This window comes from Streptosporangium sp. H13245, from assembly GCF_055690525.1.
The window spans coordinates 56,537-112,696 of record NZ_JBSZKT010000022.1; the positions used below are offsets into that span (position 1 = coordinate 56,537).

The 56,160-nt window shown below is 69.9% G+C and carries 53 protein-coding genes and 1 pseudogene (1 of these 54 running past the window's edge); 29 read left to right on the forward strand and 25 right to left on the reverse strand.

All coding sequences use genetic code 11. The features are described 5' to 3' along the window. Positions 1 to 239: 239 nt before the first annotated feature. The gene (locus ACW9TB_RS25995) at positions 240 to 1,067 is read right to left on the reverse strand and encodes an SAM-dependent methyltransferase (protein WP_472750674.1); all 828 of its coding nucleotides are present in this window, start codon (positions 1,065 to 1,067) and stop codon (positions 240 to 242) included. A 411-nt stretch (positions 1,068 to 1,478) separates the two neighbouring features. Beyond that, complete coding sequence (locus tag ACW9TB_RS26000) at positions 1,479 to 2,654, reverse strand: UDP-N-acetylglucosamine--N-acetylmuramyl-(pentapeptide) pyrophosphoryl-undecaprenol N-acetylglucosamine transferase (RefSeq protein WP_472750675.1); 1,176 nt, start codon at positions 2,652 to 2,654, stop codon at positions 1,479 to 1,481. A 473-nt stretch (positions 2,655 to 3,127) separates the two neighbouring features. On the opposite strand from ACW9TB_RS26000, the gene ACW9TB_RS26005 reads away from it, so the two are divergent. From ACW9TB_RS26005 to ACW9TB_RS26015, 3 genes and pseudogenes are all read left to right on the forward strand, one after another. After that, positions 3,128 to 4,354: a leucine-rich repeat domain-containing protein gene (locus tag ACW9TB_RS26005; RefSeq protein WP_472750676.1), complete on the forward strand. Its 1,227-nt coding sequence runs from the start codon at positions 3,128 to 3,130 to the stop codon at positions 4,352 to 4,354. A 287-nt stretch (positions 4,355 to 4,641) separates the two neighbouring features. Next, positions 4,642 to 5,007: pseudogene (locus ACW9TB_RS26010) on the forward strand (cellulose binding domain-containing protein); the annotation flags it as partial. Positions 5,008 to 5,058: 51 nt separating this feature from the next. Further along, the gene (locus tag ACW9TB_RS26015) at positions 5,059 to 6,264 is read left to right on the forward strand and encodes a cellulase family glycosylhydrolase (RefSeq protein ID WP_472750727.1); all 1,206 of its coding nucleotides are present in this window, start codon (positions 5,059 to 5,061) and stop codon (positions 6,262 to 6,264) included. Between the two features lie 298 nt (positions 6,265 to 6,562). On the opposite strand, the gene ACW9TB_RS26020 is transcribed toward ACW9TB_RS26015, so the two are convergent. After that, positions 6,563 to 7,207 (reverse strand): LysE family translocator, encoded by a 645-nt coding sequence (locus ACW9TB_RS26020; protein WP_472750677.1) that lies wholly within the window; start codon positions 7,205 to 7,207, stop codon positions 6,563 to 6,565. 153 nt (positions 7,208 to 7,360) lie between these two features. Between ACW9TB_RS26020 and ACW9TB_RS26025 the strand changes: the two genes are divergently transcribed. From ACW9TB_RS26025 to ACW9TB_RS26035, 3 genes are all read left to right on the forward strand, one after another. Then, positions 7,361 to 8,359 carry a ketopantoate reductase family protein gene (locus tag ACW9TB_RS26025; protein ID WP_472750678.1) on the forward strand — a complete coding sequence of 333 codons (999 nt, stop codon included), beginning with the start codon at positions 7,361 to 7,363 and terminating at the stop codon, positions 8,357 to 8,359. 82 nt (positions 8,360 to 8,441) lie between these two features. Next, positions 8,442 to 9,260 (forward strand): alpha/beta fold hydrolase, encoded by an 819-nt coding sequence (locus ACW9TB_RS26030; protein ID WP_472750679.1) that lies wholly within the window; start codon positions 8,442 to 8,444, stop codon positions 9,258 to 9,260. Further along, positions 9,253 to 9,819 carry a TetR/AcrR family transcriptional regulator gene (locus tag ACW9TB_RS26035; protein ID WP_472750680.1) on the forward strand — a complete coding sequence of 189 codons (567 nt, stop codon included), beginning with the start codon at positions 9,253 to 9,255 and terminating at the stop codon, positions 9,817 to 9,819. Before ACW9TB_RS26030 ends, ACW9TB_RS26035 begins: the two co-directional genes overlap by 8 nt. Before the next feature lie 268 nt (positions 9,820 to 10,087). Here ACW9TB_RS26035 and ACW9TB_RS26040 read toward each other — a convergent pair whose 3' ends face one another. After that, a complete protein-coding gene (locus ACW9TB_RS26040) occupies positions 10,088 to 11,191 on the reverse strand; it encodes a winged helix DNA-binding domain-containing protein (protein WP_472750681.1) in 1,104 nt (367 codons plus the stop codon). 374 nt (positions 11,192 to 11,565) lie between these two features. Next, on the reverse strand, positions 11,566 to 12,363 hold the full coding sequence (locus ACW9TB_RS26045) for a GNAT family N-acetyltransferase (protein ID WP_472750682.1): 798 nt from the start codon (positions 12,361 to 12,363) through the stop codon (positions 11,566 to 11,568). 128 nt (positions 12,364 to 12,491) lie between these two features. Here ACW9TB_RS26045 and ACW9TB_RS26050 point away from each other — a divergent pair, with 128 nt between their 5' ends. The 3 genes from ACW9TB_RS26050 (at position 12,492) to ACW9TB_RS26060 (ending at position 14,540) form a co-directional block, all read left to right on the forward strand. Further along, positions 12,492 to 13,469, forward strand: coding sequence for a tyrosine-type recombinase/integrase (locus ACW9TB_RS26050; RefSeq protein ID WP_472750683.1), 978 nt, complete (start codon positions 12,492 to 12,494; stop codon positions 13,467 to 13,469). A gap of 147 nt (positions 13,470 to 13,616) precedes the next feature. Beyond that, positions 13,617 to 14,087, forward strand: a complete 471-nt coding sequence (locus tag ACW9TB_RS26055) for a hypothetical protein (protein ID WP_472750684.1) — start codon at positions 13,617 to 13,619, stop codon at positions 14,085 to 14,087. A gap of 33 nt (positions 14,088 to 14,120) precedes the next feature. Beyond that, a complete protein-coding gene (locus ACW9TB_RS26060) occupies positions 14,121 to 14,540 on the forward strand; it encodes a GNAT family N-acetyltransferase (RefSeq protein ID WP_472750685.1) in 420 nt (139 codons plus the stop codon). A 10-nt stretch (positions 14,541 to 14,550) separates the two neighbouring features. On the opposite strand, the gene ACW9TB_RS26065 is transcribed toward ACW9TB_RS26060, so the two are convergent. Further along, complete coding sequence (locus tag ACW9TB_RS26065) at positions 14,551 to 15,018, reverse strand: hypothetical protein (protein ID WP_472750686.1); 468 nt, start codon at positions 15,016 to 15,018, stop codon at positions 14,551 to 14,553. A gap of 251 nt (positions 15,019 to 15,269) precedes the next feature. Further along, entirely contained in the window at positions 15,270 to 16,157 is an 888-nt protein-coding gene (sigJ, locus tag ACW9TB_RS26070) for an RNA polymerase sigma factor SigJ (RefSeq protein WP_472750687.1), read from the reverse strand. Between the two features lie 867 nt (positions 16,158 to 17,024). On the opposite strand from sigJ, the gene ACW9TB_RS26075 reads away from it, so the two are divergent. Both ACW9TB_RS26075 and ACW9TB_RS26080 read left to right on the forward strand, forming a co-directional pair. Then, positions 17,025 to 18,305, forward strand: a complete 1,281-nt coding sequence (locus ACW9TB_RS26075; protein WP_472750688.1) for an Nramp family divalent metal transporter — start codon at positions 17,025 to 17,027, stop codon at positions 18,303 to 18,305. Positions 18,306 to 18,471: 166 nt separating this feature from the next. Then, complete coding sequence (locus tag ACW9TB_RS26080) at positions 18,472 to 19,173, forward strand: hypothetical protein (RefSeq protein WP_472750689.1); 702 nt, start codon at positions 18,472 to 18,474, stop codon at positions 19,171 to 19,173. Here the strand turns inward: ACW9TB_RS26080 and ACW9TB_RS26085 are convergent. The 3 genes from ACW9TB_RS26085 to ACW9TB_RS26095 all read right to left on the reverse strand — a co-directional run bounded on the left by ACW9TB_RS26085 (position 19,147) and on the right by ACW9TB_RS26095 (position 22,949). Then, the gene (locus ACW9TB_RS26085; RefSeq protein ID WP_472750690.1) at positions 19,147 to 20,214 is read right to left on the reverse strand and encodes an ABC transporter permease; all 1,068 of its coding nucleotides are present in this window, start codon (positions 20,212 to 20,214) and stop codon (positions 19,147 to 19,149) included. The genes ACW9TB_RS26080 and ACW9TB_RS26085 overlap by 27 nt on opposite strands. Then, entirely contained in the window at positions 20,204 to 21,226 is a 1,023-nt protein-coding gene (locus ACW9TB_RS26090; RefSeq protein ID WP_472750691.1) for an ABC transporter permease, read from the reverse strand. Before ACW9TB_RS26090 ends, ACW9TB_RS26085 begins: the two co-directional genes overlap by 11 nt. 259 nt (positions 21,227 to 21,485) lie before the next feature. Further along, positions 21,486 to 22,949 carry a sugar ABC transporter ATP-binding protein gene (locus ACW9TB_RS26095; RefSeq protein ID WP_472750728.1) on the reverse strand — a complete coding sequence of 488 codons (1,464 nt, stop codon included), beginning with the start codon at positions 22,947 to 22,949 and terminating at the stop codon, positions 21,486 to 21,488. A gap of 845 nt (positions 22,950 to 23,794) precedes the next feature. Here ACW9TB_RS26095 and ACW9TB_RS26100 point away from each other — a divergent pair. Together ACW9TB_RS26100 and ACW9TB_RS26105 are read left to right on the forward strand one after the other, a co-directional pair. Then, on the forward strand, positions 23,795 to 24,445 hold the full coding sequence (locus tag ACW9TB_RS26100) for a lysophospholipid acyltransferase family protein (RefSeq protein WP_472750692.1): 651 nt from the start codon (positions 23,795 to 23,797) through the stop codon (positions 24,443 to 24,445). 70 nt (positions 24,446 to 24,515) lie between these two features. Next, positions 24,516 to 26,147, forward strand: coding sequence for a penicillin-binding transpeptidase domain-containing protein (locus tag ACW9TB_RS26105; protein WP_472750693.1), 1,632 nt, complete (start codon positions 24,516 to 24,518; stop codon positions 26,145 to 26,147). A 127-nt stretch (positions 26,148 to 26,274) separates the two neighbouring features. On the opposite strand, the gene ACW9TB_RS26110 is transcribed toward ACW9TB_RS26105, so the two are convergent. Beyond that, positions 26,275 to 26,562: a DUF3040 domain-containing protein gene (locus ACW9TB_RS26110; RefSeq protein ID WP_472750694.1), complete on the reverse strand. Its 288-nt coding sequence runs from the start codon at positions 26,560 to 26,562 to the stop codon at positions 26,275 to 26,277. A 332-nt stretch (positions 26,563 to 26,894) separates the two neighbouring features. On the opposite strand from ACW9TB_RS26110, the gene ACW9TB_RS26115 reads away from it, so the two are divergent. Then, the gene (locus ACW9TB_RS26115) at positions 26,895 to 27,350 is read left to right on the forward strand and encodes a hypothetical protein (protein WP_472750695.1); all 456 of its coding nucleotides are present in this window, start codon (positions 26,895 to 26,897) and stop codon (positions 27,348 to 27,350) included. Positions 27,351 to 27,655: 305 nt separating this feature from the next. Here the strand turns inward: ACW9TB_RS26115 and tuf are convergent, their stop codons facing one another. Continuing rightward, positions 27,656 to 28,828, reverse strand: coding sequence for an elongation factor Tu (gene tuf / locus ACW9TB_RS26120; protein WP_472750696.1), 1,173 nt, complete (start codon positions 28,826 to 28,828; stop codon positions 27,656 to 27,658). Between the two features lie 379 nt (positions 28,829 to 29,207). Between tuf and ACW9TB_RS26125 the strand changes: the two genes are divergently transcribed. Next, complete coding sequence (locus ACW9TB_RS26125; protein ID WP_472750697.1) at positions 29,208 to 29,402, forward strand: hypothetical protein; 195 nt, start codon at positions 29,208 to 29,210, stop codon at positions 29,400 to 29,402. Between the two features lie 94 nt (positions 29,403 to 29,496). Then, entirely contained in the window at positions 29,497 to 32,676 is a 3,180-nt protein-coding gene (locus tag ACW9TB_RS26130) for a S41 family peptidase (RefSeq protein ID WP_472750698.1), read from the forward strand. Positions 32,677 to 32,726: 50 nt separating this feature from the next. On the opposite strand, the gene ACW9TB_RS26135 is transcribed toward ACW9TB_RS26130, so the two are convergent. Beyond that, a complete protein-coding gene (locus tag ACW9TB_RS26135; RefSeq protein ID WP_472750699.1) occupies positions 32,727 to 33,104 on the reverse strand; it encodes a MerR family transcriptional regulator in 378 nt (125 codons plus the stop codon). 110 nt (positions 33,105 to 33,214) lie between these two features. Here ACW9TB_RS26135 and ACW9TB_RS26140 point away from each other — a divergent pair, with 110 nt between their 5' ends. Further along, a complete protein-coding gene (locus tag ACW9TB_RS26140) occupies positions 33,215 to 34,288 on the forward strand; it encodes an alkene reductase (protein WP_472750700.1) in 1,074 nt (357 codons plus the stop codon). Positions 34,289 to 34,726: 438 nt separating this feature from the next. Here ACW9TB_RS26140 and ACW9TB_RS26145 read toward each other — a convergent pair whose 3' ends face one another. Further along, positions 34,727 to 36,064 carry a hypothetical protein gene (locus ACW9TB_RS26145; RefSeq protein ID WP_472750701.1) on the reverse strand — a complete coding sequence of 446 codons (1,338 nt, stop codon included), beginning with the start codon at positions 36,062 to 36,064 and terminating at the stop codon, positions 34,727 to 34,729. Positions 36,065 to 36,461: 397 nt separating this feature from the next. Between ACW9TB_RS26145 and ACW9TB_RS26150 the strand changes: the two genes are divergently transcribed. Beyond that, positions 36,462 to 37,358 carry an alpha/beta fold hydrolase gene (locus ACW9TB_RS26150; protein WP_472750702.1) on the forward strand — a complete coding sequence of 299 codons (897 nt, stop codon included), beginning with the start codon at positions 36,462 to 36,464 and terminating at the stop codon, positions 37,356 to 37,358. A gap of 336 nt (positions 37,359 to 37,694) precedes the next feature. Next, positions 37,695 to 38,045 (forward strand): hypothetical protein, encoded by a 351-nt coding sequence (locus ACW9TB_RS26155; RefSeq protein WP_472750703.1) that lies wholly within the window; start codon positions 37,695 to 37,697, stop codon positions 38,043 to 38,045. A gap of 264 nt (positions 38,046 to 38,309) precedes the next feature. On the opposite strand, the gene ACW9TB_RS26160 is transcribed toward ACW9TB_RS26155, so the two are convergent. Further along, positions 38,310 to 38,492, reverse strand: coding sequence for a hypothetical protein (locus tag ACW9TB_RS26160; protein WP_472750704.1), 183 nt, complete (start codon positions 38,490 to 38,492; stop codon positions 38,310 to 38,312). Between the two features lie 490 nt (positions 38,493 to 38,982). Then, complete coding sequence (locus ACW9TB_RS26165; protein WP_472750705.1) at positions 38,983 to 39,378, reverse strand: DNA-directed RNA polymerase subunit alpha C-terminal domain-containing protein; 396 nt, start codon at positions 39,376 to 39,378, stop codon at positions 38,983 to 38,985. 462 nt (positions 39,379 to 39,840) lie between these two features. On the opposite strand from ACW9TB_RS26165, the gene ACW9TB_RS26170 reads away from it, so the two are divergent. Further along, entirely contained in the window at positions 39,841 to 40,191 is a 351-nt protein-coding gene (locus ACW9TB_RS26170; protein ID WP_472750706.1) for a YkvA family protein, read from the forward strand. Between the two features lie 765 nt (positions 40,192 to 40,956). Here ACW9TB_RS26170 and ACW9TB_RS26175 read toward each other — a convergent pair. From ACW9TB_RS26175 to ACW9TB_RS26185, 3 genes are all read right to left on the reverse strand, one after another. After that, positions 40,957 to 41,505 carry an IS5 family transposase gene (locus ACW9TB_RS26175; protein WP_472750707.1) on the reverse strand — a complete coding sequence of 183 codons (549 nt, stop codon included), beginning with the start codon at positions 41,503 to 41,505 and terminating at the stop codon, positions 40,957 to 40,959. Between the two features lie 136 nt (positions 41,506 to 41,641). Then, a complete protein-coding gene (locus ACW9TB_RS26180) occupies positions 41,642 to 42,853 on the reverse strand; it encodes a TolB-like translocation protein (protein ID WP_472750708.1) in 1,212 nt (403 codons plus the stop codon). Next, on the reverse strand, positions 42,850 to 43,350 hold the full coding sequence (locus ACW9TB_RS26185) for a SigE family RNA polymerase sigma factor (protein ID WP_472750709.1): 501 nt from the start codon (positions 43,348 to 43,350) through the stop codon (positions 42,850 to 42,852). Before ACW9TB_RS26185 ends, ACW9TB_RS26180 begins: the two co-directional genes overlap by 4 nt. A 514-nt stretch (positions 43,351 to 43,864) precedes the next feature. On the opposite strand from ACW9TB_RS26185, the gene ACW9TB_RS26190 reads away from it, so the two are divergent. The 6 genes from ACW9TB_RS26190 (at position 43,865) to ACW9TB_RS26215 (ending at position 48,612) form a co-directional block, all read left to right on the forward strand. Next, positions 43,865 to 44,020, forward strand: a complete 156-nt coding sequence (locus ACW9TB_RS26190) for a pentapeptide repeat-containing protein (protein WP_472750710.1) — start codon at positions 43,865 to 43,867, stop codon at positions 44,018 to 44,020. 190 nt (positions 44,021 to 44,210) lie between these two features. After that, positions 44,211 to 44,516, forward strand: coding sequence for a hypothetical protein (locus tag ACW9TB_RS26195; protein WP_472750711.1), 306 nt, complete (start codon positions 44,211 to 44,213; stop codon positions 44,514 to 44,516). A 286-nt stretch (positions 44,517 to 44,802) separates the two neighbouring features. Further along, complete coding sequence (locus ACW9TB_RS26200; protein WP_472750712.1) at positions 44,803 to 45,189, forward strand: hypothetical protein; 387 nt, start codon at positions 44,803 to 44,805, stop codon at positions 45,187 to 45,189. Between the two features lie 428 nt (positions 45,190 to 45,617). Then, the gene (locus ACW9TB_RS26205; protein ID WP_472750713.1) at positions 45,618 to 46,742 is read left to right on the forward strand and encodes a tyrosine-type recombinase/integrase; all 1,125 of its coding nucleotides are present in this window, start codon (positions 45,618 to 45,620) and stop codon (positions 46,740 to 46,742) included. Further along, on the forward strand, positions 46,739 to 47,074 hold the full coding sequence (locus ACW9TB_RS26210; RefSeq protein ID WP_093175773.1) for a helix-turn-helix domain-containing protein: 336 nt from the start codon (positions 46,739 to 46,741) through the stop codon (positions 47,072 to 47,074). Before ACW9TB_RS26205 ends, ACW9TB_RS26210 begins: the two co-directional genes overlap by 4 nt. Beyond that, a complete protein-coding gene (locus tag ACW9TB_RS26215) occupies positions 47,071 to 48,612 on the forward strand; it encodes a hypothetical protein (protein ID WP_472750714.1) in 1,542 nt (513 codons plus the stop codon). The genes ACW9TB_RS26210 and ACW9TB_RS26215 overlap by 4 nt, the downstream gene beginning before the upstream one ends. A gap of 30 nt (positions 48,613 to 48,642) precedes the next feature. Here ACW9TB_RS26215 and ACW9TB_RS26220 read toward each other — a convergent pair whose 3' ends face one another. Then, positions 48,643 to 49,272 (reverse strand): class I SAM-dependent methyltransferase, encoded by a 630-nt coding sequence (locus tag ACW9TB_RS26220; protein ID WP_472750715.1) that lies wholly within the window; start codon positions 49,270 to 49,272, stop codon positions 48,643 to 48,645. 355 nt (positions 49,273 to 49,627) lie between these two features. Further along, entirely contained in the window at positions 49,628 to 50,353 is a 726-nt protein-coding gene (locus ACW9TB_RS26225) for a GbsR/MarR family transcriptional regulator (protein ID WP_472750716.1), read from the reverse strand. Between the two features lie 293 nt (positions 50,354 to 50,646). Here ACW9TB_RS26225 and ACW9TB_RS26230 point away from each other — a divergent pair, with 293 nt between their 5' ends. Next, entirely contained in the window at positions 50,647 to 51,807 is a 1,161-nt protein-coding gene (locus tag ACW9TB_RS26230; protein ID WP_472750717.1) for a serine hydrolase domain-containing protein, read from the forward strand. Between the two features lie 1,146 nt (positions 51,808 to 52,953). Then, positions 52,954 to 53,643, forward strand: coding sequence for a GNAT family N-acetyltransferase (locus ACW9TB_RS26235; protein ID WP_472750718.1), 690 nt, complete (start codon positions 52,954 to 52,956; stop codon positions 53,641 to 53,643). A gap of 10 nt (positions 53,644 to 53,653) precedes the next feature. Here ACW9TB_RS26235 and ACW9TB_RS26240 read toward each other — a convergent pair whose 3' ends face one another. Then, a complete protein-coding gene (locus tag ACW9TB_RS26240; RefSeq protein ID WP_472750719.1) occupies positions 53,654 to 54,346 on the reverse strand; it encodes a DUF6461 domain-containing protein in 693 nt (230 codons plus the stop codon). After that, positions 54,327 to 54,701, reverse strand: a complete 375-nt coding sequence (locus tag ACW9TB_RS26245) for a VOC family protein (RefSeq protein WP_472750720.1) — start codon at positions 54,699 to 54,701, stop codon at positions 54,327 to 54,329. Before ACW9TB_RS26245 ends, ACW9TB_RS26240 begins: the two co-directional genes overlap by 20 nt. A 303-nt stretch (positions 54,702 to 55,004) precedes the next feature. Between ACW9TB_RS26245 and ACW9TB_RS26250 the strand changes: the two genes are divergently transcribed. Beyond that, entirely contained in the window at positions 55,005 to 55,259 is a 255-nt protein-coding gene (locus ACW9TB_RS26250; protein WP_472750721.1) for a hypothetical protein, read from the forward strand. Here the strand turns inward: ACW9TB_RS26250 and ACW9TB_RS26255 are convergent. Together ACW9TB_RS26255 and ACW9TB_RS26260 are read right to left on the reverse strand one after the other, a co-directional pair. Next, positions 55,256 to 56,140 carry an alpha/beta fold hydrolase gene (locus tag ACW9TB_RS26255; protein WP_472750722.1) on the reverse strand — a complete coding sequence of 295 codons (885 nt, stop codon included), beginning with the start codon at positions 56,138 to 56,140 and terminating at the stop codon, positions 55,256 to 55,258. The two genes, ACW9TB_RS26250 and ACW9TB_RS26255, sit on opposite strands and share 4 nt — an antisense overlap. Next, positions 56,140 to 56,160: the 3' portion of a hypothetical protein gene (locus ACW9TB_RS26260; RefSeq protein ID WP_472750723.1), read on the reverse strand. 531 nt of this gene lie beyond the right edge of the window; the window shows 21 of its 552 coding nt (coding positions 532-552); the start codon falls outside the window, past its right edge; the stop codon is at positions 56,140 to 56,142. Before ACW9TB_RS26260 ends, ACW9TB_RS26255 begins: the two co-directional genes overlap by 1 nt.

The following is a 56,160-nucleotide window of genomic DNA, read 5'->3' on the forward strand; positions in this document are numbered from 1 at the left end:
TCGTTTAATTCGCGAAGAGTCACGCCGAATGGGACCACTACCGTTCGCCCAGATCAGCCCGGCCGTCACAGAGGATCGCAGAATGATTTCAGGGGCATGGGAGCCAATGCGGAAAAGGACCTTGACAGGTTGCACGGAATCCTTTGTGGCCCGTTGACGCATATGTCATACCATGAGCGCTTTCGAGAACGATACGGCCGCCGAGACAGCGGTGCACCGCACCGGAGATCGGGACGCCTTCAGTGGCGGACCGCGGTGAACAGGGCGTAGCCGATCTGGGGGATCTCCCCGAAGCGCCGGTATATCTCCCCGCAGGCGGTGAGCTGCCCGGCGATCTCACCCCCGAGCCGGATGGCGGAGGCCGGGAGAATGTCGCCCACAAGCTGAAGAGATCGGCTGATATTTGCCCATATGTCGTGAAATATCTCGATTTTCAGCCCGGCGCGGTCCATTTCCTCGTAGAACTCGTCGACGGTGGGCAGGAAGTGGACGTCGAAGGCGCGGGAGAAGGTCTCCAGGTCCGCGGCGTCGTCGGCGGCGAGGGGGCCGAGCAGGCACCACTCCCCCACCACGAACCGCCCGCCGGGGCGCAGCACCCGGGCGATCTCACCGAGGGCCGCGGCCGGGTTCTCCATGTGGGCGAGGGACTCGATGGCGTACGCGGCGTCGAAGGAGGCGTCGTCGAAGGGGAGCCACATCGCGTCGGCGAGCTGGAAGTCGGCGTGTCCCTGCCCCTGGCCCGCCTCGGGGCGGGCCTCGGCCAGCCGTACCTGGGACTCGCTCAGGGTGACCCCGGTGACGTGGACGTCGCGCGCCACCGCGATGCGTACGGCGGGCCTGCCGGTGCCCGAGCCCACGTCCAGGACGCGTTCGCCGGGAACGACCTCCAGGCGCTCGGCGACCAGGTCGGTGAGGTGGTCCGTCGCCTGGGCGACGGACGCCTCGTCGTAGTCGTCCGTCCAGTAGCCGACGTGGAGGTTGCCGCCGAACGCGTCGGCGCGGGAATCGGTGAGCTGGTTGTACATCTCGCCGATCACCTCGGGCGAGAGCTTTTCCTGACGGGCCATAACCAACCTGTCTCTCAGGGGCGGTCTGCGTGAAACTCCATGGCGGGAAAGCTCCATGAAAGACGCGCCTGCCTGGGAGCATGCGGCCGTGTGGGACCGCACGGTCACCCACCCGCGACATTTCTTGGAAATCCCGGGACGAATGCTCGCGGTGCGGTGTTCTCGGCGTTCTCGGCGTCACCGCACTTCACTTCGTGCGGTCGCCAGATTACTCAGGCGGCGTCCCGGCGGGTGCCCGGCCGGCACCGCCTGTCCGGTAAACCTTCGGTCATGAGACACCGCCTCCGCGCGGACGCCGGGGAGACTTCCGCCGACGGACCACCCCGCCCCCGGGGTGCTTCGTCCGGTTCGCGTGCCCGGCGGCGGCTCCACCCTCCGGCCCCCGCGAGACCTCCGGCCACCGCGAGACGCTCAGCCGGTCTTGCCGTCGTCCATCCTCGCCTCCTCCAGGAGCACCAGGGCCAGGCTGTCGGCGGCGTCGACGCGGCCGAGGGCACCGGCGGCACCGGCCATCGCGGCGCGGGCCTGCGGGTCCCGCAGGAGGGCGTCGAGCTCGGCCAGGAGGTGGTCGGCGGTGGGGCCGTCCTCCAGGAGCGCGCGGGCGGCGCCCGCCTCGGCGAGGTAGCGGGCGTTCTGGCGCTGCTCGTCGGCGGCGGAGGGCACCAGGGGGATGAGGACGGACGGCTTGCCCACCGCGGTCAGCTCGGCGACCGTCCCCGCCCCGCTGCGGGAGACCACGACGTCGGCGGCGGCGAACACGTCGGCCAGCTCGGCGCCGACGTACGGAACCGGGCGGTAGCGGTCGCGCAACCCCACGGGAAGCCCCGCTGCGGTACGGGTGAGCTGGGCGATCCAGCCGGGGCCGCACTGGTGGATCACCTGCGCGCGGCCGAGCAGCGCGGGCAGGATCGCCTCGATCATGGTGTTGATCTGGCGGCTCCCCTGGGCGCCGCCGGTCACGTAGACCATGGGCAGGTCGGCCGCGAGCCCGAAATGGCGCCGTCCCGCGTCGACGTTGCCGCGCAGCAGGTGGGGGCGGACCGGGTTGCCGGTGACGACGGCCCGGTCGCGCACGCTCGCGGGCAGGTGCTCGATCGAGGAGGGGTGGGTCAGCGCGATCCGCCGGGCGAAGCGCGACAGGATGCGGTTGGCCAGGCCGAGCGAGGTGATCTGCTCGTGCATGACCAGCGGCCTGCCCAGCACCCGTGAGGCGACGCCCAGCGGCACGCACACATACCCGCCGGTCGACAGCACCACGTCGGGGCGGTAGCGGGCGGCGATGCCGAAGGCCTGGAACACGCCGACCGGGATCCGGAACATGTCCGCGAGGTTGGTGGCCAGCTCTCGCGGGTTGGGTGAGCGCCTGAGCTTCCCCGCCGTGATGGCGCGGAACGGGATGCCGTGCTCCGCCGCGACGCGGGCCTCCAGGCCGGCCGCCGTACCGACCCAGAGCACGTCCAGGTCGAGCCCCCGCGCGGCGGCGTGGTCGCGCAGGGCCGCGACGGTGGTCAGCGCGGGGTAGGTGTGCCCACCGGTCCCGCCTCCGGTGACGAGCAACCGCAGGGTCCGGCGATTTCCGGCCTTCATATGTCTGTCCATCCTTCCGATGTCACGCTGGTCCGTGCCCGGTCCCCGCCCGGCACCCTCTCGGGTCCGTACTCGGTCGCCGCCCGGTCCATGTTCGGGTCCGTGCTCGGTCCGCGTTCACGCCCGTGCCCGGTTCGTGCTCAGATTCACGCCCGGTCCCTGGGTGGGCCCGCGCGCCGTGTGTCCAGATTCGCGCCCGGTGCCCGGGTGGGTCCGCGCGCCGTGTGTCCAAGTTCACGCCCGGCCCGTGGGCGGGTCCGCGCGCTGTGTGTCCAGGTTCACATTCGGCCCGTTTTCTCAGGCCGGGCCGGAGTGCTCAGGGGCCTCGGGCACGGTACCCGAGGTCCCGGTGAAGATCCACTTTGCCCTTCGTCGCCACGCGGTCGCACCCGGTGGTTTCCCGACACGCCCGCCATCCGGCGGCGTCATCCGAACGGCTTTCGGAATTCGTCGCGATGAGTACGGTATGTGACATGGATCTGACGGATGAGCATTTCTCCGGGGCGTCGGAGCGTCTCGGTGACGCGTTGACGGTGCTCCGGCAGCGGGCCGGGGCGGGCGCGGAGGCGCTGGACTATTTTGGCGACCTCGCGGAGGAGCTGCATCCGATCGGATCCTGGTTACGCCGACCGGCCCAGGCCGGGGAGTGGCCGCACCACATCATGCCTCCCGTGTACGGCCTGTTGTTCGCGCAGGCGTGGTCGCTGGCGTTTCCCGGCGAGACGCCCTCGGTCTTCCCCGACGGCGCGGAACGGACGGAGTCGGGGTGGATCGTGCACCGGGCCACGATCTGGTTCGGCGACACGTACGTTCCCGGCGGGCTCGACGTGAAGGCCCCGCTGATCGTGATCGGCGGGCTGGCGGTGGAGGGGCTCCTCGACGACGGCGACGTCTCGGAGGGCTACCTCGCGGTCGCCGGCGACCTGCGGGCCCGCGCGATCCACAGCGCCGCGGACCACCTGGTGCTCGGCACCATCGCCGCGGGAGTGATCTTCTGTTCGGGCAACGACGGGGTCCTCATCGCGGGCGGGGACATCGTGGCGGACCTGTTCGTGCCCGCCGAGCACGCGTACGAGCACTACGGCCTGCTGCGGGCCGGGGTCATCGGCGCCGGTGACCGCGCCGACATCGTGGCCGAGCGGCTGGCGCCGTGGCTGCCCTCGGGCTACGTCCGGCTCGGCGGGCAGGGCGCGCCGGTGGACAGGTGGCGGGTGCTGCAGGAGGCCGCCGCGGGGCGGTCACCGGTGCTCGCCCAGCCCCGGCCGGTGATACTCCCGCCTCCGGCGCTCCTGCTGTCGGCCCTGGCCGCGCCCTCCGGGGTGGAGGAGCTCGACCTGTCCGGCAGCCGCCTGCACCGCGTCCCCGAGGACATCTCGGCCCTCACCTCGCTGACCCGGCTGGACCTGGAGCACACGCCGCTGACCGGCCTGGACGGCATCGAGGGTCTCCGTACCCTGGAGCACCTGTCGATCAGGAACACGCCCGTGCGGTCGCTGGCCCCGCTCCAGGCGCTGAAGGACCTGCGCCACCTCGACGTCTCCTACTGCGACGACGTCCAGGACTGGGCCGTGCTCCTCGACATGCCCGCGCTCGACACCCTCATCGCGCACGGCTGCTCCCTGCCCTCCTACGTACGCGCCCAGCTCGTCACCAGGCTCGGAGAGCGGATCATCGGGCAGAGTCCCGGCCCGATCGGCTGACCGGCCACCAGGGCGAGCGGGACGAGCGGGGCGGAAGGTGGCTGCGGCAGGGGCGTGCGCGGACGTTCCATGGCGGCCACCTCCGGGTCGCGGTGTGCGGGGGCGTGACGCCATCCTGCCCTGACGAAGAGCGTTAGGAAAGCTTCCTAACGAATAATTTTTCTCAGGCGGGCAAGGGAATCGGGGTCTTGCATGACAGGCCCACTCCACCTAACGTCACGTCTCACGTTAGGAAACTTTCCTAATAAAGCGCCATGACGTGTCCACCCCCCACGCAAGGAGCGATGATGCGGCGCACCACCCCAGCCCTGGTGCTGACCGGGCTGCTGACGTTACTGTTCACCCTGCTCGTCCCGTCCGCCGCGCACGCGGACACCGCGACGTTCACCAAGGCGCAGGATTGGGGCAGCGGCTACAGCGGCCAGTACACGGTCAAGAACACCGGGACCGTCACGCTGAACGGCTGGACGGTCTCCTTCGACCTCCCGTCGGGAACGAGCCTCGGCACGTACTGGGACTCCCTGATGACCAGCAGCGGCAGCCGCTACACCTTCAAAAACCGTGAGTACAACGGCACCCTGGCCCCCGGGGCGAGCACCACCTTCGGCTTCACCGCCTCCGGTTCCGGCTCGCCGGTCAACTGCACGCTCAACGGCGCCCCCTGCGGCGGCGGGCAGAACCCCGGCGACACCACGCCGCCGAGCGTGCCGTCCTCCCCGCGCGGCACCGGCACGACGTCCGCCTCCATCAGCCTGGCCTGGAACGCCTCGACCGACAACAGCGGCACGGTCAAGGACTACCGGGTCTACGAGGGCTCCGCCGTGGTCGCCACCGTGACCGGCACGGCCGCCACGATCTCGGGCCTGGCCGCCTCGACCACCCACACCTACACCGTCACCGCCCGCGACGCCGCGAACAACGAGTCGGCGAGAAGCGCGTCCGTCACGGCGACGACCCAGGCGGGCGGCGGCGGTGGCGGCACGCCGGTCGCGGCCAACGGCCAGCTGCGGGTCTGCGGCACCAAGCTGTGCAACAAGAACGGCAAGCAGATCCAGCTGCGCGGCATGAGCACCCACGGCCTGCAGTGGTACCGGCAGTGCGTCACGCCCGCCTCGCTGACCGCGCTCGCGACCGACTGGAAGGCCGACGTCGTCCGCCTGTCCACGTACGTCCAGGAGGGCGGCTACGAGACGAACCCGCGGATGTTCACCGACCTCGCGCACACGCTCATCGAGCAGGTCAGCGCGCAGGGCATGTACGTCATCGTGGACTGGCACATGCTCACCCCCGGCGACCCCAACTACAACCTCGCCCGCGCCAGGACCTTCTTCACCGAGATCGCCCAGCGGCACGCCGCCAGGCCGAACATCCTCTACGAGGTCGCCAACGAGCCGAGCGGCGTGAGCTGGAGCACCATCAAGAGCTACGCCGAGCAGATCATCCCGGTGATCCGGGCGCAGGACCCCGACGGGATCGTCCTGGTCGGCACCCGCGCCTGGTCCTCGCTCGGGGTGTCGGAGGGCGCCTCGGAGACCGAGGTGACGGGCAACCCGGTCAACGCCTCGAACATCATGTACACCTTCCACTTCTACGCGGCCTCGCACGACACCGAGTACCTCGACACGCTGTCCCGCGCGGCCGACCGCATCCCCATGTTCGTCACCGAGTTCGGCACGCAGAACTACGCCGGCGAGGAGGCCAACGACTTCGCCATGTCCCAGCGCTACCTCGACCTCATGGCGAGCAAGAAGATCAGCTGGGTGAACTGGAACTTCTCCGACGACAACCGCTCCGGCGCGGTCTTCAAGACCGGGACGTGCGCCGCGAACGGCCCCTGGACCGGCACCGCGCCGCTGAAGGAGGCCGGCGTCTGGATCCGTGACCGGATCCGCACCGCCGACGACTTCTGACAGCACGGAACGGGAAAGAACCGGAGTGATTTCAGAGGGAGACCGGCGCGGAGCCGGTCTCCCTCCTCCGCGGCTCCGGTGAAGCGCCGGTACAGGCCCCGGCCGTCGAGAACCCTGACCACCTCCCCGCGAGCACGACCGGCACCGGCGGCTCACGGCTCACGGACGACAGGCGAGCGGCATCCGGCCGTACTCGTGGGTGCGAAAAGGACGTCCGGGCACGACCACCCCGGTTTTCCCCCGGTTCTGCGTCATCGACCTCAGCCACGGCTGAGCCACCGGTAGCCGGAACGGCTCCCTACACGGCTCCGGCGGGCGAGCGGTCGGTGGCGATGCGGAGGGCGAGCCCGCCGAGCACGGCGCCCATCAGATAGCGCTGCACGCGCATCCAGGTGGGCCGCCCGCCGAGGAAGGTCGCGACCGAGCCCGCGGTCAGCACGATCAGCGCGTTGACCGACAGGGCGACGACGATCTGGGTGACGCCCAGCAGCAGGCTCTGCGTACCGACGTCACCGCGCGAGGGATCGACGAACTGCGGCAGCAACGACACGTACAGGATGGCGATCTTGGGGTTGAGCAGGTTGGTGACCAGCCCCATGGAGAACAGCCGCCTGGGCGGGTCCACGGGAAGGGCGCCGGGCGCGAAGATCGGCTGGGCGCCGGGCCGGATCGTCCTCCAGGCCAGCCACAGCAGGTACGCGGCACCCGCGAACTTGATCGCGACGTAGACGGCGGGCACCATCGCGAAGATCGTGGCGATCCCGGCCACCGCCGCCAGCAGGTAGACCAGGAAGCCCGCCGCGACGCCCGCCAGCGAGATCATTCCGGCCAGGCGCCCCTGCGCCACCGATCGCGACACCAGGTAGATCATGTTGGGTCCGGGGGTGAGCACCAGGCCGAGGGCGACGGCGGCGATGCCGGTGAGGGCGCTGATGGAGATCATGGGCCCATCATCGAGGGTCTCCCGCGCCAAAAGAACAGCCAATTTCCGGAATTGGCATGGAGGAGCGCCGGGGACGCCAGGCGGGCCGGTTACGACACCGGCCATACACCGACAAATCCCTCTATAGCCGGATTTTTTGCTATCTATCAGTGCATGCGATACATCATCATCGGCGCCGGGGCCGTCGGCGGGGCGATCGGCGGGCGGCTGTTCGCCTCCGGGCACGACGTCGTGCTCGTGGCGCGCGGCGCGCACCACGAGGCGCTGCGCGACGGCGGGCTGCGGCTCGCGACGCCCGGCGGCACGTTCACGCTGCCGATCCCGGCCGTCGACCGGCCGGAGGCGATCGAGCTGCGGCCCGGCGACGTCCTCGTCCTGGCGGTGAAGACCCAGGACAGCTCCGCGTCGCTGGACGCGTGGGCCGGGCGCCCGGTGTCCGGCGGGGGAACCGCGGGCGAGACGCTGCCGCTGGTCTGCGCGCAGAACGCGGTGGAGAACGAGCGCCTGGCCCTGCGGCGCTTCCGGCGGGTGTACGGGATGTGCGTCTGGCTACCGGCGACGCACCTGGAACCGGGAAGGATCGCGGCCCCCGGTGCGCCGAAGACCGGCATCCTGCACCTCGGGCGCTACCCGTCGGGCACCGGCCGGACCGTGGAGGAGATCTCGGCCGACCTGGAGGAGTCGACGTTCCTGGCGCCGGTCGTCCCGGACGTGATGCGCTGGAAGTACGCCAAGCTGCTGGCCAACCTGGGCAACGCGCTGGAGGCGATCTGCGGCCCGATCCAGGACGGGAGTGACGCGCTCGACCTGCACCGGCGCGCGACGGCGGAGGGCGCGTCGGTGCTCGACGCCGCCGGGATCGCGTACACGGGCCAGGAGGAGCAGACCCGGACACGGGGCGACCTGATGCGGCTGATGCCGATCGACGGCGTGGAGAGGGGCGGCGGGTCGTCGTGGCAGAGCCTGGCCCGCTCCGCGGGGTCGATCGAGTCCGACTACCTCAACGGGGAGATCGTCCTGCTGGGCCGGCTCCACGGGGTCGAGACACCGGTCAACCTGACCCTGCAGCGGGTGGCGAACACGTTCGCCCGCGAGCGCAGGCCCCCGGGAAGCATGCCCGTCTCCGAACTGCTGGACCTCGTCGGTCCCTGAACTCACCTCGTCATGCCCCTTGACGCAAAAAGCTACTGTGCTTAGCTTTAGAGCTATGAGCAATAGCCAAGGAGTACGCGCGATGGGTACCGAGTTCCTGGACGTGACGGACGGGCGGCTGGCGTACGAGATCAGCGGGCCGCAGGACGGGCCGCTGGTGGTGTGCGCGCACGGCATGGGCGACACCCGCAAGGTGTTCCGGTTCCTGGCACCGAGGCTGGCGGAGGCGGGCTACCGGGTCGCCACGGTCGACGTACGCGGCCACGGCGAGTCCAGCACGGGCTGGCCCGACCACAGCCCTCAGTCGGTCGGCGCCGACCTGCTGGCCCTGGTCCGCCACCTGGGCGGCCCCGCCGTCCTGGTCGGCAGCTCCTCCAGCGCCGGGGCGGTGGCCTGGACCACGGCGACCGCCGCCGAGGGCGAGGTGAGCGCCGTGGTCATGCTGGCGCCCTTCGTCGGACGGCCCCAGCTCGGCCTGATGCTGCGGCTGGCGCAGAACCTCGTCATGGCCAGCCCGCTCCTGTGGGGGATGTACTACCGCTCGCTCTATCCCACGGCGAAACCGGCCGACCTCCCCGGCTACCTGCGCGAGCTGAGGGCCACGCTGCGTGAGCCCGGCAGGATGGCCGCCGTCTCGGGGGTGGTCGCCCCCTCCGAGGGCCACTGGACCGACTGCGCCCCCCGCATGACCTGCCCCGTCCTGATCGTCATGGGATCGAAGGACCCCGACTTCCCCGACCCCGCCGCCGAGGCCCGCCTCGCGGAGGAGCTGCTGAGGCCGTACGCCGCCACGACCGAGATCGGGATGATCGAGGGCGCCGGTCACTACCCGCACGCCGAGATGCCCGAGGCCACCTTCACCGCCCTGACGGGGTTCCTGGCCGGAGCGGCCCGTGCCTAGGGCGGGCCTGACCTCCGGCGCGGTGGTGGACGCGGCGCTGGCCCTGATCGACGAGGAGGGACCCGGCGCGCTCACGCTGGCCGCGGTGGCCGCCCGCACGGGAGTGGCCGCCCCCTCGCTCTACAAGCACGTACGGGGCCTGCCCGAGCTGCGCAAGCTCGTCGGCCTGCGCGTGATGGACGACATGGCGGCGAGGCTCGGCACGGCGGCCATGGGACAGAGCCGCGACGAGGCGATGGCGGCCCTGATGCGCGCCTGGCGGAGCTACGTGGCCGACTTCCCGCACCGCTACGCGGCCTTCCCCGACAACCCGCTGATCGATCCCGACCTGGTCGACACGGCGACCCGCCTGCTGGGGGTGATCCTCGCCGTACTGCGCGGCTACGGCCTGGAGGGGGCCTCGGCGATCCACGCCACCCGCTGCGTCCGCGCGGCCGTGCACGGCTTCGCCTCCGTGGAGGCGGCCGGAGGGTTCGGCCTGGGGGAGGACCTGAACACCAGCTACGAGATGCTCATCGCCATGGTCGTGTCGGGCCTGCCCCGGACACCCGCCCCCTGAACGAGCGGCACCGGCCCCGCGGGCGACGGGCCCACCGGATACACCGGACCGCGCGGGCGGCGAAGCGGCGGGGCTTCGCGACAACGAACACGGCCGGACTCCGGCTTCACCGAAACCAGCGCGACCGGACCTTCACCCTCGCGAAGGCGACACCGCTGTCCCGTCACGAAAGCGACACCCCCGTCCCGGCTTCTGTCCCGGCTTCGCGGGAACAACGCGTCCGGACTTCACGAGAACGGCGCGTCCGGACCTCGCGGGAGCGGCACGCTCAGGTTTCGAGGAAGCGGATGTCGCGGGACGTCGCCGCCGGGGCGACGAAGTCGAGCAGGCGCGACCCCTCGGCCTCCAGGTCCGCCCGCTCCCCCGCGCTCACCGGCGCGAAGAGCTCGACCTCCAGGACCGCCTCGTCCCGCTTCCGCGTCACCCTCCACAGACCCCGTACGAAGCCGTCGACCAGCACCGTCGCCTTGATGATGCCGTTGATGGTGAAGATCCGCCCCCGGTACTCCTCCTCCGTGATCCGGGTCCTGGTCCGCTGGGCGAACGACAGCAGCATGTTGTCGAACTCCGACAGGTAGCGCACCGGAGCGGGGGTCCCGGGGTCGGGGCGCGAGGCCTCCGGCAGGTCGAACAGCTCCGCGCCGTCCTCGGTCACGAAGGCCCGCAGGTCCATCCCGCGGACGATCTCGCCCAGCCGGGTCATGCCCGACCACTGCTGGACGTCCATCACCGTGGCGGGACCGTAGGCGGCGAGGTAGCGGCGGACCGCCTCCTCGGCGGAAGGACGCTCGTCCTGGGAACGGCCCAGCCACGCCTCCGCGGTGGTGTGGGCGGCCTGCCCGCCCACCCCCCAGATCCCCCTCGGCGGGACCTGGACCAGCGCCAGCGTGTTGCGTACCCCGGCGACCAGGTCGGCGACGGGAGCCTCCGGCCACCGCTCCCGCAGCAGCGCGCCCAGCTCGCGGAAGGTCAGGGGGCGCTCCTCCACCAGCTTCCGCCCCACGGCGGCGAGCTCGTCCAGGTCCACCTCCGCCAGACCCCTGCCGTGCGCCGTCCCGCGCAGGCCCCGCGCCAACATGGGCCCCAGCAGCGGGCGCAGCGCCAGGCAGTCGTCGGCGGTGACCAGGTGGATGGTGGAACGCATCAGCGACAGCCGCACCACCAGGCGCTCGTTGATCAGCCGGGCGAGATCGTCGTGGGCGAACCCGGACAGACGGGTCCACAGCCCGATGTAGGGAGGATTCGGCGCCTGGGCCTGCATGCCGTACAGGTGCCGGACCGCCTCCAGCGCGGGCAGCTCCGCGCGGGCCAGCAGCAGCTGCCGCTCCAGGGTGGCCCGGTTGAGCGCGCGCCTGCTGAGCACCTCGGGCATGCGTGTCCTCTCGTGGCGAGTCACGACGCCTCGACGTCGCGCCGCCGGGGGCGGCGACATCGTGACGCCCGCTTTTCGGATTCACGGCCGGATCCACTGTCGGATCCGCCTTCGGATCCGCGCCAGAATATCAGAACGGAATGATTCGTTCCATATATCCCTATCCGGCACCCGGCCCTCAGAACTCCCGGCCAGTCCCCGGAACAGCCCGGCGGGGAACGCCGACGCCACCGCCGCACGCGAGATCCACCTCACCCACCCGTCGGCCGACGCGCCCGGATCCCAGGAGGCGCCGGACGACGTCGCCCCCTTCGCCCACCTCGCCCACGTCGAACCGGTGAAGGCATTCGAGCACCAACGGAGCCCCTGGGCGATCAGAGAGTCGGCGGCACCCACACGTACGGCGTCGTCGTCGTGATCGCCTCCAGGCCCAGCCTGGCGAGGATCGGGCGGCTGGCGTCGGAGGCGTCCACCTGCACCAGGTGGAAACCCCGCGCCACCGCCAGCTCCGCCCGGTACGACACCATCGCCCGGTAGACGCCCCTGCCCCGCCACTCCTTCAGGGTCGAGCCGCCCCAGAGCGAGGCGAAGTCGGTGCCCTCGTGGAAACGCACCCACGCCGCGCACACCACCTGCCCGTCCGCCTCGGCGACCACCACCGCGCACGGGTCTCCGGGCCCTGCGAGGTCGCGCTCCAGCATGCCGGGCAGCCAGCCGTGGTCGGCGTCCCAGACCGTCTCCTCCAGCTCGCGGATGCGCTCCAGGTCGTCCCGCCCGGCCGCCTCGCGCAGCCGTACCCCGGCGGGCGGCGCCTTGACACCGGCCAGCTCACCGGCCTCGCCGACGAACACCGTCTCCCGCTCCCTCGGCTCGAACCCGGCCGCCGCGAGCCGTTCGGGCAGGTCGGCGGGCAGGTCGTAGCCGTGGTACTTCCACTCGACCTCGCGCCCGACCCGGGTGAAGAAGTCTCGCTGGCGCTCGATGAAGGCGTCCAGCTCGGCGCCCTCCAGACCACCCAGGTCCCGATATGTCAGGAAACCCTGACCGTGGCCGTTCGACACGGTCCTCAGCAGCGGCCCGACCCGCTCGGCAGTGCGGCCCGGCATCGGCCTGGCCCGCAGCTGCTCGTCATATGCCCTGAGGTAGGCGGATGCCCGCGATGAGATGTCCATTGCGAACAGCCAACCACACACTCATCGCCTCCGACATGGCGTTATGGACCTAGACACGGTCCGGAGAATCTCGCCCCGGCCCGGTGCCTTTACAACGTAGATTCTCGCGGGTGGCCGGTAGGGTCTGCATGGTGAGCGTGCCAGCCGTCCCCGCCTCGCCCGGCCCGTCCATCGAGCCCGCGCGAGACCCCTACCGGGTGTATCTCGACTCCCTGACCAGCGCGGAGTCCCGCCGCACCATGCGCGGCTGCCTCGACAGGCTCGCCGCGCTCGTCTCGGGCGACGAGGTCTCCTCGGGCGCGGGCCAGCCCTGGCACCTGCTGCGCTACGAGCACACCGTGCGCATCCGCGCCCTGATGACCGAGCGCGGCTGGTCTCCCTCGTACGTCAACAAGCACCTGGTCGCGCTGCGCAGGGTGCTGCGCGAGGCCTGGCGGCTCGGCCTGATGACCGCCGAGGAGTACCAGCGCGCCGCCGACCTGCCGACGGTCGAGCACACCCGCCTGCCCGCGGGCCAGCACGTGCCGCCCGAGGTGGTGGGCGCCGCGCTCGCCGCGTGCGACCGCGACGACTCACCGGCGGGGGCCCGCGACGCCGCCCTGCTGGCGGCCCTCTACTCCACCGGCTGCCGCCGCGCCGAGATCGCCGGGCTCATGCTGGGCGACTACGACCCCGGGTCGCGCTCGCTGCGGGTACGCGGCAAGCGCGACAAGGAGCGGATGGTCTACCTGACCACCGAGGCCCTCGCCAGGATGGAACGCTGGCTGGCCGTGCGGGGCCGCCCCTCCGGCGCCCTGTTCTGCCCCATCAGCAGGCTCGGCCGCCTGCGGACCAGGAACGGCGGCCCCGCCCCCATGACGGGACAGGCCGTCGCCGACATCCTGGCCAGGCGCCTGGCCGAGGCGGGGGCCGCGACGCGCACCCCGCACGACTTCCGGCGTACCTTCATCGGCGAGCTGCTCGACGCCGGGGTGGACCTGGCCACCGCGCAGGCCCTCGTCGGGCACTCCTCCCCCGCCACCACGGCCCGCTACGACCGCCGCCCGGAACGCCGCCGCCGCGAGGCCGTCGACAGGATCACCCTCCCCGCGCCCAAGCCGCTCTGACCACCGGCGCGAAGCCGGTACGGGTACCGGTGGCGGCACTCCCCCGGCACCTCGGCCGGGATCCGATCCCGACACGTTCCACCGGGCGCGCCGTAACTGTCGGTGGCGACCCCTACTATGAGCCACCTCAAGGAGGGATAGCCGCTCATGGTGGACGCGCTGAGGGTTTCGCTGCTGGTCACGACCGATCTGCCGCCCGATACCGACCTGAAGGAGTTCGGGCGGTTACTGGTCGACTCCGTGCTCACGCTCCAGCGGGGCGAGGTGACATATCCCGCGCTCCTGCGCGGCGGGGTGTTCTGGCTGGACCGGCCGCTGCCGCCGTCCGACGACGGGCTCCCCCGCGCGGCGGCCGAGGAGTTGCGGTTCGCGGCGCTGCTGGGCCATCTGTCGGCCGCTCACCCGCCGGGTTCGGCGAAGGAGACGGTCGCCGACGCGGGCCGGGCGATCACCGCCGCCGTCGCCGCCCGGTACGGCGACCTGGGCAGCCCGCCCGCCGTGATGGCGATCCGCGGCGAGGACGTGCGCGAGCGCACCCCCCGCTCGGCCATCCCCGTGGGGTCGGGGAGGGCCGCGGAGCCCCCGCGGCCGGTGCCGTCCCTGACCTCCCCTGCCTGAACGCCGCCCCGGCGGGCTGGTAGCTTCCCGTCCGTGGACGTGACAATCCGGTACGGGCGGATCGAGGATGTCGAGGCGCTGCTGGCCTTCTGGCTGGTGGCCGCCGAGGGGACCGACAGGCGCGACGACCCGGCCAAGGTGGTCGCGCTGATCGAGCGAGACCCCGAGGCCGTCCTCATCGCGGAGATCGACGGGGAGACGGTCGGCACGCTGCTCGCGGGCTGGGACGGCTGGCGAGCCCACCTCTACCGGCTGGCCGTGGATCCCGCCCGCCGGAGGCGGGGAGTCGGGACCGCGCTGATCCGGGCGGCCGAGGAGCGCTTCGCGGCGTTCGGCGCGTTCCGGGCCGACGCGATGGTGCTGCACGACAACGAGCTGGCCCATCACGCCTGGGGCGCCGCGGGCTACGCGCCGCAGCCCCAGTGGTCCCGCTGGGTCAAGCGGCTGGAGTGACGCGTCTCGCTCAGGTGAGCGTTCGGGAACGCCTGGTCACGGTGGGCGTGTCGCCGTCGCGTCCGGCTCGCGGGTGACCGGGGTCCCCGGGTGCCGCGTGAACGTCGCCACCCGACCGGCCCGTGGCGGCCACCTGGGTGCGACCGGCCCAGACCCGGCTGAGCTGAAGGACGCTCATGCCGAACATCAGCACGCCCAAGGGGACGTGCAGGGTCTTCACCTGCGCGATGCCCAGCGCTATCTGCGCCAGCGTGAGCCCCAGGAACCCGGCCGCGTACAGGATGGGCCTGGGCGACCCGCCACCCGGCCGCCACAGCAGGATCGCGGTGACCAGGTGCGACACCGCCACGGTGAACACCCCGTACGCCGAGACGCTGTGCAGTGTCCGTCCGCCGGGCGAGGACAGCAACAGCCCGGCGGTGACCGGCGCGGCGAAGAGGGCCAGGGTCTGCAGGGTGATCGCGACACGCAACAACATGGGTGACCTTGGCGACATGGATGACATGGCTGACTCCTTGACGGCTACGGGGCGGCGAGGTGAGGACCGCGACGATCCGCGTGCTGGACGATGCCTCGGAAGTCCGACGACACAACCACCGGGAATGTGAGGCGACACGTCAACCTCACACCCCGCCCCGGCCGGGCGTGCCGCGCCCATGACGTGACGTGTGACGACCGGAGTGCTCAAACAGCCGGAAGGCTTGGACGGCCGCGTGCCCGGGTTGGGTCCTACCGCTGCGGCTCCGTCGTCCAGGGGCGGAGCTTCTCGGGGTTGCGTATCGCCCAGAGGTGCTTGATTCGGTCGTCCGCGATGTCGAACGCCATCACCATCACGGTGACGCCGCCCAGCTGGGCCACCAGACCGGGCTGACCGTTGACCCCGCGCTCCAGGATCGTCAGGTCGGGGGCCCTGCCTGCGATGTCGACGGCGTAGCGCGCGATCCGCTCGGCGCCCTCGACCGGGCGGAGCACGGCACTGACCAGGCCGCCGCCGTCGGCGACCCCCGTGGCGTCGGGATCGAGCAGGCCGACGAGGGCGTCGATGTCCTTGGCCTCCCACGCCTGCTTGAAGGCTCTGACGATCTCGGCACGCCGGGCCACCGGGGTCGCGGGGTCCCGCGAGGCACGGATGCGGCGGCGGGCCGAGGAGGCCAGCTGGCGGCAGGCCGCCGGGGTACGGCCGAGGATCTCGGCCACCTCGGCGAAGGGGTGGCGGAAGACGTCGTGCAGGATGAACGCGACGCGCTCGGCCGGGGTCATCGCGTCGAGCACGACGAGGAAGGCCATGGCGATCGACTCGTCCAGGGTGACCCGGTCGGCCGGGTCAACCGTGACGCCACCCGGCCGCCCGCTGATCCACTCCGTACGGTCGGGCAGCGGCTCGGGGACCCACTCGCCCACGTAGCGTTCCCGTCGGGCACGGGCCGAGCCGAGCAGGTCCAGGCAGACGCGACTGGCGACGGTCGTCAGCCAGGCGCCGGGCGACTCGATGGCCTCCTGTTGCCGCCGGGACATGGCGTACCAGCGGGCGTAGGTCTCCTGCACGACGTCCTCGGCGTCGGCCAGGGAGCCCAGGAGCCGGTAGGAGAGATTGATCAGCTGACGCCGCTCGCTCATGACCACGCTCAGCCCCGGATCGAACCGGCCGTCTCCCGGCTCGGACTGATCAGGCTGAACGAACTGACTGGATTGACCAGGCTGACCGAGCTGACCAGGCTGACCTGGCCCGCTCCCCGGCTCGGACTGGCCGAACCGACCGTCCCCCGGCTCAGGCTGGCCCGACCGGCCGGTCCCCCGCTCGGACTGGTCAGGTCGGCCGTCTCCCGGTTCGGATGGGGTGGTCACGGTGTCACCGGCTCCCTTGGTCGCGTCTGCCCTCACCGGATCGACGAGACAACCCCCCGGAATGTGAGGTTGACGCGTCGTCTCACATTGTCGGCCGGTCGGCGGCCGGGTCGCCGGGCCCATGGGACACCCTCCACCACGCGGGAAGGCCCGGCGACCCGTGCCGGTATGCGGCCGTATGAGGATCGCCGTCGAAGACCTGCGCCGGAACGGGTGATCGTCCCCGCGGCCGGAAGTATCGCGAAACGGCTCTGCGATCACCTCTCACCCACACTTTAAGGTCATCGCCATTTATACGCTTTTCAGGAATATAGGAGATGGATTCCCGAGGCATGCTGTTTATTTGCTCCCGCCAGGCCTCACCTGCTTGTCTTCATTCTTTGGCTGAGCAATCCTTGGTTTGCGGCACCGAGGCTGCGATATCCCGCCAATTCACACTTCCCGGTTATTCACTCACGGGTACGGAACGTCGCGCGGCTTCGTACCGCCGAGGCGGAGCCCCCGGGACTCACGGCGTTCACGAGATTCGCGGCGCTCGCGGCGCTCGCGGCGCTCGCAAAGCCCGATGCCCGCTCGCCGACGAACGCACGCCGGACACCGGCTGACGGCAGGCACGGCACGGCACGCCCGGAGGCATGAATGAACGACGACGGTACGCTCACGCTGCCCCCGCCCGCCTCGGCGCCCCGCCCTCTTTCGCGGCCGGGCGGTTCGCGGGCGGCCCCGATCCTGGGACCGGCGTTCGTCGCGGCGATCGCCTACGTGGACCCCGGCAACGTGGCCACCAACCTGACCGCCGGGGCGACGTCGGGCTACCTGCTCGTGTGGGTGGTCGTGCTGGCCAGCCTCGTGGCGCTCCTCGTGCAGTTCCAGGCGGCGAAGCTCGGCATGGCGACCGGCAGGAGCCTGCCCCGGCTGTGCCGCGAGCGTTTCTCCCGTCGCGGCGGCCTCCTGCTGTGGTTCCAGGCCGAGGTGGTCGTACTCGCCACCGACCTGGCCGAGTTCGTCGGCGCGGCCATCGGGATGCAGCTGCTCTTCGGGATGCCGCCCGCGATGTCGGCGGTGGTCACCGCCGTGGTGGCGCTGCTCATGCTGCAGCTGCGGCGGCACGGCCGGACGCGGCGGTTCGAGCTCGTCAGCGCCGCGAGCCTCCTGCTCGTCGGGGCGGGGGTCGTCTACGACGTCGCCGAGGTGGGCGGGCAGTCCGTCGCCGGGCTGGCCGGTGGGCTGGTACCCCGTCTGGACGGCGGCGGCTCGCTGGTCCTCGCGATGGGCATCGTCGGCGCCACCGTCATGCCGCACGCCATCTACCTGCACTCCGCGCTGGTGCAGGGACGGGGATGGCCGGCCGGTGCGGCGTGGCGGCGGCCCGCGCTCGTCCGGCGGGCGCTGCGGATCGACTGCCTGCTCGGCCTCGGCATCGCCACGGTCGTCAACGTGTCGATGATCGCCCTGGGGGCGGGGCTCGGCGCGGCGACAGGCGGAGCCTGGACCGGCGACCTGTTCGCCGCCCACGCGGAGCTGCTGAACCGGGTCGGCGGCGGCGCCGCCCTGGCGTTCGCCGTCATGCTCCTGTCGTCGGGGGTCTCGTCCTGCGGGGTGGGCACCCTGGCGGGAGACGTGGTGATGCGGGGCTTCCTGAACCTCCGGGTCCCGATCCAGCTGAGACGCGTCGTGACGATGACACCGGCCGTTCTCGCCCTGGTGCTCGGCGTGCCGCTGACCAGCCTGCTGATCGTGAGCCAGGTGGTCATCTCGCTCGGCGTGCCCGTCGCGCTGTTCCTGCTCGTCCACTTCTGCCGCGACCGGTCGGTCATGGGTCCCCTGGTCAACGATCCGCTGACCACGTGGATCGCGGCCTGCGCGGGCGCCGCGGTCGCCGCCCTCGGGTGCTGCCTCCCGCTGACCTTCCTGTTCTGACCCGTTCTGACCTGCCCTGAACCTGCTCCGAACCTGTTCTGAGAGCTCTCACCGTTCTCCCGGGAGGCGGAGCCCGGGGTTCCCGTACCGGAGGCACCGTATGAACACCGTCACGTCGAGCACGCCATGACCAAAGCGACCATCGCGACCACCGGAGCCTGACGGCGTGAACGCGAGGCAGCGGGCGGAGCGGCGCGGGCACCCGGGCGAGCCCCGGCTCCCCGCCGCGTGCGCGGTGATGGTCGCCGCGGTGCTGTACGCGGCACTGCCGGGCAGGCTCATCCTCGGGCCGCGGTATGTCATCCCCACGCTGGAGCTGCTACTGCTGGTGCCCCTGATAGCGATCAACCCCCGGCGCATGGTCCGGGAGAACTGGTTGATGAGGCGGCTGTCCCTCGCCCTCGTCCTGGTCATCGCGGTGACCAACGGGGTGTCGCTGGTCCTGCTCATCATCGAGCTGGTGTCAGAGGAGGTGAGGGAGGGCAGGCAGCTGCTGCTCGCCGCGGGCGAGGTGTGGGTGACCAACATCATCATCTTCGGGCTGGCCTTCTGGGAGCTCGACCGGGGAGGACCCGTACGGCGCACCCAGGCGAAGGGCGGCCACCTGCCCGCGGCCGACTTCCGCTTCCCGCAGGACGAGGACCACGACGCCGTCGCCGAGGTGGCCTCCCGGTCGTCGGCGAGGTCGGGCTGGACGCCCGGCTTCCTCGACTACCTCTACGTGTCGGTGACGAACTCCTCCGCGTTCAGCCCCACCGACACCATGCCGCTGTCGGTACGGGCGAAGCTCCTCATGGCCGCGCAGTCGGTGTCGGCGCTCATCCTCTCCGTGGTCGTCATCTCACGAGGTGTCAGCCTGCTGCGGTGACGCGTCCCGGACGACTCGGGCGTGCCCGCGCCGCGACGCCGCGGTGACGAGACGCGGGGTGATCACCGAGATGATCAGGAGCAGGCCGGTGACGATCGACTGGATCTCGGTCGCCACGTCGTTGAGCATGAGCAGGTTGCGCAGCAGGCCGATGAGCAGCACCCCGGCGATCACGCCCCCGAGGGTGCCCCGGCCCCCGTCGAAGTCGACGCCACCGAGGAGTACGGCGGCGATGACGGCGAGTTCCAGCCCGATGCCGTTGTCGGCGCGGGCGCTGCCGTACCGCAGGGTGAAGATCACCCCGGCGAAGGCGGCGACGGTGCCCGAGAGCACGAACAGGATCAGTTTGATCCGCTTGACCCGGATACCGGCGAACCGCGCCGCCTCCTCCTGCGCGCCGATCGCGAACAGCGACCGGCCGAAGCCGGTGGAGTGCAGCACCACGGCGGTGACCGCGGCCAGCAGGACGAACAGCGCCACCGGGTACGGGATCGGCGTGCCCGGCACGTCGCCCACCGCCAGCTCCGTGTACGGCGCCGGGAACTCCGCGATCGCCCTGTCGCCCAGCACCACGTAGGCGAGGCCCCGGTAGAGCGCGAGCGTGCCGATGGTGACGGCGAGCGAGGGCAGCCCGAGCCTGGTCACCAGGAGGCCGTTGACCAGCCCGCACACCGCTCCCACCGCGACCGCCAGCGGGATGATCGTCTCGATCGCCCAGCCCGCGTCCCAGAGCGAGCCGACCAGCGCGCTGGACAGGCCGAGTACCGAGGCCACCGACAGGTCCACCTCCGCGGCCACCACCAGCATGGTCATCGCCAGCGCGACCAGCGCGATCTCCCCCAGGTCGCCGAGCGCGAACGACAGGTTGCCGACACTGGCGAAACCGGGCGATCCGGCCGAGCCGCCGATGAGGACGAGGACGAGCAGCAGGCCGACGAACACGTCCCAGCGGAGCAGGCGGCCGAGCGAGCCGCGCTCCGGCCGGCCGGTGGGCGGCACGGTCGTCACCCCGGCCTTCGCGGTCGTCACGTCAGGAGCCATGTCGGGAGTTCCTCCTCCGCAGTACCCGCGCGACCCGCAGCGCGAGCAGCCGGTCGACGCTGATCGCCAGGAGCAGCAGCGCGCCGGTGACGGCCTGCTGCCAGAACGGGTTGATCTTGAGCACGACCAGCGCGCTGGTGATGGTGGTGAGCAGCAGCGCGCCGAGCGCCGCGCCGTACACGGTGCCGACGCCGCCGGTGATCGCCACCCCGCCGACCACGACGGCGCCGACCACCTGGAGTTCCCAGCCGTTGGCGGCGTCGGCGACCACGGTGCCGAACCGCGACAGCCAGAGCACCCCGGCCAGGCCCGCGAGCGCGCCGCTGAAGAGGTAGGCCCCCATCACGCGGCGCCGCACCGGCACGCCCGCCAGGCTCGCGGCCTCCGGGCTGGAGCCGATGGCGTAGAAGTCGCGGCCCGAGGCGTAGGAGCGCAGGTAGTAGCCGACGGCCAGCATCACCGCGACGGCGATCACCGGCAGGTACGGCACCCCGAGCACCGAGCCGTTGCCCAGGGAGAGCAGCGCGGGGGGCAGGTCGACGGCGTTGATCTGCCGCCCGTGGGCGATGTAGTGGCCGACGCCCTGGATCACGTACAGCGTGCCGAGGGTCACCACCAGGGCCGGTACCCGGCCGAAGCTGACCAGCAGGCCGTTGGCCAGGCCGCAGAGCGCGCCGATCGCGACGCCCAGCACGACCGCGAAGACGACGCCCCTGCCGTGACCGGCGGAGAGGAGGTCGCCGACGGTGAAGGCCACCAGCCCGACCACCGACCCGGCGGACAGGTCGATGTTGCGGGTGATGACGACGACGGACTGGCCGACGGCGAGCAGTACCAGGATGGAGGCGTTGAGGAAGATGTCGGTCAGGCCCTGCCCGGACAGGAAGTTGCCGTTGGCGCTCGCGGTCACCGCGACCAGGACGGCCAGCGCCACCACGATGCTCAGCTCGCGGGCCCGGAACACCAGGTCCACCAGGCCGCGGGCGCTCCGCCCCGCGGTGACGGCGCTCATACGCCCTCCCTCGCCGCTCGCGGGCCCGGGACGCACCTTTTGAGACCGTCCCCCGTAAGGCGCGCACCCGGAACGTCTCCACCGGCGCCCCCGCCCGTCACCCACGCTCCCGGAGCGCCGTACTCTCCGGCCTCCTCCGTAAGACGCGCGACCGGGACGCGGCTCCCTGAGCCACCCCTCACACGGCGTGTGCCCGAAACATGTCCACCGGCGCCCCCGCCCGGACGTCCGATAGGGCCCGTGCCCTCGTCCCGCCTCATCACGAGATCCTCCCGGTCGCCGCCGACATGACGCTCTCCTCTGTGGCCCGCTCGCGCGGGATCTCGGCGACGAGCCGCCCCTCCCGCATGACCAGGACCCGGTCGGCCATGCCGAGCACCTCGGGCAGGTCGGAGGAGATCATCAGCACGGCGAGGCCGTCGGCGGCCAGCTGGGACAGGAGCCGGTGCACCTCGGCCTTGGTCCCCACGTCGATGCCCCGGGTGGGTTCGTCGACGATGAGCACGCCGGGTTCGGTGGAGAGCCACTTGCCCAGCACGACCTTCTGCTGGTTGCCGCCGGAGAGCACGTTGACCGCGTCCGACAGCCGGTCGAACCTGAGCCGGAGCCGGATCGCCCAGTCGCGGGCGCGGTCGCGCTCGGCGGCGCGGGAGATCACCGGGCCGCGGCGCAGTGTCCTCAGCCCGGTGATCCCGATGTTGCGCTCGATGGAGTGGTCCATGACCAGGCCCTGCTGGCGCCGGTCCTCGGGGACCAGGGCCAGGCCCGCGGACATCGCGGCGGTCGGGGACGCGGCGGGCAGCGGCCTGCCGTTCACCTCGACGGTCCCGGCGTCCCGGCGGTCCACCCCGAAGATCGCGCGGGCGACCTCGCTGCGTCCGGCCCCGACCAGCCCGGCGAGGGCCACGATCTCACCCCGCCGTACCTCGAAGGAGACGTCGGTGAACACGCCCTCGCGGGTGATCCGGCCCACCCTGAGCGCGACCTCACCGGTCTCGGTCTCCTGCTTGGGGTAGAGGGTGCCGAGGTCGCGGCCGACCATCCGGCGGATCAGGTGCTCGTGTGTCAGGCCCGCGACCGGCTCGGCGGCGATCCGGGCGCCGTCGCGCAGCGTGGTGACCCGCTGGCAGAGCTCGAAGATCTCGTCCAGGCGGTGCGAGATGAACAGGACCGCGCACCCCTGCTCGCGCAGCGTCCCGACCACGTCGAACAGCCGGGCCACCTCGTTGCCCGACAGCGCCGCGGTGGGCTCGTCCATGATCAGTACTCGCGCGTCCCGCGACAGCGCCTTGGCGATCTCGACGAGCTGCTGGTCGGCGATGGACAGGCCGCGGGCGGGCTGTTCGGGGTCGAGTGCCACGCCGAGCCCGGCGAACAGCCGCGCGGTCCGGGCGCGCATGGCCGCGCGGTCGATCCGGCCGAGGGTACGCCGGGGCTGGCGGCCGATGAAGATGTTCTCGGCGACCGACAGGTCGGGGAACATCGTGGGTTCCTGGTAGATCACCGCGACGCCCGCCCGCTGGGCGTCGGCGGGGTCGCCGAACTCCACCGGCTCGCCGTCCAGCAGAACCCGCCCGGTGTCCGGCCGGTGCACCCCCGCCAGGATCTTCACCAGCGTGGACTTCCCCGCGCCGTTCTCCCCGGCGAGCGCGTGCGCCTCTCCCGCGTACAGGTCGAGGGAGACGTCGCGCAACGCCCGTACGGCGCCGAACGCCTTGCTCACCCCGGCCAGCGCCAGGACCGGAGGGGGCTCGCCGGAGGGCGGCCCGAGCGGCGCCTCTCCCTCGTCCGGTACGGTCACCGCGCCACACCTCTCCCAGGACCTAAAAACGTTTTAGTAGGGTGAGCGGGACGCTAATCCCGGCCGTCTTCCTTGTCAATGGGGGATGAAACCCTCGTTTCCAATGCGTTACGCCACCTCTCGGACGGGGTGGGCCGAGGCGCGCACCGCCTCCGGGACGAGGTCTTCCCGAGATCGAATAACACGTTTTAATCGTCGCCCGTACCGGGAGCGGCGATCGCGGAGCCTCGGACACCTCGCGAGGACGTGGTCCCCGGGCCCGGCCTCGACACGCCCGGCGGACCAGGCCGGGCCACCCGCCACGACATCGGCCGGAGCTTCTCCGGGAGGGCGCCGGAGGGCCGTGACCTGCGGATCTCCGGAGCTCGCGACCGCGCGGGACACGCCGGTAGCCCCAAAGCGGAATAACCAGCGGCAGACGTCGGTTAGAGTGATCGTGCCGATGTGGTTTGTGTCCCCCGGGCCGCAAATTACCGCCTTCACGGAATACCGTTCGGCTGGAGCCGTGTTGTGCCTCTCGCCGAGGAGGCGACCGCCACATCGGCACCAAACGTCACGCCCCGCGGGCCCTTCCGGCCCGCGGGGCGTTTCTTTTTCTCCGTGCTCGTCCGCGCCCAGTGGGGGGTTTCACTGGATTTGCCCCGGAAAAGCGCGGCGGCGTTGGAGGAGGGCTACAAACCTGTGAGCTTCGCTTGTGCGGGTGCGTACAACCGTCGGCCGTCGGGCCACCACCTAGTGTTGGGTAACCCGTCTCATGAGGAGAGTCCGTGCTCTATCGCCTGACCAAGATTGTCGGCGCTCCGATCCTGCACCTGCTCTGGCCGACCACGGTCACCGGACACGAGTACGTTCCCGTCACGGGTCCGGCCATCATGGCCTCCAACCACCTGTCGATCCTCGACTCGACCTTCCTGCCGCTGGTGCTCAAGCGCCAGGTGCGCTTCGTCGCCAAGGCCGAGTACTTCACCGGCAATCCGGTGACCGCGATGTGGATGCGCGCCACCGGCCAGATCAGCATCGACCGGCAGAGTCCCACCTCGGCCCAGGACATGCTCGACGCGGCGGCGGAGGTGCTCAAGAACGGCGAGCTGTTCGGCATCTACCCGGAGGGCACCCGCTCCCCCGACGGCCGCCTCTACCGGGGCAAGGTCGGCGTCGCCTGGCTCGCCCTGGCCACCGGCGCCCCGGTGGTCCCGGTGGCGATGGAGGGCACCGGCGAGGTGTTGCCGATCGGGGCCGCGAGGCCCAGGCTGGGCCGGGTGAAGGTGCGCATCGGCAAGCCGATGACCTTCACCGGCTCAGAGACGAGCGCGCGGGACCGGCGCAGGGTGACCGACGAGATCATGTTCGCGATCCAGGAGCTCTCCGGACAGGAGTACGCGGCAAGCTACGCACCCAGCCGTACACAGAGCAAATGATCATTTATGGACATATGTCGCATTAGTACGCGCTAGGCTGCGGCCCTGGGGCAGCGAACTGGGGGGTCAGGTGGCACGGGGCAGAACGATCGCGATCACATCGGCAGCCGTCGTGCTGGTGGCCGGGGCCGCCGGGGGCGGCGCCTGGTGGTACCTGCACACCAGGGGGACGCCCCAGGAGACCGCGGAGCGGTTCGTCGGCGCCTGGCAGAGCGGCAACCTGGCGGGCATGCGCGCCGAGCTGGGAGCGCCGGACCCGGCCTTCGCCACGGCGTACGACAACATGCGCAAGGCCCTGGCGGTGGAGAGCACCGCGGTACGGCTCGACGGGGTGCGCGAGACCGGGGACGGCACGGGACAGGCCACCTACACCGCCACGCTGAGACTCAAGGACGTCGGCGAGTGGAGTTACTCCGGCAGCGTCGACCTCGCGGTCGTCGACCGGCACTGGCGGGTCAAGTGGTCGCCCAAGGCCGTCCACCCCGACCTGACCGCGACCACCGCCTTCGCGCTGAAGACGAAGTGGCCGGAACGGGCCGCGATCACCTCGGCGGACGGCGGCCGCATCGACGGCTCCGACGTGGGCGGCTCGGTGCAGCAGCTCGTCGGCTACCTGGAGAAGGCCACCGCGAAGAGCGCCGCGAAGCTGGGCGTGCCCTACAAGGTGGGTGACGCGGTCGGCGCGAGCGGGCTGCAGCACACCTTCCAGGAGCGCCTGGCCGGAACGCCGGACACCGAGATCGAGCTCGTCGGCGCGGACAAGAAGGCGGTCAAGACGCTCGGCACGATCGAGGGCGAGTCCGGCGAGGCGCTGGAGACCACCCTGGACATGCGGGTCCAGCGGGCCGCGGTCGAGGCCGTCCGCGACCTGAAGAAGACCGCGGCCCTGGTCGCGATCAGGCCCTCCTCGGGCGAGATCCTCGCGGTGGTGAACAACCAGGGCGGTTTCAACCGGGCCCTGGACGGCAACTACCCTCCCGGCTCGACCTTCAAGGCGGTCACCGCCGTGGGGCTGCTGGCCGAGGGGATGAATCCCGGCGATCGGGTCACCTGCCCCAAGGACGTCAAGGTCGGCGGCCTGCCGATCCGTAACTCCCACCACGCCGCCTACGGCTCGGTGACGCTGTCCGACTCCTTCGCCTACTCCTGCAACACCACCTTCGCGCCGCTGACCAAGGACCGGCTGAGCTCCGACAAGCTGCTGAGCACCGCGGAGCTGTTCGGTTTCAACAAGCCGCTCAACATCGGCGTCGTGGCCGCCAAGGGCAGCTTCCCCAAGGCCGAGAGCGACGCCGAACTGGCCGCTGAGTCGTTCGGCCAGGGCCGGATCACCGCCAGCCCGCTGATGATGGCCTCGGTCGCCGCCGCGCTGGCCGACGGCACGTGGCGCCCGCCGACCCTGGTCTCCTCGATCAAGCAGGAGACGCAGCCGCAGGCCCTGCCCGAGGCCGTCATGGCGAGCATGCACCAGATGATGTCCGCGGTCGTCACCAAGGGCACCGCCAAGGACGCGGGCCTGCCCAAGGGCACCCGGGGCAAGACCGGGACCGCCGAGTACGGCGAGCAGGGCGACCTGAAGACACACGCCTGGTTCATCGGCTTCCGCGGCGAGGTGGCCTTCGCGGTGATCGTCGAGGAGGGCTCGGGCGGCGGCGCGGTCGCCGCCCCGGTGGCCGCCGACTTCCTGCGCGCCCTGGGCTGACAGGGGCTCCGGACCGTACCCCGAAGTTGATCTTTACTTCCAGGGTACTTCCGCGCTCACGAGGTCATGCGAAAGCCTTCGCTAAGGCTCCCCCTGACGATCCTGATCACCTCGCCCGCCGTCGTGATCACAACGGGAACGCGGCGGCGGCCTCGTGGCGCAGGACCATGATGAGCAGCGTGGCGATCAACGTCGCGATCAGCAACCAGCTGAACATGATGATGACCGTCGAACGGCGGAGACGCCGGGAGGCCCGGCCCCGTCCCTTCTTCGTGCCACGCCTGCGAGCGCCGCCCTCCTTGCGCTGGACACGCTCGTTGAACGACTCCAGCCGCGCGGCGAGCCGTGGATCCTCATCGATGAGGTGGCGCTCGATCTGCAGCAGCATGCGCTCTTCGTCTTGTGACCAGGCCATGCATCACCTCCCCGGAACGCAAGCCGTGTGCGGACGTTCTGCCCAATCGTGAAGATCATTATCCTTTCCGAGGGCTTCGATTTACCTCTTCTTTTCACGGACGCAATCCGAGCACGCGATCATGCCCTCGCGAGGGGCGGGCGCGGCGCCGCCGGGGGTGTCGGGCGATTCCCAGCCTTCTCCGCGATCTCGACATTCCACCGCCCCCGATCTTCTCCGTCGCACCACCCGGCGGGTCGGGAGCGCTTTCCGTGACGCCCACATCCCTGCCCGGCGGCGATAGAGCGTCAAGCCTTCTTGACGTCAGGGTGGCTTGACGGAATGCTGGGGGCATGTTCACACCGGACAGCCTCGAAGGCGACTTCACGCTCCTGACCGCCGCCACCCGATACGACGAGCTCCGCGTGCGCGACGCCCTGGCTCCGGCGGCGGGTGACGCCACCGGCGGAGAGCACCCCGACGACCCCAACGACCCCGCCGATCCCGAGACGCCATCCCTCACCCGCGACGAGACCCTGGAGCTCCTCGCGCTCGGGGAGGTGGTCGCGCGCAAGGCGGGCTACGGGCGCCAGCTCGCCGTACGGTCCGCGCGGGCCACGGGCGCGTCGTGGTCGCAGATCGGCGCGGCCCTGGGCACGAGCAAGCAGGCCGCGTGGGAGGCGCACGGCCGGTGGATCGACGACCAGGCCGAGCAGCACCGGCGCAGCGGCTACGAGGGCATGAGCGAGCACGACGCGGCGGCCGCGCGGGCCCTCGCCGGAAACCCCGACGGCGAGGGCGGGGCATAAAAGGGACCACCACGACGGCGACGCCCGGACCAACCAAACCGACCAACCGGACCGCGACCGCCCGGACCGACCGAACCAAACGACCGCCCGGACCGACCAATCGGACCAACCGACCAGACCAACCGGCGGGAAGAGGGCGCCACCGCCGTCCATCCCTTCGGCGCCGACCTCCCGTCCCGTCGGAAAGCCCGCCCGGAAAACCCGTCCGGAAAGCCCACACGAAAAGCCCTCCCGGACCCGCCACCCGGCCATTCAAGGCGGAGGCGGGTCCGGGACGGCCCGTACCGGACCGCGCGGAGCTCGGTTCAGCCGAGCGGGGCCGTCACCGTGCCCGCGCCGACCGTCCTGCCGCCCTCGCGGATCGCGAAGCCGAGACCGGCCTCCAGCGCCACCGGCCTGCCGAGCTCGACGGTCACCTCGACCGTCTCGCCGGGCAGCGCGAGGCCGGTGCCGCCCAGGTCCATCCGGCCGGGCACGTCGGTCGTCCGCAGGTAGAACTGCGGGCGGTAACCCGTCGCGACGGCACCGCTCCGCCCGCCTTCCCGACCGGTCAGGAGATGGACGCGGGCGGTGAAGACGCGGTGGGCGGTCTGGGTGCCGGGGGCGGCCAGCACCTGGCCGCGCCGTACCTGCTCGCGCCGGATCCCGCGCAGCAGCAGCGCCGCGTTGTCACCGGCCTCACCCCGCTCCATGGTCTTGCCGAAGGTCTCGACCCCGGTGACGACGGCGGTGAAGCCCTCGCCGAGCCCGACGGCCTGGACGGTGTCGCCGACCGTGACCGTGCCGCGCTCGATCGCCCCGGTGACGACCGTGCCCCGCCCGGTGACGGTGAGCACGTTCTCCACCGGGAGCAGGAACGGGGCGCCGGTGTAGCGGACCGGCACCGGGACGTGGTCGTCGACCGCCCGGAGCAGCGCCTCGACCGACGCCACCCACTCCGGGTCGCCCTCCAGCGCCCGCAGCCCGGAGACCCTGACGACGGGCACGTCCAGGTAGCCGTGCTCGGTGAGCAGGTCCCGCAGCTCCAGCTCGACGAGGTCGGCCAGCTCCGGGTCGGCCCCGTCGGACTTGTTGAGCGCGACCACGACGTGCTCGACACCCACCCGACGCGCGAGCAGCACGTGCTCGCGGGTCTGCGGCATGATCCCGTCCAGCGCGGACACCACCAGGATCGCCCCGTCGAGCTGCGCCGCCCCCGTGATCATGTTCTTCACGTAGTCGGCGTGGCCGGGCATGTCCACGTGGGCGTAGTGCCGCGTGGCCGTCTCGTACTCGACGTGGGAGATGTTGATGGTGATGCCCCGCGTCGCCTCCTCGGGAGCCCGGTCGATCCGGTCGAACGGCACGTACCTCGCGCCGCCCCGCTCGCTGAGCACCTTGGTGATGGCCGCGGTGAGCGTGGTCTTGCCGTGGTCGACGTGTCCCATCGTGCCGATGTTGAGGTGCGGCTTGTTCCGCACGTAGGCCTGCTTGGCCATGACTGTTCTTTCCCTCGATGCTCGCCTGTGGCGGCGACCCGTGCTCGGCCGACCCCTCCCCGCCGGGTCACCCGGGACTCACGGGAAGGGGTCAGCGCTCCGCGCCGTCGAGCCGCGGTGCGGCGGGCATCGGGGCACGCCCCGGCGCGCCCGCGGTGGCGGGCGTCGCGAGGATGGCGTGCCGGAACATGCGTTCATGGTCGGGTACGGCCGGGCGGGACCGCAACCGGATTTCCGGCCCGGACGCCCTGGCGCGCCTCACGTCACTCTCCGCGCTCGTACCGCCACGGACCGTGGATGATTGATGCCCGTAAAGGGTATTAAACCTCCTTGAATGCCTAATCAAAGGCATCGTCCATCAAGCACAACGGGGGAAACGATGACGGACTCCAAGGACGCCAAGGATTCCAAGAACAAGGCCGCGAAGGGCTCGGGAAAGAGCAAGAAGGCCGCGATCAAGGCGACCCGGTCGGCGAAGGAGGCGAAGAGACAGGGCGAGCAGCCCGAGGCCAGGATGCCGGAGACGGGGGCCGCCCACCTGGGCGGGCGGGCCGCCCAGCCGCCGAGGGCGTGAAATCATGATCGGGTGACCGGGGTGAAATCCGGTCACCCGATCATGGAGTGACACGATGCCCGCCTACCTGCGATTTCCGACGATATTTGGTGACATGGTGGTCTTCGCCGCCGAGGACGACCTGTGGATGGTCACCGCCAACGGCGGGCGGGCCTTCCGGCTGACCGCCGGGGTGGCCGAGGCGGGATATCCGCGCTTCTCCCCCGGCGGCGACCGGCTCGCCTTCGTCGGCCGCGAGGAGGGGCCCGAGGAGGTCTACGTGATGCCCGCCGACGGTGGCGCGGCCCAGCGGGTGACCTACCACGGGGCCCGCTCCAGCGTCACCGGCTGGGATCCCACCGGCGGCATCGTCTACGCCAGCGACCAGGGCCAGCCCTTCGAGGGACGCACCTGGCTGCATCGGGTGGAGCCGGGCGGGGTGCCCGAGCGCCTGCCGTACGGCCCCGCCAACACCATCTCGTACGGCCCGCGGATCGTGCTCGGCCGCAACACCGCCGACCCCGCCCGGTGGAAGCGCTACCGGGGCGGCACGGTGGGCGACCTGTGGATCGAGACCGGCGAGGACGGGCGGTTCCGGCGGCTCACCGCGCTGCCCGGCAACCTCGCCTCGCCCCGCTGGGCCGGTGACCGGATCTACTTCATCTCCGACCACGAGGGAATCGGCAACGTCTACTCCTGCGACGCGGACGGCGGCGGCCTGCGCAGGCACTCCGACCACACCGACTACTACGCCCGCAACCTGTCGGGTGACGGCCACCGGCTGGTCTACCACGCCGGAGGCGAGCTCTACCTGGTGGAGGACGGCGAGTCACGCCTCATTGAGGTGCGGCTGCGCAGCTCGCGCACCCAGCGCAACCGCCGTTTCGCCCCGGCCGAGGACTTCCTGGACAGCGCGACCCTCAGCCCCGACGGCGTCGGCCTGGCCGTCACCACCCGGGGCAAGGCGTTCTCCTTCGCCGCCTGGGAGGGGCCGGTACGCCAGCACGGCGCGCTGTACGGGGTGCGCTACCGGCTGCTGAACTGGCTCAACGACGGCGAGCGGCTGGTGGCGGCGGCCAGCGACGAGGGCGACCGCGAGGTGCTGACGGTGCTCACCGCCGACGGGGGCGCCGAGCCCGTCAGGCTCGACCACCTCGACACCGGCCGGGCCATCGAGCTGGCGGTCTCCCCTGCCGCCGACCTGGTCGCGGTGGCCAACCACCGCAACGAGCTGATCCTGGTCGACCTCGCGCCCGGCGAGGCTCCCGGCCGTACGGGCGAGGAGGGCCCGGCGCGGGGCAGGGTGATCGACTCCAGCAGGTTCGACGCGATCGAGGACCTGGCCTGGTCCCCCGACGGCCGCTGGCTGGCGTACGCCTGTCGCGACACCGCGCAGACGACGGCGGTGAAGCTGTGCAGGGTCGAGACGGGTGAGACGTTCCTCGCGACCCGGCCGGTGCTGTGGGACGCCCGCCCAGCCTTCGACCCGGGCGGCGACTACCTGTACTTCATCGGCCAGCGCGTCTTCAACCCGGTCTACGACGAGCTCCACTTCGACCTGAGCTTCCCGCTGGGCTCCCGTCCCTACGCGATCGCGCTGCGCGCCGACGTCCCCTCGCCCTTCGTCCCCGAGCCCCGGCCGCTCGGGGACGACGACGAGGACGACGAGGAGGAGGACGGCGAGGACGAGGGGCCGCCCGAGGTCGTCATCGACCTGGACGGCATCGAGAACCGGGTCGTCGTCTTCCCCGTCCCCGAGGGGCGCTACGACGCCGTCGCGGGCATCAAGGGCAAGGCCGTCTACCTGACCTTCCCCGTCGAGGGCAGCCTGGGCGACGACTACGCCGACTCCTCCGACGGCACCCTGCACGTCTACGACTTCGCCAAGCAGAAGCAGGAGACCCTGGTCGGGGACGTGTCGGAGTTCCAGCTCGGCCGCGACGGGAGCACGCTGCTCTACCAGTCGGGCAAGCGGCTGCGGATGGTCAAGGCGGGCGAGGAGCCCGAGGACGACGACGCGCCCGGCCGTACGAGCGGGTGGGTGGACCTGTCCAGGGTGAAGGTGTCCATCCGGCCCGAGGCGGAGTGGCGGCAGATGTTCAGGGAGGCCTGGCGGCTGCAGCGGGAGAACTTCTGGACCGAGGACATGGCGGGGCTCGACTGGGACGACGTCTACCGGCGCTACCTGCCGCTGGTCGACAGGGTCACCACCCGGGGCGAGTTCTCCGACCTGCTGTGGGAGCTGCTCGGCGAGCTGGGCACCTCCCACGCCTACGAGAGCGGCGGCGCCTACCGGTCCCGGCCGCACTACCGGCAGGGCAAGCTGGGCGTCGACTGGGCCTACGCGGACGGCGTCCACCGGATCGCGCGGATCGTCGGCGGCGACCGGTGGAATCCCGAGGCGACCTCGCCGCTCAACCGCCTCGGGGTGGACGTACGGCCGGGTGACGCGGTGCTGGCCGTCAACGGCCAGCCCGTCGGCGTGGACGTGAGCCCGGACGAGCTGCTGGTCAACCAGGCCGACCAGGAGGTCCAGCTGACGATCCGGCGCGGGGACGACAGGCGGACCGTCACCGTGCGGGCCATCGGCGACGAGCAGCCTGGCCGCTACCGCGACTGGGTGGAGGCCAACCGGGCCCGCTGCCACGAGCTCGGCGGCGGCCGGATCGGCTACCTGCACATCCCGGACATGGGCCCGGAGGGCTACGCCGAGTTCCACCGGGGCTTCCTCGCCGAGTACGACCGCGAGGCCCTCGTGGTGGACGTCCGCTTCAACGGCGGCGGCCACGTGTCGGCGCTGCTGCTGGAGAAGCTGGCCCGGCGCCGCCTGGGCTACGACTTCCCGCGCTGGGGCGTGCCCGAGCCCTACCCCGACGAGTCGCCGCGCGGCCCGATGGTGGCCGTCACCAACGAGTGGGCCGGTTCCGACGGCGACATCTTCAGCCACACCTTCAAGCTGCTGGGCCTGGGTCCCCTGATCGGCAAGCGCACCTGGGGCGGGGTGATCGGCACCTGGCCCCGGCACCACCTGGCCGACGGCACGGTCACCACCCAGCCGGAGTTCTCCTTCGCCTTCGACGACGTGGGCTGGCGGGTGGAGAACTACGGCACCGACCCCGACATCGAGGTCGACATCACCCCGCAGGACTACGCGGCGGGGATGGACACCCAGCTGGACCGGGCGATCGAGGCCGCCCAGGAACGTCTGGTCCTCCAGCCGCCCCACACGCCCAACCCGGCGGCCAGGCCCCGGCTCGTGGTGCCGCGCCTGCCGCCCCGCCAGCGTCCCCTCTGAGTCCCCTCTGCGTCTTCTCTGGCGGGGGACGCCCCGGCTGCCGGCGGTGGTCAGCCGGGCGGCGACGTCACCAGCCTCTCGCGGTGCGCCCGGTTCGTGGCCATCAGCTCGTCGAGCGCGTCACGGGTGCGGACGAGGTCGCCGATGTGCGCGGAGAGCCGGTCGCGCTCCTGCGCCATCCGCTCCAGGGCGACGTCGGAGTTCTCCGCGCTGGGCGACTCGGTGCACGGGAGCAGTTCGGCGATGGTACGGCTGGACAGGCCCGCGGCGTATAGGCGCTGGATGAACGCGACCCGCTCGACCTCGTCGTCCGTGTAGTGCCGCTGCCCGCTGGAGCTGCGGGTGCTGGCGAGCAGCCCCTGCTCCTCGTAGTAGCGCAGCGACCGGACACTGACCCCGGTCCGTGACGCGAGCTCGCCGATGCGCACGCCGTCCTCCCACTGTGATCTGCGACACAGGACTTGCCTCTGACATGGATGTGAGCTTTTAGCGTACTCGTCGTACCCGCAATCCGGGACCGACGACCGCGGAGGACGACGTGACAACCCTTTTCGACAGCTACCGGCTCGGCGACCTGACGCTCCCCAACCGGATGGCGATGGCCCCGATGACACGGGTCCGGGCCGCAGCCGGAGGGCTGGCGACGCCGTCGATGGCGACGTACTACGCTCAGCGCGCGACGGCCGGGCTGATCATCTCCGAGGGCACGCAGCCGAGCCTGGTCGGGCAGTCCAACCCGGGTACGCCGGGACTGCACACCGACGAGCAGGTCTCCGCGTGGCGCCAGGTGACCGCCGCCGTACACGCCAACGGCGGGCGGATCTTCGCCCAGCTCATGCACGGCGGACGGGTCTCCCATCCCGACACCACCGGCATGCGGCCGGTCGGGCCCTCAGCGGTCCCGGCCGTCGGCGACGTGTTCACCCCCTCCGGGCCCCGGCCCGCGCCGACGCCGCGCGCCCTGGACACCGCCGAGGTGCCCGAGCACGCCGAGTCCTACGGCCGGGCCGCCCGCCGGGCCGTCGAGGCGGGCTTCGACGGCGTGGAACTGCACGGCGCGAACGGCTACCTGATCTCGCAGTTCCTCTCGTCGAACGCCAACCTGCGCACGGACCGCTACGGCGGCTCGGTGACCAACCGGATCCGGTTCGCCGTCGAGGCGGTGTCCGCGACCGCCGAAGCCGTCGGCGCGGCCAGGACCGGGATCCGCCTCTCCCCTGGCGGGACGTTCTGGGGGGTGCGGGAGACCGAGGTCCCGAGGCTGTACGCCGCGCTGCTGACCGAGCTGGCCCGCCTCGACCTGGCCTACGTCCATCTGGAGGCCACCGCCGACGAGGAGGTGCTGATCGGGCTGCGCCGCGCGTGGCCGGGCACCCTCGTCGTGAACCCGGTGCTGCCGATGGGCCCGAAGCAGACCGGGCGGGCCGAGGCCGACCACTGGCTCGGGCTGGGCGCCGACCTCATCAGCTTCGGCCGGGGGTTCCTCGCCAACCCCGACCTGGTCGAGCGGCTGCGTACCGGCCTCCCCGTCGCTCCCGTCGACGAGGCGACGTACTACCAGGGCGGCGACGCGGGCTACCTGACCTACTCGGCGTACCAGCACACCGCCTGATGCCGCTCCGCCCCCTGTGAGTTTCTTGAGGCACTTCCGTACGCGAGGACCTCCGCGACGCCGTGTGAGCGCCGGGACCCACTCCTGCCACCGTCGTCGGCCGGTAGGGCGGCGAGCCCGCCGCCGGGACGCGGCGGGCGCTCGGGGCCGGTGACGTTCACGACGGTCTCAGGGCCGTCCAGGTCTCCGAACGCCTGCACGACGGAGCGCTCTTGGCCTGGCCCGCGTCGATCGGCCACAGCCGGGGCGGGACCGGCGGTTCTCGCGGATACCTTCGATCGACCACGAGGTGACGCGGACACCGAGAGTCAGCCACCGCCGTCCCGTCTCGTACGAGGTGAACATCCCCCCGAGGGCCTGTGCCCGGCTCACCCCCGGCCCGCACGGCACCGGCGCGGTCGGCGGGACGGCGGCGGCCGGGCGGGCGGGTCGCGGCGGTCAGTTCGGGCAGGCGTCGCGGCAGGCGCCGAAGCGCTCGGCGTCCGGCCGGGTGAAGCCGGTCTCCGGTGTCCCTCGCACCGCCCTGGTCATCGCTTCCTTCCAGATCAGGCCGGGAGCCGACGTGCCGTCCACCCGCGGGTAGTGGCGGCCGCCGATGGTGACGTCGACCAGCGGGTGCCGAAGCGCGCCGCGCGGGTCGCCGAGGCTGACGGCCGAGGCCAGGCCGGGGGTGTATCCGGCATACCAGGCCGCCGTGAAGCTGTCGGTCGTGCCGGGCATGCCCGCCGCCTCGCGGCCGATGCCACCGAGCGCGCTTTTCGCCAGGACCTCCGACAGCACCGCGGTGACCGCGTCGGCGACCGCCGGATCCAGGACCTGGCCGCAGCGCGGCGGGAACGAGCGCGGGGCACCTGAGCCGCCGCGGATCTCCGTGATCACCATCGGCTCACAGAAGCGGCCACGGGCGGCGAGGCTGGCGTAGGAGTTGGCCACGGAAACGGGGTCGACCTCGTTGATGCCCATCGTGAACACCTCGAACTCCCGAAGCGGCGACCCGTCGGCGCGTCTGAGCCCGAGCCGCTCGGCCATCCTGACGGTCTCGCACAGGCCGACCTTCTCCGTCAGGCGCAGGTAGAAGGTGTTCACCACCTCCCGGGTGCCCGAGCGCAGGGTGACGAACCGGTCCCCGCGCTTTTCCAGGTTCACGATGGTGTGGGTCGGGTCGGCGACAACCTGGCCCGCGCAGTTCTTGAACGCCGCGTAGTCCGGGGCGCGGTACTCGTCCGAGATCTGGAAGCCGTCGTCGTGGCGCAGACCGGCGGCGAGCGCGGCGGCCAGGGTGTAGGGCATCGCCGTCGTACCCTGCTGGAAGGCTGTCTCGTCTCCGCTCCCACGGCTGGTGGCCATGGCCCTGATGGCACCCTCACCCGGGACGATCATGACCTGGGTGGCGACCTGCGCGTCGTCACGGTGGACGTGGGCGTCGATGGCCCGCTGCGCCACCCGCTGGAGCCGCTGGTCGATCGTCGTACGGATCGTCAGGCCGGCACCGGTGAGCAGCCCCGGGTCCTCGGCGAGAAGCCGCTCCCTGACCTTCTGGCACAGGTAGGGATACCCGCTGCCCACGCAGTCGCCGGAGAACTCCTCGATGACGGCGCCCTCGACGTCCAGCAGCACGCTCTTTCCCGCCACGGGTGAGGCGGAGGCCGTGACGGTGGAATCCGAGGCCACGCGCTCCTCACCTGGCCCGCCGCCCGCCGGGTCCCGCAACAGCGCGATGACCACGACCAGCGCGATCGCCGCGGCGACGCCCAGGAAAACCAGCAATGCCTTCATCGTCGCCCTTCGATACGCCTCACTCCCCATCTGGATCATGCGGGAACGACACCGTACAGACAAGCGGTTAAAACGACATTTAGGTGATGAATGCCCAGAAACACCCGGCGGCGGCGTGACAAAAAGGTCATAGACGTAAGACCCCGGGGACCCATTCTCTTCTTATCCGGGTAGGCCATATCGGGACTCCCGGATAAAAAGACTTATCCAGGAAGTCGAGAAGCGGCCAGCCGGGGCGCGCGGGGAGAGGGCGAAGTGGTCTTGGCCCGAGAACGTTGTCACGTCAACGAAGCGTCGACAGAGCAGTTGATGTCCAGCGTGATCATCCTCATGACCGGTGATGCGTTGATCCCTTGACCCCAAGACCGATTCTCGGACACGATCACGCCACAGGCCGATGATTGTCGAGCCGCGCCCGGGGGACGTCGAGGCGATGTTCGAAGACTTCGAGGAAAAACTGATCCAAGTCGAGGAAGCGTCCATCTTCGTCCGCCACGGCGGGGAGGGACCGCCGGTGCTGTTGCTGCACGGTCATCCTCGGACCTCCGCGACCTGGCATCGCGTCGCGCCTCGGCTGGTCGAGCGCGGCTTCACGGTCATCTGCCCTGACCTGCGGGGATACGGCCGCTCGCGCGGCCCGGCACCCACTGCCGATCATTCCGGGCACTCCAAGCGCGCCGTCGCGAACGACATGGTGGCGGTGATGCGTTCCTTGGGGCATGCCCGGTTCGCTCTGGCCGGACACGATCGAGGGGGCGCCGTCGCGCTCCGCCTCGCGCTGGATCACCACGACGCGGTCTCTCAGGTGGCGTTCCTGGACTGTCTGCCCATCAGCGAGCACCTGTCTCGCATCACCGCGACGTTCGCGACCCAGTGGTGGCACTGGTTCTTCTTCGCCCAGCCGGACATCCCCGAACGCGTCATCAACGCCGACCCCGACAGCTGGTACCACGGCGACCCGCAGAGCATGGGCCGGGAGAACTACGACGAGTTCCGTACGGCCACCAGGAATCCCGACGTGGTGCGGGCCATGCTGGCGGACTACCGGGCCGGTCTCACCGTCGACCTGCGCCACGAGGAGGCCGACCGGGCCGCCGGGGTGCGATTGCGCTGCCCCGCTCTGGTCCTGTGGTCACTGCGCGACGACCTCGAAGACCTGTACGGCGACCCGCTGAAGATCTGGCGGCACTGGGCCGTTGACCTACGTGGCCATGGGATCGACTCCGGCCACCATGTGGCAGAACAGGCCCCGGACGCGCTCGCCGCCGCCCTGGGCGACTTCTTCGGTGGCTGATCCGAGACGGGACCGGTGGCGATGGCGGTCGCGGGCATGAGAAGAAGCGGGGCTGAACTCGTCGTGGGCGATGACGGTGTCGTCGCAGCGGGTGACGGCACGCGCACCCGCTTGGCCGTCGTGGCCGGTGCCGGGAGGGCGGGGGCCGCAGGTGAGCCGGCCGACTGGGAGGGGTGGGGTCCTTGATGCGGGACGACCAGCACGGCGGGCGCAGCGGGTGCCCGAAAGCGAGCGCCGCAGGGCTGCCGGACTCCCCTACGCCTGGCCAGTGATCTCCGTTCGGCCGGTGCCCGCATGCCTGGGCGGCGTTGGGGCATGGACCGGACAAGGGCACAGATGCGAAAGGATCAGGGGGAGGAGATCGTCATGCCTCGGGGATCGAGTTCCAAGCGGGAACGGCAGTACGAGCACATCAAGGACAGCGAACGCGAGCGCGGCGTGAGCGAGAAGCTGGCGGCCGAGATCGCGGCCCGTACGGTGAACAAGGAGCGGGCCAGGGCCGGTGAGTCGCGGACCGCGAGCCGTACCTCGATCGAGGACATCTCCTCATCGCGGCGCGGCGGGCTGCGCTCGCACTCGGGTGCGGGCGGCCGGACGCGGGATCAGCTGTATGCCGAGGCCAGGCGCCGCGGCGTCAAGGGGCGTTCGAAGATGACAAAGGCCCAGTTGGAGAAGGCGCTCAGCTAGAGCGTCCGCGGGGTTGTGGAGGCGACCGACCGCTACGGCAAGCTGATGCGCGGCGCGGGCCTGGCCCCGGCCACCCGGCCCCGGACTCCTGAAGCCGCGCCCAGCCGCCCGACATGACGATCACCAGGCTAGGGTTTGCCGCGGAAAAGACGATGTCTCCCTTATAGATGTGGGTGCGTTTTCCGATACGGCCCAGTACCTGACGGTCCCGCAAGGGCAGTTCGTTCCAAAAACACATTCGGTCAGCCTTGGGGAACATCCGGCTCATCCTTGAGTGCTGTATAGAGCAATCAAAATAGCTGGAATGACTCCGAGTGGTGCCGCTATGGCCAGCAGGGTCTGGGCCGGTGCGGCGTGTGCCGGCTTGGCGGCGGCATAACCCGCCACGATGACGACGGTGATCGTGACCATGACTCCAGCCACCAACGCCACAAGATCCTTCGGCATCCGCTCTCCCTGCCCCTCGATGCCTCTTCGCCGAGCGGTTTCGTTTTCGCACGGCCTGGTAAGGACTGCGTGGAGGAAACCATAGGGTGTGCGGGCGCTTCGGTCACCTGAAAGACATCCGTTTCAGGGATGTCAGCTATTTACGTCGGTGAGCTGCGAAAACACGTGACTTCAGGATTTGAACCTTCTCACCGGACAAGGTTTCGAAGAGGGGGATCTGTATCCGTGTGGAAGGTTTCTCATTCCGAGGCGTACGATTCTCACCTTCAAGATCTTTTCATGAGCTATCGTGTTGGTGAGCTGATGTCCTTGCCTCTTCGCCGAGCACACCCGGGCGTCCGGTCTCTGGGGTGGGGTGTCCGGGGTGGTGACTGGGCAGCCCCATCCCGCTCGACCAGGTGATCAGGGTCGATCCCACAAGCCGGGCGGGGTCTTTCGGCCCCGCGGCGGCCGGTAGACGACGGCCGAGACAGGGCAAGCCGTATCAGATCTACAGCGGATTCGTTTCCAGGTAATGCCGCAGCTTGTCACGGAGTTCGTCCATGGAGATGACGCCCATGTTGGGGATATCCAGATACTCTTCGTCGGTGCGGGTCGTCAGGTCGGCTATTACGCATATGTCCTCACGGCCAAGAAGGTTTCCCAGCCGATTGCCGAGCCTCAGTTTCGCCAGTGGCATCTGCGGGTCGAAGGCTTTGTTACCGGCCAGATCCGCTATGTTCCAGCCGCGCGGGCCGCCTTCGTAGAACAGTGCTTTGTTCTTCAGCCCGGCGATGACACGGCCGACCTCTTTTCGCCCTTCCGTGCCACCGTAAGTCACGGGTTCAGCGTTTTTCAAGGCGACCTCAAGCGTCTCGATCATGAAGTTCAGTGCCGTCGGCGTCATCGGGCCACCCTTCTCCGGCGATATCGTCTTTCAGGTAAATATCATGCCGGAGGGTTAGGCGCAGGCGTATCGCAGAACGTGCGCCCCAAATCAAGTGGCGTGCCCGCGCCGATCAGATACCCACTGAACCACAGGCGACGTCGGCATGAGCCCGATCCACGGCTTCGGGATACGCCTTCCGCATGATGCGTTTCCGAGCATCGTCTCCGCTGCGATAACGAACGCCCGTTTTCAGCCATGACCTCGCGCAGGAGGTTGCGCAACGGCTCCAGGAAAAACGCTTCGCGCCAAATGCGGGGGCGCCGTGTTCGCCTGCGGCGGCATGGCCGGCGTGGTGGGATGACTTCGCCCGTTGTCCGCGCCGATCCCCTTCAGGTGGTGAAGGACGGTGCTCATGTCGGCGCGGGCAGAGTGGATCGAACTCGCCGACGGGGATCGGGGTAGGGCATCACACCCGGCACGGTGTTGACGGCTGCCCACCGGGTCGCGGCGACCGGCCACTTTCTCGGCGGCGCCGCCCGCCAGGACCTCCGGTTCGCGGCCGTCGTCAATCTGGGCGGCTTCCCCCGCGACCCCGAACCGCGGCCGTTCCACCAGCCCGTGCTCGCGCTCACCCACGACGTCACGCCGGGCGAGAATCCGGACTATCTCCCCCGCTATGCCGACGACGTCATCATCGTGGTCGCCGTGCTGCGCTCGGTGGTGCGCCGCGCCGGCCTGCAAGCCGTGCGCCGGCACTGGCCCGGCACCGACGACGGCTTTGCCGTCCTGGCACAGCTGGCCGGGCTCGGCAAGCCTCCGGCCGTTTCCTGACCGCGCCGGACCAGTGACGATGGCCCTCAGACCCAGGGTTTCGGGCGCTTCCCAGGCCGTCAGCTGCCGCTCAGGGCCGGTTTCCTGCTGCGCGAGCTGGTTGATCAGGTCAGCGAGGGCTCGCAGGAGGGCGATCACCGGCTGGAGCACCTCCATCGTGGCCTCGGGCGCGATCGTTATCTTGGTTTTTGAGCGTTCTTGCTGGTCAGCGGGTTGATGCCCGGTAAGGCAAGTAGGTCATCCTGCGGCCGACTCGGTGGGCCGGGCTTCCAGGTCGGCGATCATCTCGGTGAGCAGGCTGGTGTTGTGGTGCCTGACCACCTGGGGGCCGATCTTGTCGATACGATCGTTGTCTTGGGCCTTTGTCCTCTTTCTTGCAGTTCAGAGAGATGATCTCGTCTGGCGAGTAGGACACGTCGTATCGAACGGGTGTTCAGCCGTTTCGGCCGAAACGGCTTTCATCGCGGGACGACCCCGGAAGGAGCTGGGCCAGGTCGTGACGATCACCGACTTCGGTCCTCACCGTACGGGCCAGGGTGTTCGGCGCCGCAGGCCTCCTTCGTCGGCCCACGGCATCGAGCCAGCGGAAGGCCCAGGCGGTAGAGCACGGGAGCAGTGATCGGCAGTCGCGACCGGGGGACCCCCGAGAGCGGCGGATCTTGTCCAGAACGGTGATGAACCGCGGGCAGTCACCGGCTTGGCCGGAGGTGAGCACGAAGGTCAGCGGCGGCCCGGCGGCATCGGCCGCAGCATGGACCTTGCTGCTCAGCCCGCCCCGGGACCGGCCGAGCCTGGCAGCCCTCGCCCGGGCCTTTCGGCGTCACCACGTGGCGGCACGATCCGGCGCGGGCGACGCGTCCGCGCCGTCCGCGCCGGGTGTGGCCTGCGGCGCATCACTCGCAGCACCGGCGGCTGCTTGGCCGGCGGAGCCCCCTTTTCCTCGGTCAGTGCCTGTTCCAGCGCATCCAAGGTCTGTCCGGCGACCGCCAGCCCGGCCGACTCTTGATGCGCCCGCACGATCGTGGAGTCCACGCTGACCACTTCGACCTGCCCGCGCAAGGCGGCCTCGGCGATCAGCGCCTCCATCAACCCCTGGAACACCCCGGCCTTGGCCCAGCCGTTGAACCGGGAGTAGAGCGTGGACCACGGCCCATACCGTTCCGGCACGTCACGCCAGCCCGACCCGGTGCGAAAACGCCACAAGATCCCGCTGAACTGATCACGCACCCGCCGGGGAAGCGACCCGGTGGCCGCCACCGGCAGACACGGCTCGATCAACGCCCACTCGGCATCCGTCACATCAAAGCGCGCCACGTCCGAGTTCTACCAGCCACGACCAGACCGCCACCGGGCCTCACCTAGATCCGAACCCCAAACAGCTCCTGGTTCCAGGCCATGAATGCGGAAAATCGGCTCCGATGCGCCTGTTCCTGAGAAACTTCGGCGTCTCTCACCGAATCCTGGCGAGGTCGATCAGATAGAACTGGTCTCCGAGCGCGTAGCTGAGGAGCCGACCGGTCGAATCCGTGGAAGGCATGCTGATGGATTGGCCCTCCGCGCGGATGCCCAGGTCACCTGAAACGCCGGTGCTCAGGTCGTAGAGTCCCACGCCGTCAAGTAAGCCGTCGCCGTACCTCGAAGTGAGGAAACGGTCCTGGGACGGCGGCGTCGCCACGGACACCACGCCGGGTATGGCCTTGTGGGCGGTGCCGTCCCGGTGCCGGAAGAAGTTCCCGCCCTCTGCGGTGCTGCCGAGGCAGATGGTCACGCCGCAGAACTGGATCGTCTCGCCGGGGTGAGTGACGGCCGTTCTGGTCTCGCCGGTCTCGACGTTGAGGATCCGGGCGTACGGGGCGCCGTGCGGCTCGCCGCCCTGCCCGGGCGTGCCAATCCACGGCCAGGTGAGCAGATGCATCCCGGCGCCTCCCTCGACCGGTTTCACCGCGCCGCCCGCGAGCGGGGCGGAAAAGACCCCCCCGGTGTAGAGCGAGAAAACAATCGTGTCGTCGACCACCGCCAGCTGGTCGATCCCACTGCCGTCGTCGGAGGGCGCGAGCTTTTGCTCGGCGACGATCTTGGCCGTTCCGCCCGCCAGCGGCACCGCCCACAACTGCGCGACGGAGTCCTTCGCGGTCCACCAGGCCACGTACCCGCCTCCCACGGCGAAGCCATTGGCGAAGCCGTCCTCGCCCTCGGGCTCCGGCAGGGTGATGATCTCGCGTTCCGCGCCCTTGTCCAGGTCGTAGGCGTACACAGCGGCTACCCGCCCGACGTCCGCCATCAAGGTCACCATCAGCAGTGAGTGATCGTCGATCAACGCCACTGGCCGCCACGACTGGCCGCCGGGTCCTTTCGCCGGAATTTTCCGTACGGCCTGCGGCCAGACCTTCTCCACGGGCGCGGCGGGCTTGGCGGCGGGATTGGGGAGGAGCGGCCCCGAGGCGGGCGTGGCGGTGGTGGTGGTGGTGTCGCCTCCGGGCCCCACGGCGAGCGTTCCGCCCGCGACCAGGACGATCGCGGCAGCCGCCAGCATCACTCTGGTCCGCTGCCTTCTGCGCCGGTAGGCCCGATCAAGCCACTCAGGCAGCAGGGCAGGTAGCCGGGGCGCCTGGTCGGACGCCTGGCCCAGTGTCCTGCGCAGCAGTTCCTCGATTTCGGTCATCGTACGTTCCCCCTGGTCATCGGCTCGATCGGGACGGAGCGGCGGAGTTTTCCCAGCGCGCGGGAGGCCTGGCTACGTATGGTGCCGCGCGAGATCCCGAGCACGGCGGCGATCTCGGCGTCGTCGAGCTGCTCGTAGTAGCGCAGCACCAGCACCGCGCGTTGCTTACGCGGTAGGCCAGCCAACGCCTGCCACATCTTCTGCTCGTCGTCGCCGGGCAGCTGGTCGTGGTGTTCAAGCTCCGGCAGATTCCAGGCGGACAGCTCGCGCCTGCGCAGGCGCCAGCTGGCGATGTGCAGCCTGGCCATCGTGGTACGCACGTAGCTTTCGGGATTCTCCTTGTGCCGCAGCCGGGGCCAGGCGGCGCGCAGCCTCAGCAGCGCCTCCTGGACCAGGTCGGCCGCATCGTGCGGATTGCCCGCCAACACGTGGCCGTAGCGCAGCAGCGCGTCGCCGCGTTCGGCGACGAACTCCGCAAAACGCGAATCAACTTCCAACACTTCTCCCCCTCCGTCGCTTCTTTCGCATCCCAGAGGAGCAAAGTGCGGAAACTGTTGCATGAGCGGCTCCAGGCGAGCGCCTCACGCGAGAGGGCCTTGACCAAAGAGGATCACAAACGCAGCAAAGCGCGCGAACCGAGGTGTCGCTAAGAGTCGTGTCACCAGGTACACGCGATCGTGTTGACCCTGGTGGCAGCCCTCGCAGCCGGAGCGGGGTCGTCCGCCGGAACGCTTACTCTGTCCCATTGACCCAGTCCGCTGACCTGGGCCAATGCAATCGCGTGTACCTGGTGACACGACTCTGACAACACCCCACACCGCCCAGACGCCGCTTCTACGCCGACCGGCTCACCTGCGTCAACGGACCGTTGACGCATGCTTTTGGCCTACACCAGATGAGAGCCGGTGAGCGGCCTCGCGCCCAGGGATCGTCACACCAACCGGTCGAGGAGTTTGCCGAGTCGGTCGATGGCCTTGCCGTGGCGGGGTTTGATCGACAACGGAACGGCCAGTGGCGTTGTTGGACGCGACCCTGAGAAACGCGGACCTGAAAGACGCGGACCTGACACGTACGAACCTAACGGGCGCGGATCTCCGTCAGGTTCGGGGCGTGACCGCTGACCAGATCAAAGAGGTCGGGATCACCGACGACACCACCAAGTTCTAGTACCAACGCCGTTCAGTTAGGCGTGGTGTCTGTCACCACCACCTCATCCCTCCAAGCTGATCGATCTGCTCGGCCTCCATGGCGTGATGGCCGTCAGCGATGATCAATCGTGACCGGCCACTCGGGTGGCCCCTCGGCCAGCCGCGTCGGAGGTTGAGCAGCATCCAGACTGATCAAGGAGGCGGCCCGAGTGCTGCTTCCGGGTGGTCCGCTGCTGTTCTACGGGGTGCACCCCTGTTTCAATGGCCCGCACATCGAGGTCCGTACCGACGGAGCGGTGGTCATCCACCCCACCTACCAGCTCAGGGGCTGGCACAGCCGCTCACCATGGTGGCGCGAGGGCGGGGTCCGCGACCGGGTCGGCATGAGCCACGTACCGCTGCCCGACCTGATCAACGCGTTCATCGACGCGGGACTGAGCATCGATCGGCTCTCCGAGCCACGCGAGCACCTCGTCCCGTCGGTGCCGGCGGTAAGGGCGTTCCACCGAAACTGACATGACCGTTCTCATCGGCCAGACCAGTCGGGTCGCAGACCTCGTCAGCCAGTCACTGACATTAAGTCCGCGCGACTCGCTGACCACAATCCCGCGCATCCACTGACATCATCTCCGCGCGCGACACCAACGGCTTGCCAACGCCACTGACGGTTCGGCTGCTGCTCAACCCCCTTGTCCTTCTATGAGGGAGAAGACGCGGCGCGCAGCAGGGCCAGGGCGTCGGCGCGGGTGGGTAAGAATTTTTTCTGAATGTGTACAGCCATACCGATAGATAATATAAAGCATGACATCAGGGACCGCGGAATCGAGAAAATGGGGCGACCCCGCCTTGGTGATCTTGACTCTGATCTGGCTGATAGGAACCCCATTCCTGTTCATGCAAGCATCACTGGCAGGCGTATACGGCCCGCGCGAAGGTTTTTCCGAAGGTGATCGTACGCGTCTCCTCATCGCCACAGCCGTTGTCGGAGTTACCGCGCCCACGCTCGCGGCCATCATCGCCGACAGAATCCGAAGGAGGGTCGCCGTGCTGGTGTTCGGAGTCACGGCAGCCCTCTGCTTGCTCATCGTCACGACGATCGTCACCGTTCCAGTCCCCTCTTCAGAGCCGGTGCCCAGGGGCCGTTGCATCGAGCGCAGCGGCGGGGACAACGAGTGTCCCGGAGGATGAACAAGCGCACGCGTCCGCGATGTGGCCTGTTCGACTCACCCGACCGGTGAACGCCCTCAGGTCGAGCGGCACGCGGGGCGTCACCATAGGAGACTGCCGCATCGACAAGCGCGCTATAGCGGGCGCGGCCTCGAAAGGGGGACAGCACCTTTCCAGCCCCAGCGGCTTAGCGCCAGTTTCCGTTCCGATGTTCCAAGTGCCGCCAATTGCATCGGATGCGAACTCGCGACAGGTGGAGAATCTGCCCGGAGAGTGGAGCAATCACGCTGTGGACCTGCGTACTTGAGCAGGATTCTGGCCGCGACGATACCGGTCACGAGAGCCTTGCTGCGACCCGTGCAGGGGGGGCTGGCCTTGGACTCCGCCGACGACTCGCATAGGATGCGGTTTTCTCGCATCTGATGCGAGTCGCGGAGGGTGGTGAACCGGTGGGGTTCAACGGGTCGATACCGGGGGCGGCCGGGCTGCACCTGGTCGACGGGGTCGCGTTGCTGCGGCCGGAAGAACAGGTCTTCGCGGCGATGCTGACGGGGTTCGCCAACCAGCAGCTCGCGCGGAATCTGGCCCGGACGACCGTGGAGGGCCGGGAGAACACAGTCAAGGCGTTCGCGGACTACGTGAACACCTACCCCTGGCACTGGACACCGGCGATGGTCGACGAGTGGCTCGGTGACCTGCGCTCGCTGCGGGACCTGAAGCGCTCCACGATCCGCTCGTACTCCGAGGCCGTACGGGCGTTCTGCCACTTCATCACCGATCCGCTCTACGAGTGGACAGCGACCTGCGAAGAGCGGTTCGGTACCCACCCGGTGCAGGTCGTGCACGAGTGGAACACCGCCGTGCACGTCCAGGACAACGAGGCGGACGCCAAGAAGCGCGCGTTCACCAAGGCCGAGCTGCACGCCTTCTTCGCGCACTGTGACGACGAGGTCGCCCGCATCCGGGCCTTCGGCCGCAAGGGCTGGCTGCCCGCCTTTCGCGACGCGACCCTGTTCAAGACCGCCTACGCTTTCGGACTACGGCGCAACGAGACGCGGATGCTGGACACCGCCGACTTCGGCCGCAACCCGCACGGCGGCGAGTTCGGCGTGTACGGCCGGTGCCAGGTCCGGTTCGGCAAGGCCAAGAAGGGCTCGCCGCCCAAGCGCCGCGGGGTGCTGACCGTGTTCGACTGGACTCCGGACGTCCTGGACGAGTGGTTCACCGAGGTCCACCCGCTGTTCGGCACCAACGACAACCCGGCGGCCTGGCCTTCCGAACGGGGCCTGCGGATCGGCTGCCAGCGGCTCAACTCCCGCTTCATCGCCTACCGCAAGGCCCTGGGCCTCGACGAGGGGCTGGACTTCCACTCCTTCCGCAGGTCCTACGTCACCCACCTCATCGAGGACGGCTGGGACCCGCGCTTCGTCCAGGAGCAAGTCGGCCACGAGCACGCCAGCACCACCTCGCTCTACACCTGCGTCTCCTCGGACTTCCGCACCCGCACCCTGCGGCGGCACCTGGATGCCACCATCGCCGCGGCCCTTGGGACCCAGACCGGGAGACAGGCATGAAACGCAAGGTCGGCTACACGTGGCGGCTGCGTGAGGTCATGGCCCAGCACCAGATTTTCACGGCCACCGAACTGGTGCCGCTGCTGCGCGAACGGGGCATCGACTTGTCCGCCTCCCAGGTCCACCGCCTGGTCTCCGGCACCCCGGAACGCCTGTCGTTGCAGGTCATGGCCGCGCTCTGCGACATCCTGTCCTGCACTCCGGCCGACCTGGTGGACACCACCGCCGAGAACGCCGGGGTCCGCAAGACCGCCACCGACAACCTGCCCGCACCGCCCGCGAACGTCGCGAAGCTGCGGCCCCGCGCGGCCCGCATCCTGCCCGACGCATGACCCGCACCTACGCCACCGGCGAGCAGTACGAACGCCGGTACATGGCCGAGTGCTGCCGCTGCGGCCGCCGCAGGCACAAGGCCGGCACCTGGCCGGACGGATACGTCTGCCGCACCTGTTCGGACCGCGCCGTCCGGACACGGGGTATTTGTCCGGGATGCGGCCAGGACCGGGCCCTGCCTGGACTCCGCCCCGGTGACGGAGTCCCGATCTGCACCACCTGCGCCGGCTTCTCCCGAACCTTCGACTGCTCACGCTGCGGCTTCGAGGGCAAGCTCCTGGGCGGGCGGCTGTGTGAGCGCTGCACGCTCAGCGACCGCCTCACCGCGCTCCTGGACGACGGCACCGGCCGCATCCGTCCCGCGCTGATCCCGCTGTTCAACCTGCTGGTGGCGATGGAGAAGCCCGGCAGCGGACTGGCCTGGCTGGCCATGCGCCACAGCCAACCGGCGAACGCCTCCCGATTGCTGCAACAGCTCGGCCTCGGCCAGATCTCGCTGACCCACGACGCCTTCCACGAGCTCCAGCCCTGGCGAACCGCCGATCACCTGGAAGAACTCCTGATGACCAGCGGAGTCCTGCCTACGGTCGACAAGTACCTCTGCTCCTTCCAACGCTGGCTTCCCGGGCATCTGGCCAGCATCACCGACTCCGAGCACGTCAAAACGATCAGGCTCTTCGCGACCTGGCGCGTCCTCCCGCGGCTGCGGGCCCGCGCCGAGCGAAGCCACATCACACCCAGCGTCCGGAGGTTCGCCGCCGAACAGATCAAGTACGCGACCGCCTTCCTGCAATGGCTCGGCCAACGCAACAACAGCCTCGCGTCCTGCGGCCAGATCGACATCGACGCCTGGTGGGCCGAGAGCAGCGAACACGGCCGCACCTGCCTGAGGGCCTTTCTCAGCTGGGCCATGCAGACCCGTAACTGCCCACGCTCCCTGTCCATCCCCGCGATGAAGGTCTCCCGGCGGGCCGCACTGAGCGAAGACGAACGCCTCGACGCCCTTGGCCGACTGCTGACCGACACGGAGATTCCGATACGTCTGCGTGTCGCGGGGGTCATCGTGCTCCTCTATGCGCAGCCCGTGAGCCGCATCGTCCGGCTCAGCGTCGACGACGTGGTCCACGACGGCGACACCCTACTGCTACGGCTCGGTAAACCCGCCTCGCCCGTTCCCGCACCGGTCGCCGCTCTGCTGCTGGAGCACATAGCGAACCGCGACAACATGAACACCGCCACCAGCCCCGCCTCCCGATGGCTCTTCCCGGGCCGCCGGGTAGGACAGCCAGCCCGCCCCGACCACCTGTCCGCGCTCCTGAACGAGGCCGGGATCCCGGCCTCCGCAGCACGTGGCGCCGCCATCCGCCAGCAGCTCCTCGAACTGCCCGCTCCCGTCGTTGCCGACGCTCTCGGCTACCACAACAAGACCACCAGCCGCCTCATCAGAGAGACCGGCGGGACATGGAGCCGATACGCCGCTGGCGATCACACAAGGTCACCGACAAGCCAGCCTCCTCGGGGAGCCGGCGACAGTTGACTACGAGGGCCCACAGCAGAAGGCCATTCTCTAGCGGAGACGGGCCAGCAAGTGGGCGTCCAGGAAACCCCGGTCGGAGGCCGGGTCGTGGAGCAGCCGCGCGAATGTGGCGAACCCAGCCCCGGCCAGCAACTCGGCGAAGCGGTCCACCGGCCAGCTATAGGCGGGTGTCACCTTGTGGTCGAAGCGGACCGGCTCGGGCGCGTCGGTTCCGAAGAACGAGACCAGGAGAATGCCTCCCGGCGCCAGGACACGCGCCTGCTCGGCGAGCAGCGCGGGTAGTTCCCCAGGAGGGGTGTGAATCATCGAGTAGTGGGCCAGCACGCCGCCGAGCGCGCCGTCCTCAACTGGGAGTTCCTCCATCCGGGCCTCATCGAACTTCAGCGCCGGTTGGGCCCGCCGAGCGTGGTCGACCATGGCCGGAGAGAGGTCGAGCCCGAAGGCATCCAGCCCCAGGTCGTGCAGCATGGCCGTCAGATGTCCGGGCCCGCAGCCGACGTCCGCCACCCGCGAATTCCCCGTCCCACGCACCAACTCGGCGAAGGTGCCGATCATGTTCCGTGTGAACGGCTGCGTCTCCAGTCGGTTAGCGAACATCGACGCATATAACTCGACGACCCCGTCGTAGGCCGTCCTGGTCTCGTCCTGGTGCTTTGCCACGGGAAGGAAGTTAGCACCCCCCATGCTCAGCTGTTCTCCGGCCCCGTGCCGAATCCTGCGCCATCGTATCGGACTCGCTCGGCTACCAGGACAAGGCCATCACCCGGTGGCGCGACAAGCCGCTGGCGACCACAGTCAGTCACCAGCTGACTGGACTCCTCGGGGAACTGGCGACAGTTGATTAGGCGATCACACCAGTAACGTCGGCGCTGGAGCGCCACTCGATTGGTGTTGTCCGGGCCGACGCTCGCCGCACATCGCCTCCGGCCTCGTGTCGTCGACGTCGAGGGCGCGCTGGTGAGCCGGGTTCGCGCAAGGGAGTCTCTTAAGACTTCCCGTGCGTCGCTTCGCCGTACTAACCATCTGTCGTTCGCCTCGCGGCATGAGCCTGCCGCCACTGCTCGGCCGCCTGGAGCATGTGGTGGCCGACGTGCTCGAAGAACTCGCCCACGTCCCGCAACCGGGTGCCGGCGGGTGTGGTGGCGCCGAGGGTCCGGGCTCCTTGACGGGCGAAATCTGCCAGCATGGCGTTCTGTCTGGCGCTGGCCAGCCAGCCGCGGAGCCAGGCGTCGTCGTCGATGACGTACCGGTCGCGCCGTCGGCGGGGATCGCGTTCCCGCCGGATCAGTTCCTGCTGTTCGAGTTCGCCGATGGCCTTGGAGATGGAGGCGGGACTGACCTGGAGGCGCTGGACGAGCTCGGCGGCGGTAAGGCTGCCGCTGTCGGTGAGGTACAGGCAGGTGAGCACCCGGGCGGTCATGCGCGGTAACCCCGTCCCGATCATCATCGCGGCGAACTGTTCCTCCAGTTCGTGGACCGCCTCGGGGTCTCGCCCGTGCGCGTCGGTGGTGGCCGGTGGCGCCGGGGCCGGGGCCGGTTTGCGTCGGCGAGCACGGTCTTCGGTCGCCTGGTGTGCCCGGTCGGCCTGGTAGCCACCGGCTCCACCATTGCGGATCACCTCCCGGCTGATGGTCGAGATCGGCCGGTCCAGGCGCATGGCGATCTCGGTGTAGGTGAGTCCTTCGGCCAGCCCCTCGGCAATGTGTCGACGGTCCTGGTAGGTCAGCCTGCCTCCCGGCATCGGGTGTTCGCCCCCTGTCGCTCTGTCGTCCCAGCTCGCCTGACGCGTCCGCGGGGTGGATGGACAGTATTGCGTTCGCGAGCACATCATTGCAAGAAGCGATCATCTATATTGCGTTCGACCGCAGAGTCATTGCAAATTGCACCACTTTGACCTGCATAAATAGAAAAAATCTGAGATCAAATTTGACATTTTTGTGAACGCAAACTAGCTTTTTCTATATACCGAACAAGCACTATCGCGAGCGAGACAGTCGGTGTCGCGCCGATGTCCCTCGCCTGAAAGGAATCGACATGACCAAGTCCCTCCCCGTTACGGCAGGGCTGCTCATCGCCGCAGTGACGGTGGCAGAGGTCGCAATGGCGGCCCCTGCCACGGCGACGTCTACTCCCGGTCATGCCGAGGTGCAGCGTGCTCTTGACCACGCCGTGGCCGACGGCACTCCCGGTATCGTCGCCGAGATTAGCGATGGCAGCGGCGAGTGGTTCGGCTCGGCGGGCGTGGCCGACACCAAGACCGGCCACAAGCGTCGGCGACACGAGCGGTTCCGCATCGGGAGCGCCACCAAGGCGTTCACGGCCACCGTGGTCCTGAAACTGGCGGCCGAACACAAGCTGAGCCTCGACGACACGGTGGACAGGTGGCTGCCCGGCCTGGTCAAGGGCGACGGCTACGACGGCCGTGAGATCACCGTCCGGCAGTTGCTCAACCACACCAGCGGGATCTTCAACTACGGCAATGACAAGGAGTTCTTCGCCACGGGACAGGGAGCCGCATGGTTCGAGCACCGCTACGACACCTACACCCCCGAGCAGCTGGTGAAGGTCGCCCTGGCCAACCCGCCCTATTTCGAGCCGGGCAGGGGCTTCGGTTACTCCAACACCAACTACGTTCTGGCCGCGATGATCGTCGAAAAGGCCACGGGCAGGACGTACAGCGAGGAGCTCACCCGGCAGATCTTCCGTCCGCTGGGATTGACCGGGACATACCTCCCGGGCCGCGAGGCGAAGATCCGCGGGGCGCACCCTGTGCACTACTCCACGCTGTTCTCCTCCGACGCCAACCCCAAGATCTACGACGCGACCGAGATGAACCAGTCCTTCGCCTGGGCGGCCGGCGGTATCATCTCGACCACCTCCGATCTCAACCGGTTCTTCGGCGCGCTGCTGAGTGGACGCCTGCTGCCGCCCGCCCAGCAGCGGGAGATGTTCACCACCGTCGCGACCCAGAACTGGATTCCCGACACCCGGTACGGCCTCGGCGTCTTCTCGCAGAAGCTGTCATGCGGCGTCACGGTCTGGGGCAACGCCGGCGCGACCTACGGTTCGTGGGCGTATGCCATGGGGTCTCGTGACGGCAGGCACATGGTCACCAGCCAGGTCAACGGTGACTGGAGCGGCTTGAGCGTCTTCGACAACGTGCTCGCGGCGGAATTCTGCCCAGCCGAGTCGTAACGCATTGTGGTGGCGCGCTCGCGGGTGCGGCGGATCCAGTGCGCCGGGCAGGCGGTGGGGCGCAGGTAACGCCGGGTAGCACCGGGCAACGCCGCCAGCGTACGGGCCTTTCTGGGCGCGGGTTTCCTTCCGGTCGGCGCCGAGGCCCTGCTCACCCGCCAGCCAACACCGAGCACTCCCCCGGACGCGCCGAACCACCGCGCCGACGATACGCCCCGGGGTTGAGCGCGAGCCGTCAGGAGGTGGGTCTGATGCGTGAGTGCCGCGCCAGAAACCAGTCGGTATGGCTCAGGAGATCTGCCAGACAGCCTCCGAAGGCGGCGTCACGATCGAGGTGCTGAGACCGTCGAAGACGGTTTCGAGGGCCGACGCCCCGGACGGCAGCGGCTCTCATTGATTCACAACCGGCTTCCAAGGGTGGCCGGAGATCCTTTCGGATGTATGACGACGAAAGGAGTGACCGTATGAACAAGAGGCGCAAGGCCGTGCTGGTCATGGCCGTGTTCTTCTCGGTGGGCACCGCGAGCCTGATCAGTGCCGGTCCCGCCGCGGCCATGCCGCCGAACTGCCCCCTCTTTGAGTGCGAGGAGAGCGGCGGAGACGGCGGCACCACAGGCGGTGGTAGCGGTGGGGGTGGTGCACCGCAGCCGCAGCCGCCGACGCCCCCCGGTGGCGGGAGCCCCGACGGCGGAACAGGCGGCAACTCGGGCGGCTGGGGAGACCCCGGGACAGGCGGCGGCGGCTGGGGATACCCCAGGACGCCACCCCTGGATGCCTGCGCTGAGCTGCCCAGAGACCCAGCGTGTCCTCGCCACTGAACCCGCGACGCTGAGTCCTGCCCGCAGCCGCCCCGGCGCCTGCGGGCCACCCGGCGACCGGGGAGCGCGGCACGATCGGCTACGGCACCTGCGGCGAGGACTTCGTCCCCACCTGAGGCTCTTGCGCGCCCGCGCGTAGGATTTCTTCGGTGCCTGTGGTCAAGGCGTTCTCCTCCCGAACATGTCCCCGGCCCCGAAGTGAGCCGATCTGCGTAGGTCACCGCGCCTCCGAGGAGATCGTGTTCTTGGAAGCGGAGACGGTCACGCCTTCCTCTATCCGGTGGGAAGCTGCGGGCGCCTTGCGCGCCATGGCGAAGGGCAGTGAGGCGTGCACGAGCTGAGAAGGCTGTTGGAGGAGGCCTCCTGCGGGGTCTTTCCCGATGCCGATGGGGTGGTGGAGTTCGTGGACCAGCCCAGCCCGCGCGACTGCGGGGTGATCGCGTTCACCGCGCACAGCGTGGTGTTCGCCGATGTCGATCGCGACTGGATGCGCGGCCTGCTGCCCGCCGACGACGTGTCCGCGCCGCTGAACCCGCCGTTCCTGCGCGCCCTGGAGGAGCGGACCGGGCGCCGGGTGGACAACCTGGACCTGCTCGCCGTCGCCGGTGCGCTGAGCGGCCCGCCCCCATTGCCGCTCACAGAGATCACCGACGTCGACCACCCCCGGGTACGCCGCGCCCTCCAGCACCGCGACGGGGTGCGAGCGTGGCAGGCCGACGGAGGAATCGTGCTGCTCGGGCAAGGGGTGGCGGGCCGATGGGAGATCGCCGTCGAGGTCGGGGACGCCTACCGAGGCCACGGCCTCGGTCGGCGACTCGCGCGAGCGGGACGGCACCTCCTCGGCGCCGGGCAGGCGGTGTGGGCGCAGGTAGCGCCGGGCAACGCCGCCAGCGTACGGGCTTTCCTGGGCGCGGGTTTCCTTCCGGTCGGCGCCGAGGCCCTGCTCACCCGCCAGCCAACACCGAGCACTCCCCCGGACGTACCGAACCACCGCGCCGACGGTACGCCCTGGGTTTGAGCGCGAGCCGTCAGGAGGTGGGTCTGATGCAGGAGTGCTGTGCTTCGAACCAGTCGGTGGCGATGTCGGTTCCCGTGAAGCGCCCGATCAGCGCCAGGGCCGAGCTGACGCTCTCCGGATACTCCACGGGATCGTCGGGGACGTCGTCATCGCTGATCTGGAAGCGCAGCCCGTCCATCAGGCGGTCGAGCGCGTGCGGATCGTCGCCGGACCGCTCCTGTGGCCAGGTCGGGTCAAAGGAAACAATCACGTGCCCGTCGCGGGCGTAATCGAAGAAGGCGTTGCCGTTGATGTCCATGCGGAGGCCGAGGGCCTGTCGGCCGCCTTCGGTGATGGATCGCAGGAACTCGCTGTGGCCGTGCGCCGGCACGATGGCGAACCAGTCCTTGACCTCGGCCACCCAGCGGGATTTGTCGTCGCCGTGGTGGTCGAGAATTTCGCTCAGATGGCAGGGGGTACGGGTGGCGAGGTCCAGGGAGAAGTCCCGGGCGAGAGCGTCGAGGTCCGCGCCCTTGATCCAGAGGGCGCTGAATCCCAGCGACCACAGGTCCGGCTCGGCGTCGAGCCCTTCGGTGAAGAGAGTCGAGACCAAAAGGTCGTGCAGGTAGGTCGGTGAACGCATGGCTGCTCGGCTTTCGAGGAGAATCGGGCCGGATTTTGGCGGTGGACAAGCCGTGGCCGGTTCAGCCCGTACTGTGACCACCGAAGACGATGCAGAACGGGTGACCGACAGGATCGGCGAAGACGCGAAAGCCCGTCTCACGTTCTCCTGGGACGCGGGTGGCACCCAGGGCAAGGAGTTCCCGCTCGGCCTGGTCGGGATCACTCACGCGAATATCGAGGTGCATCTGCTGGGGATACACCGGGTCAGGCCAGCGCGGCGGAACCCATGGGGTCGCCCTCTGAAAGGCCAGCTGTCGAAGCCCAGGTTCCAAGCCGATGACCACCCAACCGTCGATGTCCTCGTTGATCCTCATGCCGAGCACCCGGCAGTAGAACTCCGCGAGAGTACGCGGGTCCGGGCAGTCGATCACTGTCTTTTCGAGACGTCCGATCATGCACAGAGAATGCCAGCATGCGGGTGACCGCACCCTCGCCTGACCAAGCACGATCTCGTAGAGATTCTCCTCAAGCCCCAAAAATGAGGAACGACACGATGACGGATCTACGCGAGAAGTTCCCCGGCGACGACCAGCACGCCGTGCTCGCGTCGCCCGGCTTCGGGGAGGCGTTCGGGGGCCGACAGCCCGTCACAACCTTGGGGAACCGATTTCGGGCTCGTTGAGGTAGGTGACCAGGACCCCGGTCGAAGCGTTTGGAAGGGATGGTCCTCAGTTTTCGGACCCGCGACGGCCCAGAGAGTGGAACGCGTGACACTGGATCTTTCCGTGGTTACGGATTTCCGCACCGCGTTCACCACCTACGACGACATTGGGACGGTCGCGTCGCTGATCGGCGCGGTCCCTCTGACGGTGGACCACCGTTCCCCGGAAGCTCTCACCGTGAGCACCGCCACCATCATCCGCCGGGACACCGGATCCTTCATGGCGGGGCGGACCTGGATGGATCAGGGGGTCGCGGGCGGCCTGGCTCGGTCGCGTCCGTCGTGGTCCTAGGTACGCCGGAGCGCGGCCATGACCTCCTTGGCGTGGGCGAACAGGACATAGTGTCCGCCATCGACGAAGTGGGTGGTCACCCGCGGGAGCCTGGACGTCATCTCCCGTCCCGACTGCGGGCTCACGTTGCCGTCCTGCTCGCCGTGCCACCATTCCACGGGACCGGTGACATCGGGCAGGTCGAAACCCCAGGGCCGGCACAGGAGCACGATGTCCTGGGTCGGGCCCGCGGGCCCCTGGCGGCACCCGTCCGCGAGCGCCTCCATTGACGCCCTGGTCTCATCGGGGTACTCCCGTGCGAACTGGGCGTCCGGTGACGTGCCGCGGGTGGCCAGGGCCATGAGGCGGTCGACGGCCTTGGCCGATCGGGGGGTACTGAGCTGGTACAGCGCACCGAACAACCGTGGCGCACGGAGTGCCAGCCCGTAGTAGAGCCGGGACACGCGTGACATCATGCCGTCGGCTCGCGTCCACTCCTCGCTGTACGGCGGGCTCCCCGCCCCCACCACGGTGCCGTGGACACGGTCGGGGAGCCGGTGTGCGACAGCGAGGGCGTAGGCCGCTCCGGCGGAGTGGCCGATCAGCCCGAAGCGGTCCAGGCCCAGGTGGTCGGCCCATTGTTCGACGTCACCTGCCCAGTCGGCGACCCGCCGCGCGGGTGCCGGATCGGAATGCCCCAGTCCGGGCCGGTCCATCGAGAGCAGCCGGATCCCGTCGGCGGTGGCCGCCGCGTCCAGGGTGATTCCGGCTCGCCCGGAGGTCCCCACCCCGGGCAGGAACAAGCACGGCCGGCCCGCCGGATCGCCGTACTCGTACCAGCTCAGGGTGCGGCCGTCGTCGAGGGTCATGGATGTCGGCATCCGGGTGTCGCCCTGGCTCATCAGAGGTTCCTGTCCGTCGA

What these genes read in the sequence shown, in the direction of transcription:
- ACW9TB_RS26155 (WP_472750703.1), top strand. Translation starts at nt 37,695, where the DNA reads ATGCGAAAGGATCAGGGGGAGGAGATCGTCATGCCTCGGGGATCGAGT.
- ACW9TB_RS26245 (WP_472750720.1), bottom strand. Translation starts at nt 54,701, where the DNA reads ATGATCGGACGTCTCGAAAAGACAGTGATCGACTGCCCGGACCCGCGT.
- ACW9TB_RS26045 (WP_472750682.1), bottom strand. Translation starts at nt 12,363, where the DNA reads ATGGACATCTCATCGCGGGCATCCGCCTACCTCAGGGCATATGACGAG.
- ACW9TB_RS26230 (WP_472750717.1), top strand. Translation starts at nt 50,647, where the DNA reads ATGACCAAGTCCCTCCCCGTTACGGCAGGGCTGCTCATCGCCGCAGTG.
- ACW9TB_RS26085 (WP_472750690.1), bottom strand. Translation starts at nt 20,214, where the DNA reads ATGGCTCCTGACGTGACGACCGCGAAGGCCGGGGTGACGACCGTGCCG.
- ACW9TB_RS26110 (WP_472750694.1), bottom strand. Translation starts at nt 26,562, where the DNA reads ATGGCCTGGTCACAAGACGAAGAGCGCATGCTGCTGCAGATCGAGCGC.
- ACW9TB_RS25995 (WP_472750674.1), bottom strand. Translation starts at nt 1,067, where the DNA reads ATGGCCCGTCAGGAAAAGCTCTCGCCCGAGGTGATCGGCGAGATGTAC.
- ACW9TB_RS26075 (WP_472750688.1), top strand. Translation starts at nt 17,025, where the DNA reads ATGAACGACGACGGTACGCTCACGCTGCCCCCGCCCGCCTCGGCGCCC.
- ACW9TB_RS26200 (WP_472750712.1), top strand. Translation starts at nt 44,803, where the DNA reads ATGACATCAGGGACCGCGGAATCGAGAAAATGGGGCGACCCCGCCTTG.
- ACW9TB_RS26255 (WP_472750722.1), bottom strand. Translation starts at nt 56,140, where the DNA reads ATGAGCCAGGGCGACACCCGGATGCCGACATCCATGACCCTCGACGAC.
- ACW9TB_RS26130 (WP_472750698.1), top strand. Translation starts at nt 29,497, where the DNA reads ATGGTGGTCTTCGCCGCCGAGGACGACCTGTGGATGGTCACCGCCAAC.
- ACW9TB_RS26125 (WP_472750697.1), top strand. Translation starts at nt 29,208, where the DNA reads ATGACGGACTCCAAGGACGCCAAGGATTCCAAGAACAAGGCCGCGAAG.
- ACW9TB_RS26165 (WP_472750705.1), bottom strand. Translation starts at nt 39,378, where the DNA reads ATGACGCCGACGGCACTGAACTTCATGATCGAGACGCTTGAGGTCGCC.
- ACW9TB_RS26020 (WP_472750677.1), bottom strand. Translation starts at nt 7,207, where the DNA reads ATGATCTCCATCAGCGCCCTCACCGGCATCGCCGCCGTCGCCCTCGGC.
- ACW9TB_RS26160 (WP_472750704.1), bottom strand. Translation starts at nt 38,492, where the DNA reads ATGCCGAAGGATCTTGTGGCGTTGGTGGCTGGAGTCATGGTCACGATC.
- ACW9TB_RS26180 (WP_472750708.1), bottom strand. Translation starts at nt 42,853, where the DNA reads ATGACCGAAATCGAGGAACTGCTGCGCAGGACACTGGGCCAGGCGTCC.
- ACW9TB_RS26055 (WP_472750684.1), top strand. Translation starts at nt 13,617, where the DNA reads ATGGTGGACGCGCTGAGGGTTTCGCTGCTGGTCACGACCGATCTGCCG.
- ACW9TB_RS26225 (WP_472750716.1), bottom strand. Translation starts at nt 50,353, where the DNA reads ATGCCGGGAGGCAGGCTGACCTACCAGGACCGTCGACACATTGCCGAG.
- ACW9TB_RS26040 (WP_472750681.1), bottom strand. Translation starts at nt 11,191, where the DNA reads ATGCCCGAGGTGCTCAGCAGGCGCGCGCTCAACCGGGCCACCCTGGAG.
- ACW9TB_RS26005 (WP_472750676.1), top strand. Translation starts at nt 3,128, where the DNA reads ATGGATCTGACGGATGAGCATTTCTCCGGGGCGTCGGAGCGTCTCGGT.
- ACW9TB_RS26210 (WP_093175773.1), top strand. Translation starts at nt 46,739, where the DNA reads ATGAAACGCAAGGTCGGCTACACGTGGCGGCTGCGTGAGGTCATGGCC.
- ACW9TB_RS26050 (WP_472750683.1), top strand. Translation starts at nt 12,492, where the DNA reads ATGGTGAGCGTGCCAGCCGTCCCCGCCTCGCCCGGCCCGTCCATCGAG.
- sigJ (WP_472750687.1), bottom strand. Translation starts at nt 16,157, where the DNA reads ATGAGCGAGCGGCGTCAGCTGATCAATCTCTCCTACCGGCTCCTGGGC.
- ACW9TB_RS26215 (WP_472750714.1), top strand. Translation starts at nt 47,071, where the DNA reads ATGACCCGCACCTACGCCACCGGCGAGCAGTACGAACGCCGGTACATG.
- ACW9TB_RS26150 (WP_472750702.1), top strand. Translation starts at nt 36,462, where the DNA reads ATGATTGTCGAGCCGCGCCCGGGGGACGTCGAGGCGATGTTCGAAGAC.
- ACW9TB_RS26115 (WP_472750695.1), top strand. Translation starts at nt 26,895, where the DNA reads ATGTTCACACCGGACAGCCTCGAAGGCGACTTCACGCTCCTGACCGCC.
- ACW9TB_RS26090 (WP_472750691.1), bottom strand. Translation starts at nt 21,226, where the DNA reads ATGAGCGCCGTCACCGCGGGGCGGAGCGCCCGCGGCCTGGTGGACCTG.
- ACW9TB_RS26030 (WP_472750679.1), top strand. Translation starts at nt 8,442, where the DNA reads ATGGGTACCGAGTTCCTGGACGTGACGGACGGGCGGCTGGCGTACGAG.
- ACW9TB_RS26065 (WP_472750686.1), bottom strand. Translation starts at nt 15,018, where the DNA reads ATGTTGTTGCGTGTCGCGATCACCCTGCAGACCCTGGCCCTCTTCGCC.
- ACW9TB_RS26025 (WP_472750678.1), top strand. Translation starts at nt 7,361, where the DNA reads ATGCGATACATCATCATCGGCGCCGGGGCCGTCGGCGGGGCGATCGGC.
- ACW9TB_RS26145 (WP_472750701.1), bottom strand. Translation starts at nt 36,064, where the DNA reads ATGAAGGCATTGCTGGTTTTCCTGGGCGTCGCCGCGGCGATCGCGCTG.
- ACW9TB_RS26000 (WP_472750675.1), bottom strand. Translation starts at nt 2,654, where the DNA reads ATGAAGGCCGGAAATCGCCGGACCCTGCGGTTGCTCGTCACCGGAGGC.
- tuf (WP_472750696.1), bottom strand. Translation starts at nt 28,828, where the DNA reads ATGGCCAAGCAGGCCTACGTGCGGAACAAGCCGCACCTCAACATCGGC.